The 56141-nt window shown below is 71.4% G+C and carries 56 protein-coding genes (2 of these 56 cut by a window edge); 21 read left to right on the forward strand and 35 right to left on the reverse strand.

What is annotated here, in order from left to right; all coding sequences use genetic code 11:
• The 5 genes from OG470_RS28375 to OG470_RS28395 all read right to left on the reverse strand — a co-directional run.
• Positions 1-643, reverse strand: the 5' portion of a protein-coding gene (locus OG470_RS28375) for a TMEM175 family protein (protein ID WP_328417102.1). The gene continues 8 nt to the left of window position 1, outside the view; the window shows 643 of its 651 coding nt (coding positions 1-643); it begins with the start codon at positions 641-643; its stop codon lies off the left edge, out of view.
• A 68-nt stretch (positions 644-711) separates the two neighbouring features.
• A complete protein-coding gene (locus OG470_RS28380; RefSeq protein WP_328417104.1) occupies positions 712-1086 on the reverse strand; it encodes a transposase in 375 nt (124 codons plus the stop codon).
• Between the two features lie 373 nt (positions 1087-1459).
• On the reverse strand, positions 1460-2293 hold the full coding sequence (locus OG470_RS28385) for a DUF1963 domain-containing protein (protein ID WP_328417106.1): 834 nt from the start codon (positions 2291-2293) through the stop codon (positions 1460-1462).
• Positions 2294-2355: 62 nt separating this feature from the next.
• Positions 2356-3135, reverse strand: coding sequence for a transposase family protein (locus OG470_RS28390; protein ID WP_328415194.1), 780 nt, complete (start codon positions 3133-3135; stop codon positions 2356-2358).
• Between the two features lie 156 nt (positions 3136-3291).
• Positions 3292-3429 carry a hypothetical protein gene (locus tag OG470_RS28395; RefSeq protein ID WP_328417108.1) on the reverse strand — a complete coding sequence of 46 codons (138 nt, stop codon included), beginning with the start codon at positions 3427-3429 and terminating at the stop codon, positions 3292-3294.
• Positions 3430-3578: 149 nt separating this feature from the next.
• On the opposite strand from OG470_RS28395, the gene OG470_RS28400 reads away from it, so the two are divergent.
• Positions 3579-4670, forward strand: coding sequence for an IS630 family transposase (locus OG470_RS28400; protein ID WP_328417110.1), 1092 nt, complete (start codon positions 3579-3581; stop codon positions 4668-4670).
• Here the strand turns inward: OG470_RS28400 and OG470_RS28405 are convergent.
• The 3 genes from OG470_RS28405 to OG470_RS28415 form a co-directional block, all read right to left on the reverse strand.
• Positions 4667-5062, reverse strand: coding sequence for a VOC family protein (locus OG470_RS28405; RefSeq protein ID WP_328417112.1), 396 nt, complete (start codon positions 5060-5062; stop codon positions 4667-4669). The two genes, OG470_RS28400 and OG470_RS28405, sit on opposite strands and share 4 nt — an antisense overlap.
• A 102-nt stretch (positions 5063-5164) precedes the next feature.
• The gene (locus tag OG470_RS28410; RefSeq protein ID WP_328417114.1) at positions 5165-6079 is read right to left on the reverse strand and encodes an XRE family transcriptional regulator; all 915 of its coding nucleotides are present in this window, start codon (positions 6077-6079) and stop codon (positions 5165-5167) included.
• A 5-nt stretch (positions 6080-6084) separates the two neighbouring features.
• Positions 6085-6984: a TetR/AcrR family transcriptional regulator C-terminal domain-containing protein gene (locus OG470_RS28415; RefSeq protein WP_328417116.1), complete on the reverse strand. Its 900-nt coding sequence runs from the start codon at positions 6982-6984 to the stop codon at positions 6085-6087.
• A 117-nt stretch (positions 6985-7101) separates the two neighbouring features.
• Here OG470_RS28415 and OG470_RS28420 point away from each other — a divergent pair, with 117 nt between their 5' ends.
• The 5 genes from OG470_RS28420 to OG470_RS28440 all read left to right on the forward strand — a co-directional run bounded on the left by OG470_RS28420 (position 7102) and on the right by OG470_RS28440 (position 11120).
• Positions 7102-7860: an ABC transporter ATP-binding protein gene (locus OG470_RS28420; RefSeq protein WP_328417118.1), complete on the forward strand. Its 759-nt coding sequence runs from the start codon at positions 7102-7104 to the stop codon at positions 7858-7860.
• Positions 7857-9173, forward strand: a complete 1317-nt coding sequence (locus OG470_RS28425) for an ABC transporter permease (RefSeq protein ID WP_328417120.1) — start codon at positions 7857-7859, stop codon at positions 9171-9173. Before OG470_RS28420 ends, OG470_RS28425 begins: the two co-directional genes overlap by 4 nt.
• A 390-nt stretch (positions 9174-9563) precedes the next feature.
• A complete protein-coding gene (locus OG470_RS28430; protein ID WP_328414877.1) occupies positions 9564-9875 on the forward strand; it encodes a transposase in 312 nt (103 codons plus the stop codon).
• Positions 9872-10798 carry an IS3 family transposase gene (locus OG470_RS28435; protein ID WP_328417122.1) on the forward strand — a complete coding sequence of 309 codons (927 nt, stop codon included), beginning with the start codon at positions 9872-9874 and terminating at the stop codon, positions 10796-10798. Before OG470_RS28430 ends, OG470_RS28435 begins: the two co-directional genes overlap by 4 nt.
• A gap of 163 nt (positions 10799-10961) precedes the next feature.
• Positions 10962-11120 (forward strand): hypothetical protein, encoded by a 159-nt coding sequence (locus OG470_RS28440; RefSeq protein WP_328417124.1) that lies wholly within the window; start codon positions 10962-10964, stop codon positions 11118-11120.
• 300 nt (positions 11121-11420) lie between these two features.
• Here OG470_RS28440 and treZ read toward each other — a convergent pair whose 3' ends face one another.
• Genes treZ through glgX form a run of 3 tightly spaced genes read right to left on the reverse strand, consistent with a single transcriptional unit; the run spans position 11421 to position 17579 of the window.
• Positions 11421-13145 carry a malto-oligosyltrehalose trehalohydrolase gene (gene treZ, locus OG470_RS28445; protein ID WP_328417126.1) on the reverse strand — a complete coding sequence of 575 codons (1725 nt, stop codon included), beginning with the start codon at positions 13143-13145 and terminating at the stop codon, positions 11421-11423.
• Positions 13142-15460 (reverse strand): malto-oligosyltrehalose synthase, encoded by a 2319-nt coding sequence (gene treY, locus OG470_RS28450; RefSeq protein WP_328417128.1) that lies wholly within the window; start codon positions 15458-15460, stop codon positions 13142-13144. Before treY ends, treZ begins: the two co-directional genes overlap by 4 nt.
• Position 15461: 1 nt before the next feature.
• Positions 15462-17579 carry a glycogen debranching protein GlgX gene (gene glgX / locus OG470_RS28455; protein WP_328417130.1) on the reverse strand — a complete coding sequence of 706 codons (2118 nt, stop codon included), beginning with the start codon at positions 17577-17579 and terminating at the stop codon, positions 15462-15464.
• A gap of 330 nt (positions 17580-17909) precedes the next feature.
• On the opposite strand from glgX, the gene OG470_RS28460 reads away from it, so the two are divergent.
• The gene (locus OG470_RS28460; RefSeq protein WP_328417132.1) at positions 17910-19313 is read left to right on the forward strand and encodes a glycosyltransferase family 4 protein; all 1404 of its coding nucleotides are present in this window, start codon (positions 17910-17912) and stop codon (positions 19311-19313) included.
• A gap of 303 nt (positions 19314-19616) precedes the next feature.
• The gene (locus tag OG470_RS28465; RefSeq protein ID WP_328417134.1) at positions 19617-20168 is read left to right on the forward strand and encodes a hypothetical protein; all 552 of its coding nucleotides are present in this window, start codon (positions 19617-19619) and stop codon (positions 20166-20168) included.
• A gap of 995 nt (positions 20169-21163) precedes the next feature.
• Here the strand turns inward: OG470_RS28465 and OG470_RS28470 are convergent.
• The 9 genes from OG470_RS28470 to OG470_RS28510 all read right to left on the reverse strand — a co-directional run bounded on the left by OG470_RS28470 (position 21164) and on the right by OG470_RS28510 (position 32664).
• Positions 21164-22447: a citrate synthase gene (locus OG470_RS28470; RefSeq protein ID WP_328417136.1), complete on the reverse strand. Its 1284-nt coding sequence runs from the start codon at positions 22445-22447 to the stop codon at positions 21164-21166.
• Positions 22448-22620: 173 nt separating this feature from the next.
• Positions 22621-24681: a sulfatase-like hydrolase/transferase gene (locus tag OG470_RS28475; RefSeq protein WP_328417138.1), complete on the reverse strand. Its 2061-nt coding sequence runs from the start codon at positions 24679-24681 to the stop codon at positions 22621-22623.
• The gene (locus OG470_RS28480) at positions 24674-26104 is read right to left on the reverse strand and encodes a methyltransferase domain-containing protein (protein WP_328417140.1); all 1431 of its coding nucleotides are present in this window, start codon (positions 26102-26104) and stop codon (positions 24674-24676) included. The genes OG470_RS28475 and OG470_RS28480 overlap by 8 nt, the downstream gene beginning before the upstream one ends.
• 17 nt (positions 26105-26121) lie before the next feature.
• Positions 26122-26271 carry a hypothetical protein gene (locus OG470_RS28485; RefSeq protein WP_328417142.1) on the reverse strand — a complete coding sequence of 50 codons (150 nt, stop codon included), beginning with the start codon at positions 26269-26271 and terminating at the stop codon, positions 26122-26124.
• 266 nt (positions 26272-26537) lie between these two features.
• Positions 26538-27767 carry a glycosyltransferase gene (locus OG470_RS28490; protein WP_328417144.1) on the reverse strand — a complete coding sequence of 410 codons (1230 nt, stop codon included), beginning with the start codon at positions 27765-27767 and terminating at the stop codon, positions 26538-26540.
• Positions 27764-30028 carry an ArnT family glycosyltransferase gene (locus tag OG470_RS28495; RefSeq protein WP_328417146.1) on the reverse strand — a complete coding sequence of 755 codons (2265 nt, stop codon included), beginning with the start codon at positions 30026-30028 and terminating at the stop codon, positions 27764-27766. Before OG470_RS28495 ends, OG470_RS28490 begins: the two co-directional genes overlap by 4 nt.
• A 44-nt stretch (positions 30029-30072) precedes the next feature.
• On the reverse strand, positions 30073-31524 hold the full coding sequence (locus OG470_RS28500; protein ID WP_328426666.1) for a sensor histidine kinase: 1452 nt from the start codon (positions 31522-31524) through the stop codon (positions 30073-30075).
• Between the two features lie 49 nt (positions 31525-31573).
• The gene (locus OG470_RS28505) at positions 31574-32320 is read right to left on the reverse strand and encodes a response regulator transcription factor (RefSeq protein ID WP_328417148.1); all 747 of its coding nucleotides are present in this window, start codon (positions 32318-32320) and stop codon (positions 31574-31576) included.
• 113 nt (positions 32321-32433) lie between these two features.
• Positions 32434-32664, reverse strand: a complete 231-nt coding sequence (locus OG470_RS28510; protein ID WP_328417150.1) for a hypothetical protein — start codon at positions 32662-32664, stop codon at positions 32434-32436.
• Positions 32665-32863: 199 nt separating this feature from the next.
• Between OG470_RS28510 and OG470_RS28515 the strand changes: the two genes are divergently transcribed.
• The 3 genes from OG470_RS28515 (at position 32864) to OG470_RS28525 (ending at position 35452) form a co-directional block, all read left to right on the forward strand.
• The gene (locus OG470_RS28515) at positions 32864-33811 is read left to right on the forward strand and encodes a serine/threonine-protein kinase (RefSeq protein WP_328417152.1); all 948 of its coding nucleotides are present in this window, start codon (positions 32864-32866) and stop codon (positions 33809-33811) included.
• A 70-nt stretch (positions 33812-33881) separates the two neighbouring features.
• Positions 33882-34307 carry an OsmC family protein gene (locus OG470_RS28520; protein ID WP_328417154.1) on the forward strand — a complete coding sequence of 142 codons (426 nt, stop codon included), beginning with the start codon at positions 33882-33884 and terminating at the stop codon, positions 34305-34307.
• A 299-nt stretch (positions 34308-34606) separates the two neighbouring features.
• Complete coding sequence (locus OG470_RS28525) at positions 34607-35452, forward strand: hypothetical protein (RefSeq protein WP_328417156.1); 846 nt, start codon at positions 34607-34609, stop codon at positions 35450-35452.
• Between the two features lie 19 nt (positions 35453-35471).
• Here the strand turns inward: OG470_RS28525 and OG470_RS28530 are convergent, their stop codons facing one another.
• The 5 genes from OG470_RS28530 to OG470_RS28550 form a co-directional block, all read right to left on the reverse strand.
• On the reverse strand, positions 35472-36011 hold the full coding sequence (locus OG470_RS28530; RefSeq protein ID WP_328417158.1) for an ATPase: 540 nt from the start codon (positions 36009-36011) through the stop codon (positions 35472-35474).
• Positions 36012-36123: 112 nt separating this feature from the next.
• Positions 36124-36570: a response regulator gene (locus OG470_RS28535; protein WP_328417160.1), complete on the reverse strand. Its 447-nt coding sequence runs from the start codon at positions 36568-36570 to the stop codon at positions 36124-36126.
• A 67-nt stretch (positions 36571-36637) separates the two neighbouring features.
• Positions 36638-36985, reverse strand: a complete 348-nt coding sequence (locus OG470_RS28540) for an STAS domain-containing protein (protein ID WP_328417162.1) — start codon at positions 36983-36985, stop codon at positions 36638-36640.
• Between the two features lie 116 nt (positions 36986-37101).
• Complete coding sequence (locus OG470_RS28545; protein WP_328417164.1) at positions 37102-38142, reverse strand: cobalamin B12-binding domain-containing protein; 1041 nt, start codon at positions 38140-38142, stop codon at positions 37102-37104.
• A gap of 2 nt (positions 38143-38144) precedes the next feature.
• Complete coding sequence (locus OG470_RS28550) at positions 38145-39908, reverse strand: PP2C family protein-serine/threonine phosphatase (protein ID WP_328417166.1); 1764 nt, start codon at positions 39906-39908, stop codon at positions 38145-38147.
• Positions 39909-40137: 229 nt separating this feature from the next.
• On the opposite strand from OG470_RS28550, the gene OG470_RS28555 reads away from it, so the two are divergent.
• Positions 40138-40476 carry an STAS domain-containing protein gene (locus tag OG470_RS28555; RefSeq protein WP_328417168.1) on the forward strand — a complete coding sequence of 113 codons (339 nt, stop codon included), beginning with the start codon at positions 40138-40140 and terminating at the stop codon, positions 40474-40476.
• Positions 40477-40552: 76 nt separating this feature from the next.
• Here OG470_RS28555 and OG470_RS28560 read toward each other — a convergent pair whose 3' ends face one another.
• The gene (locus OG470_RS28560) at positions 40553-40867 is read right to left on the reverse strand and encodes a hypothetical protein (protein WP_328417170.1); all 315 of its coding nucleotides are present in this window, start codon (positions 40865-40867) and stop codon (positions 40553-40555) included.
• Between the two features lie 199 nt (positions 40868-41066).
• Here OG470_RS28560 and OG470_RS28565 point away from each other — a divergent pair, with 199 nt between their 5' ends.
• The 3 genes from OG470_RS28565 (at position 41067) to OG470_RS28575 (ending at position 44234) form a co-directional block, all read left to right on the forward strand.
• Positions 41067-42044: a DUF2267 domain-containing protein gene (locus tag OG470_RS28565; RefSeq protein ID WP_328417172.1), complete on the forward strand. Its 978-nt coding sequence runs from the start codon at positions 41067-41069 to the stop codon at positions 42042-42044.
• Positions 42045-42235: 191 nt separating this feature from the next.
• Positions 42236-43030, forward strand: coding sequence for a spermidine synthase (locus OG470_RS28570; RefSeq protein WP_328417174.1), 795 nt, complete (start codon positions 42236-42238; stop codon positions 43028-43030).
• A 103-nt stretch (positions 43031-43133) separates the two neighbouring features.
• A complete protein-coding gene (locus tag OG470_RS28575) occupies positions 43134-44234 on the forward strand; it encodes an AI-2E family transporter (protein ID WP_328417176.1) in 1101 nt (366 codons plus the stop codon).
• Between the two features lie 20 nt (positions 44235-44254).
• On the opposite strand, the gene OG470_RS28580 is transcribed toward OG470_RS28575, so the two are convergent.
• Both OG470_RS28580 and OG470_RS28585 read right to left on the reverse strand, forming a co-directional pair.
• Positions 44255-45556: an NAD(P)/FAD-dependent oxidoreductase gene (locus OG470_RS28580; protein ID WP_328417178.1), complete on the reverse strand. Its 1302-nt coding sequence runs from the start codon at positions 45554-45556 to the stop codon at positions 44255-44257.
• Between the two features lie 93 nt (positions 45557-45649).
• The gene (locus OG470_RS28585) at positions 45650-47806 is read right to left on the reverse strand and encodes an amylo-alpha-1,6-glucosidase (protein ID WP_328417180.1); all 2157 of its coding nucleotides are present in this window, start codon (positions 47804-47806) and stop codon (positions 45650-45652) included.
• A gap of 118 nt (positions 47807-47924) precedes the next feature.
• Here OG470_RS28585 and OG470_RS28590 point away from each other — a divergent pair, with 118 nt between their 5' ends.
• A complete protein-coding gene (locus tag OG470_RS28590) occupies positions 47925-49373 on the forward strand; it encodes a M20/M25/M40 family metallo-hydrolase (RefSeq protein WP_328417181.1) in 1449 nt (482 codons plus the stop codon).
• 117 nt (positions 49374-49490) lie between these two features.
• Here OG470_RS28590 and OG470_RS28595 read toward each other — a convergent pair whose 3' ends face one another.
• Both OG470_RS28595 and OG470_RS28600 read right to left on the reverse strand, forming a co-directional pair.
• A complete protein-coding gene (locus tag OG470_RS28595) occupies positions 49491-50018 on the reverse strand; it encodes a GNAT family N-acetyltransferase (protein WP_328417183.1) in 528 nt (175 codons plus the stop codon).
• 112 nt (positions 50019-50130) lie between these two features.
• A complete protein-coding gene (locus OG470_RS28600) occupies positions 50131-50853 on the reverse strand; it encodes a VOC family protein (RefSeq protein WP_328417185.1) in 723 nt (240 codons plus the stop codon).
• A gap of 238 nt (positions 50854-51091) precedes the next feature.
• On the opposite strand from OG470_RS28600, the gene OG470_RS28605 reads away from it, so the two are divergent.
• From OG470_RS28605 to OG470_RS28615, 3 genes are read left to right on the forward strand one after another with little or no spacing between them, the layout of a single operon-like run.
• The gene (locus OG470_RS28605) at positions 51092-51433 is read left to right on the forward strand and encodes an ArsR/SmtB family transcription factor (protein ID WP_168509396.1); all 342 of its coding nucleotides are present in this window, start codon (positions 51092-51094) and stop codon (positions 51431-51433) included.
• Between the two features lie 3 nt (positions 51434-51436).
• Positions 51437-51943: an SRPBCC family protein gene (locus OG470_RS28610; RefSeq protein ID WP_328417189.1), complete on the forward strand. Its 507-nt coding sequence runs from the start codon at positions 51437-51439 to the stop codon at positions 51941-51943.
• Positions 51943-52563 carry a dihydrofolate reductase family protein gene (locus OG470_RS28615; RefSeq protein ID WP_328417191.1) on the forward strand — a complete coding sequence of 207 codons (621 nt, stop codon included), beginning with the start codon at positions 51943-51945 and terminating at the stop codon, positions 52561-52563. The genes OG470_RS28610 and OG470_RS28615 overlap by 1 nt, the downstream gene beginning before the upstream one ends.
• Before the next feature lie 55 nt (positions 52564-52618).
• Here the strand turns inward: OG470_RS28615 and OG470_RS28620 are convergent, their stop codons facing one another.
• Both OG470_RS28620 and OG470_RS28625 read right to left on the reverse strand, forming a co-directional pair.
• Positions 52619-52810, reverse strand: a complete 192-nt coding sequence (locus OG470_RS28620; protein ID WP_328417193.1) for a DUF1737 domain-containing protein — start codon at positions 52808-52810, stop codon at positions 52619-52621.
• Positions 52811-52870: 60 nt separating this feature from the next.
• The gene (locus OG470_RS28625; protein WP_328417195.1) at positions 52871-53248 is read right to left on the reverse strand and encodes a VOC family protein; all 378 of its coding nucleotides are present in this window, start codon (positions 53246-53248) and stop codon (positions 52871-52873) included.
• A 162-nt stretch (positions 53249-53410) separates the two neighbouring features.
• Between OG470_RS28625 and OG470_RS28630 the strand changes: the two genes are divergently transcribed.
• Both OG470_RS28630 and OG470_RS28635 read left to right on the forward strand, forming a co-directional pair.
• Entirely contained in the window at positions 53411-54001 is a 591-nt protein-coding gene (locus OG470_RS28630) for a carboxymuconolactone decarboxylase family protein (RefSeq protein WP_328417197.1), read from the forward strand.
• A gap of 107 nt (positions 54002-54108) precedes the next feature.
• Positions 54109-54753: a hypothetical protein gene (locus OG470_RS28635; RefSeq protein WP_328417199.1), complete on the forward strand. Its 645-nt coding sequence runs from the start codon at positions 54109-54111 to the stop codon at positions 54751-54753.
• Between the two features lie 32 nt (positions 54754-54785).
• Here the strand turns inward: OG470_RS28635 and OG470_RS28640 are convergent, their stop codons facing one another.
• The 3 genes in view from OG470_RS28640 to OG470_RS28650 are tightly spaced (at most 32 nt apart) and all read right to left on the reverse strand, a layout consistent with a single transcriptional unit that may run on beyond the window.
• The gene (locus OG470_RS28640) at positions 54786-55079 is read right to left on the reverse strand and encodes a DUF6510 family protein (RefSeq protein WP_328417201.1); all 294 of its coding nucleotides are present in this window, start codon (positions 55077-55079) and stop codon (positions 54786-54788) included.
• 32 nt (positions 55080-55111) lie between these two features.
• Complete coding sequence (locus OG470_RS28645) at positions 55112-55876, reverse strand: ferredoxin reductase (RefSeq protein ID WP_328426668.1); 765 nt, start codon at positions 55874-55876, stop codon at positions 55112-55114.
• Between the two features lie 7 nt (positions 55877-55883).
• Positions 55884-56141, reverse strand: the end of a protein-coding gene (locus OG470_RS28650; protein WP_328417203.1) for a sulfite oxidase-like oxidoreductase. Its footprint extends 342 nt past the window's final position; only the last 258 of its 600 coding nucleotides appear in the window; the start codon falls outside the window, past its right edge; it ends in the stop codon at positions 55884-55886.

A 56141-nucleotide genomic window follows, 5' to 3' on the forward strand; every position in this document is an offset into this window, starting at 1 on the left:
GCCGGTCGTTGGCCTTCTTGTCCTCGCCGTACTCGCCGCGGATGGGCAGGTAATAGGCGGGCAGGAAGCCGGCGATGATGGCGACGCCCGCGATCGGCACGAACGCCCCGACGAGGATGCCGGAGCCGATCCAGACCAGCGCGAGCGCGAACCGGCGGCCGATGGCCCGAACGCCGAAGGGGCCGAGGCTGGGGTCCAGCAGTTTGGCGCGGCGGAGATGGGCCCAAGTGATGTTGAACAGGGCGGCCGCCGTCCACAGTGTGGCGCCGTAGACGACGACCGCCGTACGCAGGCCCTGCTCCGCGCGTAATGCGCCGGCGAGTAGCGACGTGGAGAACGGCAGGAACGCGATGACCATCAAGAGCAACGTGTTGAGGAACAAGACCTCACGGTCGACGTGGCGGACGCGGTCGAACATGACGTGATGATTGACCCACACCTGCCCGATGAGCAGGAAGCTCAGCGCGTACGCCAGGTACGACGACCACAACGCCCCGAGGCCCCGCAGGAGATGCCCGAAGTCCTCCGGCGGTTGGATCTCCAGCACGAGAAGCGTCACGGCGATGGCGAAGACAGCGTCGCTGAATGCCACCAGCCGGCCCGGATGACGCACGAGCTGCGGAATGTCGCTTTTGGAAAGCATGCTCTAAGTATGCTATTTATCCGGTTCTGCCACGCTCACCCGCAGCCCGCTCGTGGGCCAGTGCCTCGTCATGCAGCCTTGAAGGGGTAATCCAGGTGGCGGATCTTGAATCCGACTGCGAATGCGGTCTTGGGTTGGGCTCGTTGGTTGCGCCACCGGACGTAGGCGCCGATCGTGCCGTCCTGATCGGCGTGGCCGCGGTGATCGGTGCCGTTGAGGGCGAAGTAGCGGACGGCGGCGAACTCGGCCTCGATCCGGTTCAGCCAGGACGCGTACGTCGGCAGGAACACCAGCTCGACCTGATGGGCTGCGCACCACGCTTTGACCTCGGGATGCTTGTGCGGGGAGAAGTTGTCGCAGATCAGGTACAGGTGCTCGCCCGGCCAGCGGGCCCGCAAGGTCTTAAGGAAGCTGAGGAACTCGCGCCACCGTTTTGCGGTCACGGATATGCCCTTCGACCATCGACACCTGCCGGACGAACACCTCCGGGCGCCTCTACCCACGCCACCACCTCCCAGACCAACAACGATGGGAGACAGCCTGCCGACACATCCTCAGAACCAGCGGATTACACGGCCAACGTTCAAAGACGAGGCACTAGGAGGTTCGGGGCCATGCCCTCGGAACTCTCGAACGCGTGGTAGGAGGTGCGGAGATCTATCGCTGGCAACCGGTCCACTCGTTCGGCGGTTGGGGCCTGGCCGTTACCACGCCCGAGCGCCCCTGCGCAGTGTGGCTGCTGAAAATCGCGACTGGTCCGGGCCATCCTCGTGTGCTCGGAGCCGGGTGCGTCGAGGCACCCGGCCTGTCGCGAGCTCAGGGATTCCAGTCCACGACGGCGTACACGCCGTCGAAGCGCCGCGCGGCCAGTTCGTCGCGCTGGATCCCCCAGTAAAGGGCGGCACCGCCTGGCCTCATCTCCGAGCTGCACAAGAACTCGGCCAGCAGCACCCAGTCCTCGACGCGCGGTGAGGGGCTGCCGGAGCCCCTCCAGTAGCCCAACTGCTCCGCCTTTCCTGCGTACTCCGCGACGACTCCGAGAGGACCGTCATTTCCGCGGAAGTCGCAGGCCGAGGCGTGCCCACCAATCTGCACGCCGCCCCACTTGCTGCTGATGGGGGCCTTACTACTCCAATAATCGATCAGTTTGGGGTTGAGATGCGCCGGAGTGTGTGAGGGCAGGGAGACGTCGATCGTCAGGTGTATGTCGCCCTGTGGGTAACTTTGGCAAACCTCGAGAAACTCCTCGTCCTCGTCCTCGTCCTCGTCGAGTTCTTCGTCCTTCGGCGGTTCCTCGACGGCTACGCCAGCCGGGACGTATAAGGCCGAGCCCTGCGAGTAGTACTCGCCGCCTTCGGGATAGCCGAAGAGCAGCAGTTGGCCGTCGGGCGGTAGTGGAAGATCCGTCGCCTGCCTGGGCAGGGCCGCGCAGTCGATGGTGGCGACGAGGGGATTTCCGGGAACCTGGGTGCCCCGGGGAACCATCGCGGTGCCGCCGAACCGGCCGACGACCGGCCCGTCTCCGCCGGGCGCCAGTGTCCCGCAGGGAATGGCGGTGGCGATCCATCGTTCGACATCGTCGGCCGGGAAGCCTTGTTCGAGTGCGTCGGCGCGGATCTGCGCTAACTGCTGAGGCATGGTCAAAATCACGTGGGCAGCCTAAGGGACGTCTCGTAACTGGGTGAAGGTGTTGCCCGGCGCCAGACCGGCGATCAGCCGGCGAGGATGATGTTGTGGAGGTTGGCGATGCCGGAAGCGGCGTCGGCCAATGTGTGAGCGGCGCGGCGGTAGTCACGCAGGATCTTGAAGCACTTCATCCTGGCCAGGGCGTGTTCGACCCCTGCACGGACCCTCCGGTGTTCGACGTTGAGGGCTTCTTTCCAGGCCGGCAGGTCACCGCCGTCGGCGGGCTTGCGGTACGGGATGATCACCTCGGGGTTGCCGCGGTAGCCGCCGTCGGCCATCACCGGCCGCCCGGCGAGTTTCTCCTCGATGCCGCTGGTGCGGTAGACGATCGTGTCGTTGCGGTTGCCCGGCTGTGGGTCGCCGACGGCGATGACCAGGCGGGTGCTGGCGTCGATGGCGACCTGCAGGTTCGTCGAGTACCGGTAGTTCTTGCTGCGGGCGGCCAGCCGGTGATCGCGGGTGGGAATCAGGGTGCCGTCGACGATGGCGATCTGCTCGACCGGCCGCCGCAGCACCGGCGCGAGGGCCAGCAACGGGCCGAGAGTGTCGATGACCCGGTGCGCGGCCGAGTGCGACACCCCGAACAGCGGCCCGATCTGGCGCATCGTCAGGTTCGTGCGCCAGTAGGTGGCCACCAGCAACACCCGATCGGGAAGGTCCAAGGCCCACTGCCGGCCCGGCCGGCCATCGGCGATGCCGTCACCGCCACGCTCGGCGACCACGCGGACCAGCTTGCGGAACTGGGCGGGCTGCAGCCCCGTGAACGGAAAGATCCACTCCGGGCGGGCCGCGGTGATCACCTGCACCCAGGCATCCTGACCGACCGTCCTCAACGGACAGACACCGGGGTTACGAGACGTCCCTTAGTACGGCAGCCGCCCTTTGAGATGGCGCTGGTCGGGAGGGGTGGACGCAAAGGCAGCCACCGCATGATCGTCTGTACGCTGTGGACATAAGGCCGGCTACCCCTGGGCGGACATCAGCACCACGATCGTCCGGCGCAACTTCACCGGGTCCTTCGCGGTCCGGGTGATCCGCTGCAACCGTTGACCCTCGGCCATCGACACCTGCCGGACGAACACCTCCGGGCGTCTGCCCACCGGCCACCACCTCCCACAGCGTCATACGTTGGGAGACAGCCTGCCCGACGGCTTCTCAGAACCGACGGATTACACGATCAACGTTCAAAGACGGGGCACTAGTGTCCTGCGCCGGAAATTCGCCTAATAAGTTGGTGTAGGGTGAGGTGATGGCACGGACCGGGCGCCCTACCGCGCCGCTGGTGTTGACCGACGAGGAACGCACGACGCTGACCCGCTGGTCGCGTCGGGCGAAGTCTTCGCAAGTTCTCGCGATGCGGTCCCGGATCATCCTGGCGTGCGCCGAAGGCGCTTCGAACACTGATGTGGCAACGGCTCTGGATGTTCATCTGTCCACTGTGGGTAAATGGCGGCGTCGGTTCCTGGTCGAACGTCTCGACGGGTTGATCGATGAACAGCGTCCCGGCCGGCCCCCGTCAATCGCCTTGGACAAGGTCGAAGAGGTGGTTGTGGCCACCCTTGAGCAGACACCGCGTAACGCCACGCACTGGTCCCGGACCTCAATGGCCGCGAAGTCTGGGCTGTCGAAGTCGACGATCGGCCGGATCTGGCGAGACTTCGGCCTCAAGCCGCACCGGGCCGACACGTTCAAGCTGTCCACCGACCCGCAGTTCATCGAAAAAGTCGTTGACGTCGTCGGGCTCTATCACCACCCGCCCGAACGGGCCGTCGTGCTCTGCGTGGACGAGAAATCCCAGATCCAGGCACTCAACCGCTCGCAACCGGTCCTGCCGATGATGCCGGGCATGCCCGAACGGCGAACCCACGACTACCACCGCAACGGCATCACCAGCCTGTTCGCCGCGTTCGACATCGCCGACGGCACCGTCATCAGCGAACTGCACCGCCAGCACCGCGCGATCGAGTTCAAGAAATTCCTGATCACCATCGACAAGACCGTCCCGGCCGACCTCGACGTGCACCTCGTCTGCGACAACTACGGCACCCACAAAACCCCCGCCGTCAGGGCCTGGCTCGCGAAACACCCACGCTTCCACATGCACTTCACCCCGACCGGCTCATCCTGGATCAACCAGGTCGAACGCTGGTTCGGTTTCCTCACCGACCAGAAGATCCGCCGCGGCACCCACAAGAGCGTCCAAGCACTCGAAGCCGACATCCGCTCCTGGATCACCGACTGGAACAACGATCCGCGACCGTTCATCTGGACCAAGACCGCAGAAGAGATCCTCGAATCACTCGCCCGATTTTGTAGGCGTATTTCCGGCGCAGGACACTAGCTCTGCGGCGCCAGGGTGCGCAGGACGCAGAACTCGTTGCCCTCGGGGTCTGCCATGACCACCCAGTTTCGGTCTGCGCCCTGGCCCACGTCCGTCTTGGTGGCGCCGAGGCCGAGCAATCTGGTTGCCTCATCGTCGGTGCTGCCGTCGATCGGGCTGACGTCGAGGTGAAGCCGGTTCTTCACGGTCTTGCCCTCGGGCACCTGGATGAACAGCAGGGTGGGCGACATCTGTCGGGCCCGAACATCCTCGACGGTCGGCACCCAGGAGCCGATCTCGACCTTGCCCTCGCTCCGGTCGATCACCTTGAAGTCCAAGACCTCGCACCAGAAGGCCGCGAGCCTCTCCGGATCGTGGCAGTCAACGGCCAACTCGGTAAACCTACTTGTCATGATCTGATGTACCTGTCTGCTGGGGGCTGATTCCTGTCCATGCCGGTGAGCTCATGGTCGACATGATCTCTTGGCCGAAGAGCCCGGGTGGAGGCTGGCCGGTCACCGGGTCAGGCCGACCAGCGTCGCCAGTCGCGCCACGCCGGCCGGCGCCGGGTGACCCCGAGCGACGTCGGCGATCACGGTACGCGCCAACGGCCGGCACCGGACCTCAGCCGGCGCGACGCTGTCCGCGTCCACGAGCGCGCGCGCGGCGCCGCGCAGGTCACCAACCTGCAGGTACGCCCGCGCGGCATCGACCAGGTACGCGCCCCGATACTCGGCCGGCAGCCGCCGCCACGGCTCCCGCCGGATCACCGTCACGTGCCGCCGCACCGCCTCGGCGGCGTCACCCCGCAAGAGCGCCTCCACCACCCGCGCCAGCTCAACGGCAATCGGCCCGAAGCTGGTGCGGTGCTGGTCGTCGTACCCCCTGAGCCTGGAGGCGATCCTCGCGGCCCGGCCGGTCAGCTCTTCGGCGCGGCGAGTGTCGCCGCCACCGGCGGCGGCCATTGCGGCCTGGAGCAGCAGCGTCCCACCCACGGCCAACTCCCCCGCCGGCCGCCGCGGCCCGGGCGCGCCTTCACCTCGGTGATCATGAGGTTGACGGGCGGTTTGATCTCGACAAGACCCGTCAACCTCATGACCACCGAGGTGGGATGGGGCCGGGTGGGTGGGAGGTGGGAGGACGCGGTTCGCGGCGGTTAGCGTCGCGGCTAGGGCGAGGCGGTCACGGCCGGACGCGCGTAGCGCTTGGCCGACCGAGACGGCCGCTGTTGCCGCGAGGACCGGGTCGTCGCCGGCGGCGGCCATCGCCCGGTCGGCGGCCAGCCACCCGAGGTCGGCCTCGCCGAGCTTCACCAGGACCGACGAGGTGATCCGGTACGCCTGCACCAGGAGCTCCGCGGCCTGCGCGCCCTGGGCGGCGTCGAGCAGACCCGGCAGCACCCGCACCAACTGCGCGTAATGCGCGTGCATCCGACCTAGTCCAATAGCGGCGCGAGCCCGTCGAGCAGTCGCTGCAGGCCGAACTCCAGCAGAATATCCAAGTCGAACTCGAGGTGGTCGGCGGCGATGGCGCGGGCCATCATAGGCAGTTGCCGGCTGGCCAGCACGGTCGCGAGGCGGTTCTGCTGCGCCCGCATCCACTCCTTGTCGGTCAGGCCGCTCTCCTGTTCGGCCTGCGCCTCGTCCTCCAGGTTCACCGCTGTGCCGCGTACGTAGTTTGCGACCATCACCGCCGCCCGAAACTGCGTGTTCGGGTCCAAGCCGTACGCGTCCAGGGCCCGCATCGTCCATTCCGTGTGGGCCATCGCGTGCGGGGCCAGCAGCGGCCGGGTGAACGAGATCGCCTGGGCCAGCCACGTGTGCCGCCGGTACATCGACCATTGCAGCCGGGCGAGAGCTTCGACGCAGGCCCGCCAGCCGTCCGTTTCCGGTGACAGCGCCGGTGGCGGGTTGGCGGCCATAACCTTGTCCGTCATCAACAACACCAGCTCCTCCTTGTCTTGCACGTGTCGGTAGAGCGACATCGTCGGGACGCCGAGCTCGCCGGCGAGGCGGCGCATGGACAGGCCGGTCAGCCCTTCGGCGTCGGCGATGGTGATGGCCGTGCTGACCACGAGGTCGCGGTCCGGCCCCGACCCGACGGGCCGGGCTCGACGGGTCACGACCGTCCCGACGCCGGGCGTCGCTCGCACGAGGCCCTGCTCGCGCAGGGTGGCGAGAACCTTCGTTGCGGTCGCCATCGCGACCCCGTACTGCGCCGTGATCTGCCGGGTCGACGCGACCTTGGTACCGGGCGCGAGTTCGCCGGAGGCGATCCGGGCCGCGATCTCCGCAGCGATCCGCCGGAACTGCGGTACGTCCACCACTACCTCCACGTGTACTAGTGCACTCCACTTTAGTGCACTACCTCAGAATCCGGGGGTTAGCACTACTGCCTCGATCCATAGTGCATTTGTACGGTGTACGAAGCAGCCACGGGAGAGGCATGGATCATGACTGACGCAGTCCGACTCGAATCGCTTTACAAGACCTACGATGACACCGTCACCGCGCTCGACGGCGTCACGGCCACCTTCGCCACCGGCACCTTCACCGCGGTGATGGGGCCGTCCGGTTCCGGCAAGAGCACCCTGCTGCAGTGCGCTGCCGGCCTCGACCGGCCCACCGCCGGCCGGGTGTTCATCGACGGCGCCGAACTGACGGCCACGAAGGACACCGCGATGACGAAGTTCCGCCGCCGCCGGGTCGGTTTCGTCTTCCAGGACTACAACCTGCTGCCGGCGTTGACCGTCGAGCAGAACGTCGTCCTGCCGCTGCGGCTGGCCGGCCGTCGCGCCGACCGCGAGCGCTGCCGCGCCGTGCTGGAGCAACTGGGCCTCGGCGAGCGCCTGCACGACCGGCCGGAGCAGCTCTCCGGCGGGCAGCGCCAGCGGGTCGCCGTGGCCCGGGCCCTGGTCACCGAGCCGGCCGTGATCTTCGCCGACGAGCCGACCGGCGCGCTGGACATGCGCAGCGCCCGGGAGGTTCTCACCCTGCTGCGCGCGGTGGTGCACGAGCGCGGCCGTACGGTGGTGATGGTGACCCACGACCCGGTCGCGGCCGCGTACGCGGACTCGGTGGTCTTCCTCGCCGACGGCCGCCTGGCCGGTGCACTGAGTGCGCCCACCGCGGATGCCGTCGCCGAGCGTCTGGCCCACCTGGGCGACCTGGTCGCCGAGCACACGCCCGGCCGGATCGGGGCCGTGGCATGATCGCCGTCGCGCTGCGCAACCTGCGGCACCGCCCCGGTGGTTTTGTGGCCACCTTCCTGTCCGCGTTCCTGGGCGCGACGCTGCTGATGGCGTTCGCGTCGCTGCTCGATACCGCCGCGACCGCGGACGCGGCAAGCGGTGAATCCCTGAGCACCACGGCCGGTGTCGGCGGCGGCTGGTGCCTGATCATCGTTGCCTTCGCGGTCACCTCGACCCTGAGTCTCGCGGTGCGTCAGCGTGCCGAGCAGGTGACCCTGCTGCGCCGGATCGGCGCGACCGGGCCGCAGCTTCGCCGCATGATCGTGGGAGAGGCTGCGGCGGTCGCCCTGGTGGCGTCGGTGGTGGCCGTGCCGGCGGGGCTGTACCTCGGCCGCGTGCTGCTCACGCTGATGCAGAACACCGGCCAGGTCGGGGAGTCGGTGGGGTACGTTTTCGGGCCGATCGCGCTCGGTGCGGGCTTCGGCGTCACGCTGCTCGGCTCGATCGTCGCAGGCGTCGCAGCTGCTCGGCGTACGTCGCGGCCGACCGGTACCAAGGCGGCGCGGCCGCGGGTCCGACGGATCGGCGGGGTGGTTTTCCTGCTGGTCGGCGCGAACTGTTCGGTGCTGACCGCGACGCTGATGGACGGCAAGGGCATCGACGCGATGGCGACGGCGGGCCAGGCGGGTATCTGGGCGGCGATCGGGCTGGCCCTATTCGCCCCAGAGCTGCTGCGGCTGGTCACGGCGGTGCTGGGCACACCCGTACGGGCGCTCGGCGGCGTCGCCGGGGAGTTGGCAGTCCTCGGGGTGAGCCAGCGCACCCGGCAGCTGGCGGGCGCGGTGATGCCGGTGGTGCTGTTCACCGGCATCGCGACCGGCACGGTTTACATGCAGGACATCGAGGACAAGGCGTCGGCGGGCGCCGCCCAGCCGGACTATGCACAGGACATCCAGACGCTGAACTACGTGGTCGTCGGCATGATCACGGTCTTCGTGGCAATCATGCTGGTCAACACCCTGATCGCGGCAACGATGCACCGGCGGCGCGAGTTCGCCCAGCAGCGGCTGGCCGGCTCGACGCGGGGCCAGCTGATCGCGATGGTCACCCTGGAGGGCCTGTTGGTGACGGTCACGGGAGTGCTGTCAGGCTCGACGGCGGCGCTCTTCACGATCCTGCCGTTCGGCGCGGCCCGAGCGGACCGCATTTGGCCGGACGCCACACCCATCGCGTACGCGATCATTGTCACAGTGGCCGAAGCGCTCACGGGCGCGGCAGTCCTCGGCACGACGAGGCGTGCGCTGAGCGGCCCGGCAGTCGCCGCCATCCATTGACCACAGTGCTCGTCCCCCGCCAACTGAACGGCGGGGGACGGCGTGCATCTACCAAGAGCCGGCGGTCCGGCGGGTGGCTGCCGTCTAGCCGACCCACTGGCCCGCCCTTGGTCACCGCCTTCGGGAGCCGGGTCCGGCATACCAACGGCTGCGGCCAGGTGTCGGGCATTGTCGATCCGTGCAGCATGTCGGCGGTCTGGCGACAGCTGGCCACATCCGTTGCCACTGCTTTCGCTGCCTCTTCGCTGCCTTCGATGACTTACGCGTTACGGGTCGGTCTGCGGGTGCTGGTTCACCGCCTGGTGCTCGTGCTCGACGTGGTGTCTGAGCCACCCCCGCTTTCATGGAGCTTCTTGATCATGGTCTGATGGCCGTGGGGAGGAAGTTTCTGTGGCAGCACCGAAGAAGTACCCCGACGAGCTGCGTCAGCGTGCTGTGCGTTTGTATCGCGAGTCGGACCCGAAGCCCGTGATCCGGCGTCTCGCCGAGCAGCTCGGCGTGCATCACGAGGCGTTGCGGAACTGGATCCGGCAGGCCGAGGCCGACGCTGACGAGCGTCACGACCGGCCCACCAGCGAGATGGCCGAGGAGAACCGCCGGCTGCGCAAGGAAGTCGCCGAGCTGCGACGGGCGAACGAGATCTTGAAAGCGGCGAGCGCGTATTTCGCGGCGGAGCTCGACCCGACCCGGCGACGGTCATGACGTTCATTTATGAACACCGTGACCAGTTCGCGGTCGCGCTCCTGTTACGGGTTCTCAACGTCGGCGCCTCCACCTACTACGCGTGGGTCAAGCAGGCCGAACAACCCTGCGACCGCGACATGGTCGACCTGGGCCTGATCTCCAACATCCACGAGGTATGGGAGGCGTCCGGGCACACCTACGGTGCGGACCGAGTGCACCGGCAGCTCCGCCGTGACGGCATCCGGGTGGGCCGCAAGCGGGTCGAGCGGCTGATGGCCGACCAGGGCTGGCAGGGCGCGTTCCTGCGTCGCGGCTGGCGCGGCGGCTCTACCCGGCAGGACCCTCGGGCGACGCCGGCGCCAGATCTGGTCAACCGGCAGTTCACCGCCGCCGGGCCGAACCGGCTGTGGGTCGCCGACGCCACCCGCATCCCGTGCGGTGAGGGCGTGTTCTGGCTGGCGGCGGTCCGCGATGTCTTCTCCCGCCGGATCGTCGGCTGGAAGACCTCCGACCGCTGCGACACCGACCTGATCCTCGCCGCCCTCGAATACGGGATCTGGTCACGCGATGTCCGAGACGGCCAGTTGATCCATCACAGCGACAGGGGATCGAACTATACGTCTTTCCGGTTCACGGAACGGCTGCAGGACAACGGAATCCTGCCGTCCATGGGCTCCGTCGGTGACTCGTACGACAACGCCCTGATGGAGAACTTCTGGTCCACGCTGAAGATCGAACTCGTCTACCGCACGAGCTGGCGAACCTGCGACGAGGCCGAGAACGCGATCTTCGCGTACATCGACGGCTGGTACAACACCCACCGCATCCAGAAAGAACTCGGCTACCTCAGCCCCGACGAATACGAGACCGCCTGGCACACCAGCCAGCACGACCAGGCCGAGCCACCTATCGCCACCCCTGCACCAGCCGGCAGCAGGTAACCACCGCTCCATCAAAGCGGGGGGAACTCATGTCGGCGTTCGCGCCCGCTCTTGCTCGTCGGTTTGGCTGCTCGGCAGATCCCCCGTCGCCTCTCCTACTTGAATGCGGCAGGATCGGCATGATCAGAGAGGAAATGGACGGCGCTAGGACTGAGGAGAGACTGTGGAACGCGTGACGGGCATCGGCGGGGTCTTCTTCCGGACCCACGACCCCGACCGAGTCAACCAGTGGTATGCCACCCACCTCGGGGTTGACCTGGCGCCAGAGTCCTACGACGTACCCTTGGTCGAGCTCAGGCAGGAACGACCCGCCGTAGACTAGGACGCCGACCCTCCGGGTGGCCTACTCCAAGAGCCACTGCCAGAGGTCGGTCGGGACGACTCGCAGCGTGGGCAGATGTCAACGACGTCAGACTGGCTGACTGTATCGCTCGCTGCGTCGGCAGAGCGTCCGGCTAGAGATACGACTGACTCTCGGCTTCATCCTCAAGCGCAGAGATTGATCGAGGCGCTGTCGTTGGCAAGTTCGCATGCCAGCCCGATACCGGGTGGAATTCCGTCGCCAAACTCAAGCCGCAGTTGTCCCCAGTCGGGTCCGAGTACCTGCCATGTACTTACCTCTTCAAAGCGCCACGATCGCCGCCGTCTCCGCTGGCAGCTGGATCCGGTCCCGCATCACCGTGACCCCCTCCCCCGTCGCCAACAGCACCCGTCGCGCCACCCCAGGCAACGAGATCCCCTGCCCCCGCCCAGCCAGGTTCGCCACGACGAGCGTGTCCCCCCGCCGCATCAGCAAAAACTGATCCCCATGCTGCACCGAAACAGCGTGCAACCGAGGATCCGACAGGTCCGGAAGAGACCGACGCAGCGCAATCAACCGCTGATAGAACGACAGCATCTCCCGATGCTCAGGCTTGTCCAGCTCCGCCCAGTCCAACCGCGACCGCACAAACGTCTGCGGATCCTGCGGATCGGGCACGTCCCCCTCAGCCCACCCGTGCGAGGCGAACTCCCTCCGCCGCCCCAGAGCCACCGCGGTAGCCAACTCCGGCTCCGGATGCGACGTGAAGAACTGCCACGGCGTAGACGCCGCCCACTCCTCCCCCATGAACAGCATCGGCGTAAAGGGCGCGGTCAACAGCAGCACAGCCCCCACGCGCAAGAGAGGGGGCGACAGCGAAGCCGAGATCCGGTCACCAGTAGCCCGGTTGCCGATCTGGTCGTGGTTCTGCAGGTAAGCCACCAGCCGATGACCAGGGACGCGCGAGTCCAGAGGCCGCCCATGATGACGGTTGCGGAAGCTGGACCAGGTGCCGGCGTGGAAGAACCCACCGGTCAGCACATCAGACAGCGTCTCCAGCGACCCGAAGTCCCCGTAGTAGCCCTGCCGCTCCCCCGTCAGCAACGTGTGCAGCGCGTGGTGGGCGTCGTCGTTCCACTGGGCGTGCAGCCCAAAGCCGCCCGCCTCCCGAGGGGTGATCAGCCGTGGATCGTTGAGGTCGGATTCAGCGATCAGCGACAGCGGCCGGCCCAGGTGGGTGGAGAGCGCCTCGACCTCGATCGCCAACTCTTCGAGCAGCGGAACCGCCCGGGTGTCGGGCAGGGCGTGCACGGCGTCCAAGCGCAGGCCGTCGACGTGGTAGTCGCGCAGCCACATCAGCACACTGTCGATGATGTAGCGGCGTACCTCGTCGGAGTGCGGGCCGTCCAGGTTGACCGAGCGGCCCCAACTGTTGCTCTGCTCGGCGAGGTACGGGCCGAACCGCGGCGCGTAGGCCCCGGAGGGCCCGAAATGGTTGTAGACGACGTCGAGGATCACCCCCAGCCCCTTGGCGTGGGCGGCGTCGACGAGCCGTTTCAGGCCGTCCGGGCCGCCATAGGGCTGGTGCGGGGCGTACCAGCAGACCCCGTCGTACCCCCAGTTGTGTTCGCCGTTGAACGCGTTGACCGGGAGCAGTTCGATCAGGTCGACGCCGAGCGAGACGAGGTGGTCGAGGCGGTCGATGGCCGCGTCGAAGGTGCCCTCCGGGGTGAAAGTGCCGACGTGCAGCTCGTAGAGGATGCTGCCGGGCAGTTGCCGCCCGGTCCACGAGCTGTCGGTCCACTCGAAGGCGGCGTGGTCGTAGCGTCGGCTCGGCCCGTGCACTCCCGCAGGCTGCCACGGCGACCGGGGGTCGGGCAGCGGAGTCTCGTCGTCGTTCAGCAGAAAGGAGTAGTCGAGGCCGGCGTCGGGCACCTCGACCCGCCACCAGCCGTCAGCGGCGGCGCGCATCTCGTGGTCGGCGGCGCCGGCCAGGCGCAGCCGGACCCGGGTGGCGTCCGGCGCCCACACGGTGAATTCGGTCATCGCGCAGCCTCCGCGGAATCGGTGGGAGGAGCCAGCAGTGCGACGGGATAGTCGGCCAGCAGATCGGCCAGGAAGGTCTCTCCGCCACTGTAGACCCGGCCGGTGAACAGGTCCTTCACCTCGTTAACGGGAAGCGACAGGAATGTGTCGCACCACCCACCGGCCCGCGCCAGGCCCAGCGGCAGGCGGGTCGCCACGGCGATCGCGCCATCGAACGCCACCACGTGCCGGCCCGCCGTCCCGTGCGCCGGCACCGGCCGGTAGCCGGTGAACAGCTCCGGGTGCGCCCGCCGCAGCCGCAGGGTCCGCGACACCACCAGCAGCTTCGCCGCGCCGTCGGTGTCGATCGAGGGACGCCAGCCGCCGTCCAGACGCGCCAGCATCTCTCGGCGTACGTCGAAGTCAACCGGGCGGCGATTGTCCGGGTCGACCAGCGAGTTGTCCCACAGCTCGGTGCCCTGGTAGGTGTCCGGCACCCCGGGCATGGCGAGCTGCACCAGCTTCTGCCCCAGCGAGTTGCACCAGCCGGCCGGGGTGATCGCCGCCGCGAGTTCGGTCAGCTCGTCGTGCAGGCTCGGGTCGTCGTACATCGCGTCGACCACACCGTGCAGCGCCCGCTCGAAGACCGGGTCGGGGTCGGCCCAACTGGTCGAGGTCGCCGCCTCCCGGGCGGCCTTCTCGACGTACGCGTGCAGCCGCTCCCGTTCGATCGGCCAGGCGCCGACGGCGGTCTGCCAGAGCAGGTGGGCGAACGCCGGGTCGGGCAGCGGCGCGCACGCCATCCACGCGGTGACCTGCTCGCCCCAGCGGCCCGGCAGCTCGCTGAGCACGGCCATCCGGGCGCGGACGTCCTCGCTTCGTTTGGTGTCGTGGGTGGAGACGGTGGTCATGCTGGCCGGCCAGCGGACCTGCCGTGCGGTGGCGAAGCGGTGGAACTCCGCCGGCGGCACCCCGAAGTGGGCGGGCGTGCCGCCGACCTCGTTGAGCGCCATGAACCGGGTCCACCGGTAGAACGCGGTGTCCTCCACGCCCTTGGCCATCACCGCGCCGGTCAACTGGGGGAAGCGCTGCGCCAGCTCGTCGTCGGGGTCGCGCAGCCGGCGGGTGACCGCGTCCAGGGCGGTGGTCAGGTCGGGGCGCCGCCGGCCGGCCTCGGAGCGGGCGGCGGCGAGGTGCCGGGCGCCGTGCGGCGGATAGCCGCGGTAGACCGGGAACGCGGCGGCCAGCTCGGCGAGGGCGGCCCGCGCCTGCTCGCTCGGCACCTCGGGGGCGAGGGCGGCCAGCCGGGTCAACTCGGCGGCGAGCAGCCGGGTGGCCGCGGCCAGCTTGGTGTCGTGGGTGAGGTTCTCCCACGAGGTGTGCTGCCCGACGAGGCGGGTGTCCAGCACCGTGAAGTCGCCCTCGGCGTCGGGGTCGACGAAGAGCCCGTTGACCGCGGCGAGGGCGTCGTAGCCGGTGGTGCCGTCCACCGGCCAGTCCGGCAGCTCCTCGCCGTACTCCAGGATCTTCTCCACGATCAGCCAGGCCTCCGGCGCGGCGGCCCGCAGCCGGGTCAGGTAGCCGCCCGGGTCGCGCAGGCCGTCCGGGTGGTCGACCCGGATGCCGTCGACCTCCCCGGCGGCGGCCCAGCGCAGGATCAGCTCGTGGGTGGCGGCGAACACCGCCGGGTCCTCCACCCGCAGCCCGGCCAGGCCGGAAACGGCGAAGAACCGGCGGTACGTCAGCTCGGCATCGCCCCGCCGCCAGGAGACCAGCTCGTAGTGCTGCCGATCGTGCACCTCACGCGCGCTGCCGTCGCCGCTGCCGTCGGCCACCGGGAACCGGTGCTCGTGGTAGCGCAGCTCGGAGTCGACCAGCTTGAGGTCGTCCAGGGCGGCCGGGTCGTCGGCCAGCACCGGCAGCAGCAGCCGGCCCCGGTCCCAGTCGATGTCGAACCAGTCGGCGTACGCCGAGGCGCGACCCCGACGCAGCACGTCCCACCAGGCGGGGTTGGCCGGCGGTACGGCCACCCCGGCGTGGTTGGGCACGATGTCCACGACCAGGCCGAGCTTCTTGTCGCGCAGCGCACGCAGCAGCCGCTGCCGACCGGCTTCACCGCCCAGCTCCGGGTTGACCGCCCGGGGGTCGACCACGTCGTAGCCATGGGCGGAGCCGGGGGTGGCCGTCAGCAGCGGCGCGCTGTAGAGGTGGCTGACGCCGAGGTCAGCGAGGTAGTCGACGATCCCGGCGGTGGCGTCCAGGTCGAAGCCAGGACGGATCTGCACTCGGTAGGTGGCTGTCGTCTTCCTCTGCTCGGGGTGAGGGGGCACCGCCATCTCAGATCGTCCTCTCCAACACCACCAGGGAACGGTCCGGCACCCGGATGGTGCCGCCCGCGCTGATCACCGTGACGTCGTCCGGTTCGGGTTCGGCGGTGCTGATGACCCGCTCCCACTTCTGGCCGTACTCGCTGCCGGGCATGGTGAAGTCCAGCGGCGCGTCGTGGGCGTTGAAGCAGAGCAGGAACGAGGCGTCGTGATGGCGCTGGCCGTACTGGCCACGCTCCCGGATGCCCTCGCCGTTGACGAAGAGCGCCACCGAGCGGCCGAAGTCGTTGCCCCAGTCCTCGCCGGTCATCTCCCGCCCGTCCGGGGTGTACCAGGCCAGATCGGGCAGCGGCCCGTCGACCTCGCGCCCGCCGACCGGCAGGCCGGTGAAGAACCGGCGGCGGCGGAACACCTGGTGCCGGGCCCGGAACGCGGTCAGCGTCCGGACGAACTCCAGTAGCTGGGAGTCGGCGTTGTCCCAGTCGACCCAGGCCAGCTCGCTGTCCTGGCAGTAGGCGTTGTTGTTGCCCCGCTGGGTGCGGCCCAGCTCGTCGCCGTGACCGATCATCGGCACGCCCTGCGACAGCATCAGGGTGGCCAGGAAGTTGCGCCGCTGCTTGGCGCGCAGGGCGAGCACCGCCTCGTCGTCGGTGTCACCCTCGACGCCGGAGTTCCACGACCGGTTGTGGCTCTCGCCGTCCCGGTTGTCCTCGCCGTTGGCCTCGTTGTGCTTGTCGTTGTACGACACCAGGTCGTTGAGCGTGAACCCGTCGTGGCAGGTGACGAAGTTGATGCTGTGGAACGGCCGGCGCCCGTCGTCCTGGTAGAGGTCGGCGGAGCCGGAGATCCGGGACGCGAACTCGGCCAGGGTGGCCGGCTCACCGCGCCAGAAGTCCCGCACGGTGTCGCGGTACTTGCCGTTCCACTCCGTCCACACCGGCGGGAAGTTGCCCACCTGGTAGCCGCCGGGGCCGACGTCCCACGGCTCGGCGATCAGCTTGACCTGGCTGACCACCGGGTCCTGCTGGACCACCTCGAAGAAGGTGGAGAGCCGGTCGACCTCATAGAACTCGCGGGCCAGGGTGGCGGCCAGGTCGAAGCGGAAGCCGTCGACGTGCATCTCCTGCACCCAGTAGCGCAGCGAATCCATGATCAGTTGAAGGGAGTGCGGGCTGCGCACGTTGAGGCTGTTGCCGGTGCCGGTGTAGTCGACGAAGTACCGGCGGTCCTCCTCGCTGAGCCGGTAATAGCTGGGGGCGTCCACGCCCTTGAAACTCAGCGTCGGCCCGAGGTGGTTGCCCTCGGCGGTGTGGTTGTAGACCACGTCGAGGATGACCTCAATGCCGGCCGCGTGCAGCGCCTTGACCATGCCGCGGAACTCCTGCACCTGCTGGCCGAGCCGGCCCAGCGCGGAGTAGCCGTGGTGCGGGGCGAAGAAGCCGATGGTGTTGTAACCCCAGTAGTTGCGCAGCCCGAGGTCGACCAGCCGGTGGTCGTGGATGAACTGGTGCACCGGCATCAACTCGATGGCGGTCACGCCGAGCCGGGTCAGGTACTCGATCATCGGCGGGGAGGCGATGCCGGCATACGTGCCGCGCAGCTCCTCCGGGATGTCCGGGTGGCGCATGGTCAGCCCGCGTACGTGCGCCTCGTAGATCACCGAGTGGTGGTACGGGGTACGCGGCGGCCTGTCGTTGCCCCAGTCGAAGTACGGGTTGACCACCACCGACTTCGGCATGAACGGCGCCGAGTCGGTCTCAGACATCCGCTCCGGGTGCTCCAGGTCGTAGTCGTAGACCGCCGGGTCCCACGTCACGTCACCGTCGACCGCCTTGGCGTACGGGTCGAGCAGCAGCTTGTGCGGGTTGCAGCGCAGCCCGTTCGCCGGGTCGTACCGCCCGTGGACCCGGTAGCCGTAGCGCTGCCCCGGCTCGATGCCCGGCAGGTACGCGTGCCACACGTAGGCGTCCACCTCACGCAGCTCGACCCGCCGCTCGGCGCCGGTGTCCCACTCGTCGAACAGGCACAGCTCGACCCGCTCGGCCACCTCCGAGAAGATGGCGAAGTTGGTGCCCATCCCGTTGTAGGTGGCGCCCAGGGGATACCGCTCGCCCGGCCAGACCTGCATGTCGCTCCTTCAGACCGTGGTCATGTGCGCGCCCGCGCCACGAGCGCACCGGCGTGGGCCGCAGTGCGCACGCCGGTAATGCCCGGCACTCCCACGCGCCAATCCATCCTTTCAGGGGATGCCCGGAATCCACCTGTCTGGTGCACGTCAAGCCCTCAGGTGTCTTCCGTCACCTTGTCCCCTCTCGAGGTGCGTTACGGCGCTCGATGGCCTTTGCTTGTCTGGGGACGCTCCCGCGCGTACCTCACTCGGCCCCTCGGCCACCCCACCACCTCCCGCTTCGCCGCCACTGACGCCGGCGCGTACCACCATGCATGGACGGAGATTGATGTGACGACCCTGCGGGTCGGCGAGCAGCTCGCTAACACCTCGGACCGGATCCACCGGCCCACCCTGACCTCCCGCCCCCAACTTCCGGCGCAGGCCGGGCCGGGGGTACCGCCGCAGACCCGTCGCATCCTGATGCTCTCGTGGGAGTACCCGCCGGTGCTCGTCGGCGGCCTCGGCCGACACGTGCACGCGCTGTCGGTGGCCCTGGCCGCCGCCGGCCACGAGGTCACCGTCGTCACCCGGCACGCCGAGGGCGCGCCGCTCGAGGAGTACGCCGACGGCGTCCGCATCCTGCGCGCCTCCGAAGACCCCGTCACCTTCCCCCTCGCTACCGGCTCCCTCCTGGCCTGGACCATGGCGTTCAACCACACCCTCACCCGCACCGCCCTGCGCGCCACCGAGGCCGGCTCGTACGACGTCATCCACGCCCACGACTGGCTCGTCGCCCACACCGCGATGACGTTGCGCGACCACCTGGACATCCCGCTGGTGAGCACCATCCACGCCACCGAGGCCGGTCGGCACCAGGGCTGGCTGCCGGAGGAGATGAACCGCACCATCCACGGGGTCGAGCACTGGCTCAGCACCGAGTCCGGCCGCGTGATCGTCTGCTCCGGGTACATGCGCGACGAGGTGAACGCGCTGTTCGGGGTGCCGGCCGACCGGGTCGACGTGGTGGCCAACGGTGTGGAGCCGCACCGCTGGAAGGTGCCGGCGCGCAAGGTGACCGCAGCCCGGGCCCGGTTCGCCGGGGACGGCCCGCTGGTCACCTTCGCCGGCCGGCTGGTCTACGAGAAGGGCGTACAGCACCTGATCGCCGGCCTGCCGCGCCTGCGTGAGCGGCACCCAGGGCTGCGCGTGGTGATCGCCGGCGACGGCCCGTACCGCGCGGAGCTGGAGTCCGAGGTGCACCGCCGCGGCCTGGGCGGCATGGTCGCCATGCCGGGCTTCCTCGGTGGCACCGACCTGCCGGCGCTGATGGCCGCCTCCGACTGCTTCGCGGTGCCGAGCATCTACGAGCCGTTCGGCATGGTGGCCCTGGAGGGCGCCGCCGCCGGCGCGCCGCTGGCGGTCGCCGCCACCGGTGGCCTCGCGGAGATCGTCGAGCCGGGCGTGACCGGGATGACCTTCCAACCGCACGACCCCGACGGGCTCGCCGACGCCGTCGACGCGCTGCTGTCGGATCGCGACCGGGCCCGCGCCCTGGCTCGCCGCGCCCGCCGGATGGTGCACGACCAGTACGGCTGGTCGGCTATCGCCCAACGCACCGCCGCCAGCTACGCCGACGCCATCGCCAACGACGCCGTCTTCACCGCCCATCGCGCCGAGCAGCGCATGTCCCAGGGCCGCGCCCTACCCGCCCTCCCCACCGGCAACCTGCTCGCCGCCGCCGGCCTGCGCTGACCGCCGGCCCTTGCCGCCGCTGTCATCGCCGCTGTTGCCACCATCGCGCTGATCGTCGTCCCGGTCGCTACCCGCGGCCCGGTCCTGCTCGCTGATCGACTCCGTGTCGCCGACATCGGGGTATCCCGGCGCTGGGATGCCCCGATGTCGGCGCTCCAGCGCGGGGCGTTCGAGGTCAGTACCGGACTGCCGGGCCTGTCAGAATGCGCGCATGCCTCGTCTTGTCGACGCCCTGGATTCCGCCTTCCCGGTTGCCGCCTCGATCGCGCTGGACCTGATCCGGCGCTCCGAGGTGTCCGACCAGTGGTCGAGCCGAGCGCACTGCCACACCTGTCCGTGGGAGCTCTGGCGTGCCACCTGGGACGTCAGGCGGTCCGGGCGGCGGAACTGCTGCCGACCTCGACCGACCTGCCGCTCCTCGAGTCGGCCGACGACCACTACGAGCGGGCCGCCTGGGTGACCGCGGGGCCTCCGGACGAGGACTCGGTGGCCGCAAGCCTGGACGAAGCCGAAGCGACGCGGGGACCAGCGGACCTGCACGCCCGCTCCGTCCTCGCGCTGGAAGAGGTGGGCGACCTGCTCGCACGAGGGGACGCCCGCGACGTCGTGCCGATCCCGTGGCAGGGCTGGTCCCTGCGGCGCAGCGACTTCCTGCTCACGCGCCAACTGGAGATCGTGGTCCACGCCGACGATCTCGCGGTGAGCGTCGGCGTGCCCACGCCGGCCTTTCCGGCGGATGTCTTCGATCCCGTGCGCGACCTGTTGGTGCGCTTGGCCGTGCGCCGTCACGGCCAGTCCGCGGTAATCAGCGCGCTGAGCCGCAGCGAGCGAGGGCGGGACATCTCCGCCTTCTGACGCCCAACACCTCAACGGCCGCCACGAAAGCCGGCATGGTCCCCGCAGCCCGCGCCACCCACACCTCACAGGGTTGCGCCGGGAGCTTCCCCGGCCCCGGCCGCACAGGCCTCATAGGCACCACAGGCAGGCCCACAGGCAGGCCCCATAGGCCCTGTAGGCCCTGTCGAGCTGCCCCAGAAATGGGGCGGGGTGAAGCATCCGGAGGCCCGAACGGAATGCGGATCGGCCGGAAAGCCCACGAAGGACCGGCACAGACTCTTGATCGACTCCGTTTCGCCGACATCGGGGTATCCCGGCGCGCCCGGCAGCCGCGATATCGGCGATCCCAAGTCGATCAAGCGGCTCGACCCGGTGTGGCGGTCGGACCGCGCCCGCCCGCCCCATATTTGGGGCAGCTCGACAGGAGCGGACCGGGGCAGGGCGCCTGGCCGGGGCGGCTGGCGGGGGCGGATGTGCTCGGGGCGGCTGCCGCCGCGGCGGCTGGCCGGGGCGGCTGGCCGGGGCGGCTGGCCGGGGCGGCTGGCCGGGGCGGCTGGCCGGGGCGGCTGGCCGGGGCGGCTGGCCGGGGCGGCTGGCCGGGGCGGCTGGCCGGGGCGGCTGGCCGGGGCGGCTGGCCGGGGCGGCTGGCCGGGGCGGCTGGCCGGGGCGGCTGGCCGGGGCGGCTGGCCGGGGCGGATGGCCGGGGCGGGCGGATGCGCTCGACGCTGCCGGCCGGGACGGCTGCGTCCAAGGCTGCCGGCCGGGACGGCTGCGTCCAAGGCTGCCGGCCGGGACGGCTGCGCTCGGGGCTGGCGGCAGCGGCAGGCGGCAGCAGGCCGGCGGCAGGCGGCGGCAGGCGGCGGCAGGCGGCGGCAGGCGGCGGCAGGCGGCGGCAGGCGGCGGCAGGCGGCGGCAGGCCGGCGGCAGGCGGTTGGGAAGGCGGCAGGCGGTTGGGAAGGCGGCAGGCCGCCGACCCGGTGGGTCGACGGCCTGACGGTGGTGCGTCGTGGAGGTCAGCGCTCGGCGAAGGGGACGTAGTCCCGCTCGGCGGAACCGACGTAGATCTGCCGCGGACGGCCGATCTTGGTCTCCGGGTCGTTGATCATCTCGCGCCACTGGGCGATCCAGCCGGGGAGCCGGCCGAGGGCGAAGAGCACGGTGAACATCTTCGTCGGGAAGCCCATGGCCTTGTAGATCAGGCCGGTGTAGAAGTCCACGTTCGGGTAGAGCCGGCGGGAGACGAAGAAGTCGTCGGCGAGCGCGATCTCCTCCAGCTCCATGGCGATGTCCAGCAGCGGGTCCGGCTTGGCCATCCGGCCCAGCACGTCCTGCGCGGCCTTCTTGACGATCGCCGCCCGCGGGTCGTAGTTCTTGTAGACCCGGTGGCCGAAGCCCATCAGCTTGACGCCGTCCTCCTTGTCCTTGACCTTGCGGACGAAGGACCGGACGTCGTCATCGCCGGCGTGGATCTGCTGGAGCATCTCCAGCACGGCCTGGTTGGCGCCGCCGTGCAGCGGGCCGAACAGCGCGTTCACGCCGGCGGAGACCGAGGCGAACAGGTTGGCGTTGCTGGAGCCGACCAGCCGGACGGTCGAGGTGGAGCAGTTCTGCTCGTGGTCGGCGTGCAGGACGAAGAGCATGTCCAGCACCTTCGACATCACCGGGTCGACCTCGTACGGCTCGGCCGGCACGCCGAAGGTCATCCGCAGCAGGTTGTCGACGTACCCCAGCGAGTTGTCCGGGTACAGCAGCGGCTGCCCGATGGACTTCTTGTAGGCGTACGAGGCGATGGTGGGCACCTTCGCCATCAGCCGGACAGTGGAGATCTCCACGTGCTCGGAGTCGAACGGGTCCAGGCTGTCCTGGTAGAAGGTCGAGAGGGCGCTCACGGCCGAGGAGAGCACGGCCATCGGGTGGGCGTCCCGGGGGAAGCCGTCGAAGAAGCGGCGCATCTCCTCGTGCAGCAGCGAGTGCCGCCGAATCCACTCGGTGAACTCGGCCAGCTGCTGCTCGGTCGGCAGCTCACCGTAGATGAGCAGGTAGGAGACCTCCAGGAAGGAGGACTTCTCGGCCAGCTGCTCGATCGGGTATCCCCGGTAACGCAGGATCCCCGCGTCGCCGTCGATGTAGGTGATCGCGGATGAGGCCGCCGCGGTGTTCACGAAACCGGGGTCGTACGTGGTCATTCCGGTTTCTTTCAGCAGCTTGCTAACCCCGACACCGGCGGGGCCCTCGACCGCGGGATGCACCGGCATCGACAGCTGCCCACCGGGGTGATCGAGCTTGACTTCCGTCATGTGGTTCCTCGCTTCGCCGGCAGATCTACGTTGAATTGCCTTCGCTTCTACCGTAATTGCGGCTTGGGGGACACTGCCCGCCGTGGTTCGCCGGTGAGGTATGCGTCACCCGATTCCCGACCGGGCAGCCGGGAAACCCTCCGTCCCGCCGTGCGGGACCTGGCGGAGCAGCTTCACGACAGGGCAAGGCGTCGGAGCGTACCGTCCGTCGCGATCTGGTAGACGTCGAGCTGGTTGGTGCCGGCCCGGAACAACTGGTCGTCGGTGAGCAGCGCGGCGAATCGGCGTCCGCCGGGATCGGTCGGCACCACCGGTACGACCGCGCCGATCCGGCCGTTGACGGCCACCGCCAGCAGGGTGCCGTCCGGGATCCGGTCCGGCACGTCCCCCCAGACCAGCGCCGGGAGGGTGCCGGTGTCCGGGTCCGTGGCCCGGAACGCGGCGAGGTCGGCCACGGTGGCGCTGCCGCCGGCCGGGCCGGCGTGGACCTCGGTGCCCACCAGCGGGTGCGGCGCCGGCAGCGGCGGCGGGGCGGGCACCCCGCCGGGGAAGGTGACCGGTTCGCCGGGGCGGTCGTAGAAGTGCTTCGTGCCGTCGGTGCGCGGGGCCTGCCGGGCGGAGCGTCCGTCGACCCGCCAGGGCAGCCGGATACCGGCCTGGTCGGCCACGGTCGGCAGCAGGTCGACGTGCTCCCAGTTGCGGTCGTCCACCCGGCCGGCCTGCTGCCCGGGCTCCTTGACGAACATCGGCACCCACGCCACCTCGCCGGCGGCGGCCTTGATCGCATCCATGCCCCGGCCCTGGGCGCCCGCGCGGAAGCTCACCCCGTGGTCGGCGGTGACCACGACGAGGGCCTGGTCGTAGAGGCCGCTGGCGCGCAGCGTACGCAGCGTCTCGCCGATCAGCCGGTCGGTGTAGCCGAGCTGGGCGAGGTGGCGCTGCCGGGCCAGCTCGACCCAGCCGGTGCCGTCGTTGGGCAGGTCCTCGGGGGCGTCGTAACGCACTCCGGACGGCAGGTACGCCCACGGCGAGTGCGGCATCAGCAGGTGCAGGAAGTGCAGGGCGGGCCGGGGCTCCGGCTTCAGCCCGGCCAGGAAGCTGGTGAACCGGGCCGGCTGGTTGTCGTCCAGGCTGTCCCAGCGGAACTTCGGGTCGGCCGGCACCGGCTCGGCGGCGTCCAGGCCGGCCTCGGCCCGGGTCTGCTCCCGGTAGGAGTCCTCCGGGTCGACGCGGGTGGGTGTCGGCCCGGCGACCTGGCCAAGCAGCTTGCCGGTCTCCCGGACCAGTACGCCGAGCCCCTGTTCCGGGCTGACCGGCTGCTCGCATCGGCTGGGCGGGCAGACCCGGGTGATGCTCTCCTGGGCGTGGATGTCGTACAGGCCGCCGAAGGCGGTGAAGAGGTTGTCCGGGTACTGCGAGTAGTGCGGCGCGACCGACCGCGCCGGGTAGCGGCCGGTGAGCATCGCCGGCAGCGCGTTGGGGGTCCAGCCGCTGACGCCGGTGGCGTTGCGGTACCACGTCGACGCGCCGGCCAGCTCGGCGAAGTGCGGGAACCGGGCCGCGTCGATCCGACCGTCCGCGCCGAGCAGGCTGACCAGTGGCAGCTCGTCGAGGATCAGCATGACCACCGGAGGGTGCCCACCCGGCCCCTGGGCAGTGCCGGCCGCGCCGCCGTCGCCGCGCGGCAGCACCACCGCCGAGGTGGGTGAAACGAGCAGGAAGAGCGCCACGAAGGCCACCGGGCCGGCGGCGGCCAGTCGCAGCACCCGGCCCGGTGCCCGCCACCGCCGGTGCGCGGCCGCGCCGGCCACGCCGGCCAGCCCGGCGACCAGCAGCAGGGGTACGCCCCGCAGCGGCGTCGCGTGCCGGCCCACCTGCACGGCCAGCGCGGCCAGCAGCAGGCCGACCAGCCCGGTGTGGGTGAGCGCGCGGACGGTCCGGCCGGCCACCCGGCTGAGCGCGCCGAGCACCGCCACCGGCACGGTGGGTGCCACCGCCACCAGGGCCGTCAGCAGCAGGATCTGGCCCGGGTCGGAGCGGTGGAAGAGGAAGAAGTCGGGGCTGCGGCCGAGTACGTCCAGCAGTGGCTGGGTGACCACCAACCCGACCAGCGCCACCACCTCCAGCAGCCGGCCCAGCTCACCGCGCCAACCGCGGTCCCACCGCCCGGTGACCGGTTCCGCGGCCGGAGTGCCCGGCTGTGCTGGCGGGGGTGCGGGTGCTGGTTCAGCCACCCATCACCGTCCGGTAGAGCGTGCGGGTGCCCGAGGGCAACTCCAACCGGTCGGTGATCCGGCCCCTGGCCGCGAGCAGCCGCTCGAAGGCGTCCCGCCGGTAGTTCGGAAAGAGGCCGTCGGGCTTGTTGGCCAGCAGCCGGAGGGCCATCGGGTCCTCCGGGTGGACGAACTCCACCACCACCGCACCACCTGGCGCGGTCAGCCCCACCAGCCAGTCGACCACCTCCGGCAGCGGCACGTTGCGCCCGATCGCCAGGTGGTGCACCACGGCCAGGGCGAGCACCGCGTCGGCGGACGCCCGCTCGGCGAAGCCGGCGCGCTCGGCACCCCGCCAGCCGCCTCCGGGTGACGGGTCGGCCAGGTCCAGCACCAGCGGCAGGATCCGCCGCTGCCCCTCGGCCCGCAGCGCCCGGTACAGGTCGTCGACAACGGCCGGGTCCTGCTCGACGGCGACGACGTAGTCGGCGTGCTCGGCCGCGATCCGGGCGTACCGGCCGTCGTTGGCGCCAAGGTCGAGCACCAGGCGGGGGCGGACGCCGGCGGTCAGCGCGGCGGCCACGAACTGTTCCTTGGCCGCCCGGTCCCGCGCCGAGTAGCCGCAGGTGCGCTGGTAGTCCGCCCAGTGACTGGCCGGTGGGCGCCGGTCCAGCCGGCGGACCAGTTTCTCGATGCCGCGCACGGTGGCCAGCAGCAGCTCCCGGGAGTAGCCGGCGGCCCGCAGTTGGGCTCGTACGTCGCTGGTGCTGGTCTCGGCGTGCCGCTGCTGCATCGCGCCGTGCAGGTGCAGGTGGGTCAGTACGCCCGGACGCAGCCGACGCGCCCCACCGAAGAGCGGACGGAGCTGGTCGGCCTCGATGCCGTCGACCCGGGCGCGCAGCAACGGCTGGAAGTCGACCCCCAGGTGGGCGGTGAGCAGCAGCGGGTAGAGCACGGTCTGGCAGAACTGCCGGTACCCGGCCCACGGCTCGCCGTCACGCACCGGCTCGAAGGACCCGATGTCGATGAAGACCGGGTCGGCGCCACGCCACTGCAGGTTGTAGGCCGAGCCGTCCTTGGTGGTGAAGCCGTCGGCGAGCGCGTCGCGCAGGATCTCCAGGTGCAGCAGCGCGGCGTCGCGCAGCATGGTGAAGGACCACTCGTACGGGTGGGAGACGAACGGGATGCGTTCGTGGCGCAGCACCGCCGCCCACGGTGCCCCGACCGCTGCGGGCACCAGCGCCGACGGCGCGTCCTCGGTGGGGCAGACCTTGCCCGCGGCCACCAGCGTGGGGAAGAACGCGCTGGCCGTCAACGCCCGCCAGTGCTCGGCGGCCTGCGCGTCCAGCCCGCGCAGCACGTCGTCTCCGACGTGGAAGACGCGGTTGGCCGGGTCGCGGAAGGAGGCCGGCTCGGGCCGTACCCCGGGGGGTGAGGTCGTCATCGCCGGGACGGGCCGGCTCACTGCTGGTCGGTGGGCTGGCGACGGAACCGGTCGACCAGCCGCCGCCAGTAGAGCTTGGCGGCGACCGCGGCGCCGGCCACCCCGCCCACGACCGCCTGCACGATCAGGCTGCCGGATCCCGCGTCCAGGTAGGCCAGATGGATCACCGACCGCTCCTTCCCCTCGCCCGTCTCGACACCGGCGTCCCGGGCATACAGCGGTGAGGCTTTTGACCCAGAAAGCCGGACTTGTCTGTCACCGTACGCCGATCGCCGACGCCGTATCGGCCACATCGGCGGACTCCCAGGCGGGCCACAGGGATGCGTCCGGCGGTGACCTACCCCGCGCCGGACGAGGACCCCGACGGGCGTCACACGCGACGCGTCGTCGAGGTCCTCGCGGAGGTGCTGGGCACGGCCCGCAGCTGACGGGGTCAGTTCCGCCGGTGGTGCATGCCGAGGCGCAGCAGCACGAAGCGCAGCACGGTGGCGGCCAGGTTCGCGGCCACCAGCACGGCCAGCTCCACCAGCCGGGTGGGTGCGGCGTCGACCGCGTGCAGCACAGCCAACGAACCGCTGGTCAGCGCCAGGCCGAGCGCGAAGGCCAGCAACCCCTGCACGTGGTGCCGGCCGGCGTGCCGGCGCCCGCTGATGCCGAACGTCAGCCGCCGGTTCGCGGCCGTGTTCGCCACCGCCGTCACCAGCAGCGCCAGCAGGTTCGCCGGCTGTGCGCCGAACGCGCCCCGGGTGGCCACGAAGAGCAGCAGGTACGCCAGGGTGCTGGCCACCCCGACCGCGGCGAACCGGACCAGCTGCCGGGGCAGCCCGACCGGCACCTGCGCCGGTGGCGTGGCCAGCGGCGCCCGGCCCACCTGCGCGCGCAGCTCGGTCAACGGCAGCGCGCCGGTCAACAGCGCCCGGCCCAGCCGACCCATCCCCCGCAGGTCGGCCAGCGCGGTGGCGACGATGTCGACGCGGCTGTCCGGGTCGTCGACCCAGTCCACCGGCACCTCGTGGATCCGCAGCCCGGCCCGCTGGGCCAGCACCAGCAGCTCGGTGTCGAAGAACCAGCCGGTGTCCTGGACCAGGGGAAGCAGCCCGCCAGCCACGTCCGCGCGGATCGCCTTGAACCCGCACTGGGCGTCGGAGAACCGGGCCGCCAGCGCCCCGCGCAGCAGCAGGTTGTAGGCCCGTGAGATGACCTCCCGCTTGGTCCCGCGCACCACCCGGGAGGTACGCGCCAGCCGGGTGCCGATCGCCAGATCGGAGTGGCCGGAGATGAGCGGCGCGACCAGCGGCAGCAGCGCCGCCAGGTCGGTGGAGAGGTCCACGTCCATGTACGCCAGCACCGGCGCGGACGAGGCGGACCAGGCGGCGGACAGTGCCCGCCCCCGCCCCTTGGCGTCCAGGTGCAGCACCTCGACGCCGGGCAGCTCACCGGCGAGCGCCTCGGCCACCCCCAGGGTGCCATCCACGCTGGCGTTGTCGGCGATGGTGATCTGGAACGGGTACGGGAAGTGCTCGCTCAGGTGCGCGTGCAGCCGCCGTACGCACGGCCCGAGATCGGTCTCCTCGTTGTAGACCGGGATCACCACGTCCAGCACCGCGCTGATGATGGTCGGCCCGGTCTGTACGGCGGCCCGAGGTCCACCGAGCGCGGTCATGCCGCGTCCTTTTCGGTGCTCAGGTCGTAGACGGTGACGCCGTCGACGGTCTGGGCCGTGAAGGTCTCGGTGACCCAGGCGGCGATCTCCTGCGAGGCGGAGCTGCCACCGTTGGCCCGGAAACCGCCGTCGCCCACGAAGTAGTGGATCTCGCCGTCGGCGACGTAGCGCTGGAACTGCGCGAGGGTCGGCGACGGGTCGCTGCCGTTGAACCCGCCGATCGCCATCACCGGGTCGCCGGTGGCCAACTGGTAGCCGGAGGCGTTGTTGGAGCCGACGGTGGCTGCCACCCACCTGTAGTTGTCGCTGTCGTGCTCCAGCAGCTCGCGCAGCTCGGCGCTGGGCTCGCGGGTGTCGAGCAGCCCGCCCATTCCGCCGCCGGTCGAGCGACCCTGCCCGCCGCCCGGAGAGCCGGGAGTCTGCGCGCCGTTCCGGCCGCCACCGGGGAAGCCCTGAGCCTGACCGCCGTTCTGACCACCGCCAGGGAAGCCCTGAGCCTGACCGCCGTTCTGGCCACCACCAGGGAAGCCCGGTGCCTGACCGCCATTCTGGCCGCCACCGGGGAGAGCGGGAATCTGGCCGCCACCCGGCAGTTCCATGCCGCCGGGCGGTCGCCCGCCGGGGAAGCCGCCGCGGCCGAAGCCACCCGCCACGTTCGGGCCGGCGGTCGGGATCGATCCGGTGTGCGGCGTGGAGGCGGTCTGCACCGCGTACGCCACCGGCCCCGCGAGGGCCGCCGCCGCACCCAGGCCCAGCACCACCGGCACCAGCCGGCAGGGCAGCCGGTTGACCAGCAGGATCAGTGCCGCCCCGGCCAGGCCGGGGATCAGCACGGTGGTCCGCAGCCACGGGTACCAGTCGGGGCTGCGTCCGAGCAGCACCCACGCCCACCAGACGGTCACCGCCAGCGTGCCGGCGAGCGTCGCCGTGGCGGCCAGCGGACGCCACCGCTGCCACCGGGTGCCCTCCGAGTCAGCAAGGGTCCGGTCAGGCGTTTCCTGCGTACCGGCGGGCAGCGGGCGGCGCTGCCGCCAGAGCAGCGTCACGCCGATGCCGACCAGCGCCCCGACCGCCGGAGCGAGCGCCACGGTGTAGTAGGCGTGGAAGATCCCGGACATGAAGCTGAAGATCAGGCCGGTGACCAGGAGCCAGCCGCCCCAGAGCAGCAGCCCGGCCCGGGTGCGGTCGGTACGGGCCGCCCGGCCGGCCACCAGCAGGCCGGCGACCAGCAGGATCAGCGCGGCCGGCAGCAGCCAGGAGATCTGACCGCCGATCTCGCCGTCGAACATCCGCAGCAGGCCGGTCTGCCCACCGAACGGACCGCCCCCACCGCCACCCGGGCGGCCCCCGCCGCCGCCGACGCTGCCGACCTCGTCGCCGGTGATCCGGCCGAGGCCGTTGTAGCCGAGGGTGAGCTCCAGGATGCTGTTCCCCTGCGACCCGCCGATGTACGGCCGTGCACTGGCGGGGACCAGCTCGACGATCGCCACCCACCAGCCGGCGGAGACCACCACCGCCAGGCCGGCCAGCAGCAACTGTCGGACCCGCCGCCACAACCCGGTCGGTGCCGCCAGCAGATAGACCCCGGCGAAGACCGGCACCACCAGGAACGCCTGGAGCATCTTGGTCAGGAAGCCGAAGCCGACCAGCACGCCGACCAGCACGATCCACCGGGTGCTGGCCGCCTCCACCGCCCGGACCGTGGCATACGCCCCGGCGACCAGCAGCAGAACGAGCAGCGCGTCGGGATTGTTGAACCGGAACATCAGCGTCGCCACCGGGGTGACCGCGAGCACCGCGCCGGCGATCAGGCCGGCCGCCGGCCCGTACCAGCGCTTGACGGTCGCGTAGAGCACGCCGACCGAGGCGACCCCGCAGAGCGCCTGCGGAACGAGCATCGCCCAGGTGTTCAGCCCGAAGATGCGTACGGACAGGGCCATCAGCCACAACGACGCGGGCGTCTTGTCCACGGTGATCGAGTTGGCCGCGTCCGACGAGCCGTAGAAGAGGGCCTTCCAGCTCACCGAGCCGGCCTGCACGGCCGCCGCGTAGAACGAGTTGGCCCAGCCGGAGGCGCCCAGCCCCCAGATGTAGAGCAGGCCGGTGGCCAGCAGCAGGACCACCAGCGCGGGCCGGGTCCAGGCCGGGGATCGGCGCGCCGCCGGTTGTGGGTGCTCCTGGTCCGGGCGCGTTGCCGGCGGTGGCGGACCCACCACGCCGGGATCGGCGGGTGCTGTCAGCAGGCTCTCGGTTCTGTCCATGCGGCAAGCCTCGGCGGCTGGCCTGGCCCGCCGCCGTGCGCCGACTATGCGTCAGCTGTGGGATTCGGCAACCGGACGGTGAACACCGTCCGGCCCGGGCGGCTGTCCACCGCGACCGTGCCGTGGTGGGCCTCCACGACCGCCGCCACGATCGCCAGACCGAGGCCGGTGCTGCCGTGCGCCCGGGACCGGGAGCTGTCGCCGCGAGCGAACCGTTCGAACATCTCCGGTTGCAGCTCCGCCGGCACTCCGGGCCCCTCGTCGGCGACGGTGAGCACGGCGGCGTCTCCCTCGACGGCCAGCGTGGTGGTCACCACGGTTCCCGGCGGGGTGTGCACCCGCGCATTGGCGAGCAGGTTCGCCACCACCTGGTGCAGCCGGGCGCCGTCGCCGGGAACCCGGATCGCCACCTCGGGCAGGTCGAGCTGCCAGCGGTGTTCGGGGCCCGCCACGTGCGCGTCGCTGACCGCGTCGACCACCAGGGCGGTGAGGTCGACCTGTTCGACCGCGAGTGGGCGGCCGGTGTCCAGCCGGGCCAGCAGCAGCAGGTCGTCGACGAGTCTGGTCATCCGGGTGCTCTCCGACTCCACCCGGCGCAGCGCGTGCGCCACGTCGGTGGGGACCTCGTCGCGACCGCGTCGGGCCACCTCGGCGTACCCGCGGATCGCGGCCAGCGGGGTGCGCAGCTCGTGGCTGGCATCGGCGACGAACTGGCGTACCCGCGTCTCGCTGGCCTGCCGGGCGGCGAGCGCGTCGGCGACGTGGCCCAGCATCCGGTTCAACGCGGCGCCGACCTGACCAACCTCGGTACGCGGATCGGTGTCCGCGGCCGGGACCCGGACGGCGAGCGCCACCTCGCCGCGGTCCAACGGCAGCTCGGTGACCCGGGTGGCGGTGGCGGCCACCCGGTTCAGCGGTCGCAGCGTGGCCCGGACGATCAGCGCGCCGGCACCCCCGGCGATGACCAGCCCGACGGCCGCCACCCCGGCCTGCGCGGCGATCATCCACCAGACGGTCTCCCGCACCCCGGCCAGCGGCAGCGCGACGACCCGTACCGTGCCGTCGCGGAACTGCCGGGCCACGGCCCGGTAGTCGCCGCGCGCGCCGAGGTCGACGGTGCGCGGCTGGGCGCCGACCGGCAGGTCGGCCAGCGCGGCGACCTCCTCGACCGGGACGGCCTCCTCGTCGGGAAAGGGATCCTCGCTGGACGGGCTGCGGGTCAGGGTGGAGGCTGCCGTCACCCGAGCGCCGGTGATGTCGGCGACCACGGTGCCGGGCGGTGAGCCGGGCGGAATGCTCGGCCCGGTGCCCGGCCAGGCCGGCCGGCCCGGGCGGTCGCCGCGCATGACGGTCGCGGGATCCAGTTGGGCGTCCAGGCGGTCGATCAGGAAGTGCCGCAGCGCCACCGTGGTGAGCCCGCCGATGGCGACGCTGACCAGTGCGAAGAGCGCGACCAGGGCGAGCACCAGACGGGTACGCAGGGACCGGCCGGCCAGCCACCGGCGGGCGGCGCGTACCGGCCGGCGGTGCGGCCGGCCGGCGGGGTCACTCGGCGGGTTTGAGGACATAACCCGCGCCACGCAATGTGTGGATCATCGGCGCCCGGCCGGCGTCGATCTTCTTGCGCAGGTACGAGATGTACAGCTCCACCACGTTGGCCTGGCCGCCGAAGTCGTAGTTCCACACCCGGTCGAGGATCTGCGCCTTGCTGAGCACCCGGCGCGGGTTGCGCATCAGGTACCGCAGCAGCTCGAACTCGGTCGCGGTGAGGGTGATGAGCTGGCCGTCCCGGCGCACCTCGTGACTGTCCTCGTCGAGGCTGAGGTCGCCGACGGTCAGCACCGCCTCCTGCCGGGCGGCGATCGCGAAGCCGGAGCGGCGCAGCAGCGCGCGCAGCCGGGCGATCACCTCTTCGAGACTGAACGGTTTGGTGACGTAGTCGTCGCCGCCGACGGTCAGCCCGGCGATGCGCTCCTCGACCGCGTCCCGGGCGGTCAGGAAGAGCACCGGCACGGTGGGGGCGTGCTCGCGCAGCCGTCGCAGCACCTGGAAGCCGTCCAGGTCGGGCAGCATCACGTCGAGCACCACCGCGTCCGGCTGGAACTGCCGCGCGGCGCTCAGGGCCGCCATGCCGCTGCCGGCGCTGCGTACCTGCCAGCCCTCGTAGCGCAACGCCATCGACAGCAGGTCGGTGAGCGTCGGTTCGTCGTCGACCACCAGCACCCGGACCGGTTCGCCGTCGGGACGGCGCAACTCGATCCGGTCCGGTGCGGCCTGCCCGTCCATGACCATGTCCCCCATCCTGGACACGACGTCTGTGCCACGCCCCTGCGTCGGCTGTGCGCCAGCTGTGCGGCCGGGCCGACGGTGGATGGGCGGCATGACCCGTCAGCCCAACCCGGAGGTCACTCGGACACCCCGAACGCGTCGGTCCGCACGAATCGCATGCTCCAGCCGCCCGCGCCGTCCGGCTGGTCGCGTTCGTAGAGGTGGTCGGGGCCGGCCTGGGTCGGCCCGGTGCCATCCGGGTGTCGCATGATCCAGCGCGGTGGAGGGGCGCCGTCCGGCCCGGCCGGCAGCAGCCGGACCAGGCCGTTGGCGGGCCCGCCGACGAAGCGTACGGTGACCTCGCTCATCGCGGCGTCCCCTCGGTGACCATGCCGGCACGTTCGGTGACACCGGCCCTGGCTCGCAAGCTACCGCACCCACCACCGCGCCGCAGCGGGTGCGCGGGCTCGACCCGTGAGCGATTCTCGTGGCGGTTTGCCCAGCTCGGAGGCGGGGTACCGCGACCGGAGGCAACCGCCGCTGGCGGGTAAGAGCGAGGAGCGATCGATGCGCACGTTGGACGGGCGGTATCAGCTCGAACAACGCATCGGCGTTGGCGGGATGTCCGAGGTGTGGCAGGCACACGACCAGGTGCTGGATCGGCCGGTGGCGGTGAAGCTGATCTCGCCCGGCTGGGACGGCCAGTCCGGCCCGGTGGAGCGGATCCGCGCGGAGGCCCGCTCGGCGGCCCGTCTGGTGCACCCGAACGTGGCGAGCGTGCACGACTTCGGCACCTCCTCCACGCTGCCCGGTCGCCGGGTGCCGTACATCGTGATGGAGCTGGCCGAGGGGGAAACTCTGGCCGCGCACCTGCGGGCCGGGCCGCTGGACTGGCGGATCTCGGTGCGGGTCTGCGCGGAGGTCAGCGCGGCGCTCGCCGCCGCGCACGCGGAGGGCATCGTGCACCGCGACATCAAGCCGGCCAACGTCATGCTCACCCCCGCCGGTGTGAAGGTGCTCGACTTCGGCATCGCCACCCCGGCCGGCGCGCCGGAGCCGTTGCCGGACGGGCTGCTGATGGGCACCCCGGCGTACCTGGCGCCGGAGCAGCTCGACGGAGCGCCAGCCACCCCGGCGGCCGACATGTACGCCCTCGGCGTCCTGCTCTACTACTGCCTCAGCGGCCGGCTGCCGTACCGGGCGGACACCCTCACCGAGTTGCTGGGCACCCGCCGCCGCCTGCCGCCGGACCCGCTGCCCGAGATCGACGGGCTCCCCCCGGAGGTGGCCGAGCTGTGCCGTTCCTGCCTGGCCGAGGCCCCGGCGGAGCGCCCGACCAGCCTGGTGGCCGCACTGGTGCTGGCCGAGGCCGTGGACGCCCGGGTGTACGTGCCGATGGGAGTTCCCACCGCGCGCCAGCCGGCCGCGACGTCGCCCTGGACCGAGCAGGCCGCGCTGGAGGCCACCGAGGCGGTGTCGACGCTCGACGGGCCGAACCGGGCCGGCGAGCCCTGACCGCAGGCCGCGCGGCGTTTCGCCGGGCGGCGGCCGGGTAGCCGGGCGGGTGAGCGACGGGAGGAACGCGATGCCGGACCCGAGTCCCTGGCTTCAAGAGGCCACCGCGACCGCCGAGGGCGGCCACGTACGCACCGACGACGGCGGGCTCTCGACCGCGCTGGCCTCGCCACTGGCAGCGCACTGCACCGGATTGAGGCCAGAGCAGTTGCTGGCCGCCGCCTTCGCCTCCTGCCTGCACCACGCTGCGGTGGAGGCGGCCGGGGAGATCACCGATGAGGCGCACACGGTCCAGGTGCGGGCCGAGGCGAAGCTGGGGCGCGACGACGACGGCCGGTACCGGGCCGACGTGCACGCCTCGATCTCGTCCGCCGGCCTGAGTCGTCAGCAACTGGCCGACCTGGTCGAGTACGCCGACCGGCTCTGGCCGTTCTCCAGCGGCGACAACAGCCGGCACCGGCTCACCGTCACCCCGGCGGAGAACGGCCGGCACTGAGCCAGGCAACGACGCCGGCCCGCCCATCCACCGAACGGGCACGCCGGGACCTCCACCGTTCGGGGAGCAGGCACGCACCGTAAGGGTGACCCTTGGCGGTCGACCGAAACCGCCGCCGACCGCCGCCGCCGCGACCGGCTTGGCCAGGCGAATCGGGAATACCCGGCTGGCCCGATCGGCGAAGTTGAGAAGGTTAGCCAGCTTGCCATCCCTTATGGCGTGCAAGATCCGGGCAAATTGTGGCGCATGCCACTGTTCGGGCCGATGGCGTCGGCCGACCAGGTCTCTAGCCTCGGCGAGTGCATGCCGACGACCCCTCCGACCAGAAGCTGACCAAGGCACTCCCGGCCACCCAGCCGGGCGACGCCGCATCAACCGAACGGACGATCGGCCGTCACCGGCTCCCCGATCCACCCCGCCGCGCCCTGCTGGGCTCAACCTCGGTCCGGGTGGCCCTGGCCACAGGTGTCACCTGCTGCCTCGGCCTGGCCGCGGTCGCCACCGCCCGGGGCGCCGAGGACACCACCCGCCCCGTGGAGCCGCTGGCCGAGGCGGTGGCCGACCGCGCCGCCATCGGCGACGAACGCGCTTCCCGGTCGCTGGACCGTGACGCCGCCCCCATGCGGGTCAGCCCCAGCCCGACGGCGAAGCCCACTGCCTCCCCCACCGTGGGCAAGGCGGCCAAGAAGCCGGTCAAGCCGCGCCGACCCCGACCGGTCGCCGGACTCGACCAGACTCAGATGGACAACGCCAAGATCATTGTTGACACGGGCCTGGAGCTGAAGATGCCGCGCCGCGCCCTGGTCGTGGCGCTGGCCACCGCCATGCAGGAGAGCAACCTCTACAACCTGGCCAGCGACGTGCTGCCCGAGTCGGCGGAGTACCCGCACCAGGGCAGCGGCTCCGACCACGACTCGGTCGGGCTGTTCCAGCAGCGACCGAGCAGCGGCTGGGGCACGGTGGCCGAGCTGATGCGCCCGTCGTACGCCGCAAGGGCGTTCTACACGGCACTCAACGAGATCCCGGGCTGGCAGGACATGAGCCTCACGGCCGCCGCCCAGGCCGTGCAGATCTCCGGCTTCCCCGACGCGTACGCCCAGCACGAGGAGCGCGCGAGCACCGTCGCGGCGGCGCTCACCGCCTGAGCCGGGGCCGCATCGGGTGTCAGCGACTGCGGGCGCCGTCCCCGGTCGGCGGCTCCGCTCCCGCGTCCACACCGCCGGCGGCCACCCGGGTCGCCGGCACGCCCGTACCGGCCGCCGCGGTCGGCGTGTCGGCGGGTACCGGCTCGACGGTCAACCCGCTGAGGATCTCGTCGACTTGCGCCTCGCGTCGCCGGCGGGCGTACAGCGCCGCCTCGAAGTCGCGCCGGGCCTGCATGGCCTCCGCGTACGCCCTCTCCCGCACCTGCCGAGCCTCGTCGCGGGCCTCGTCCAGCTCGAACCGGGCCTGGGCCAGGATCTCCGCCGCCTCCCGCTGCACCGCGTCTCCGGTGTGCCGGGCGACCGCGGCGTCGCCCAGGTCCAGCCGCTGGAGCAGCCCGCTGAGCCAGGTGGCCTCCTCGCGGATCTCGTCCCACTCCCGAGCCTCCCCGGCGGCGCCCTCCGCCCGCGCCGCCAGCCGGGACAACCGGATCCCCAGCTCATCCAGGCAGGAATCGACCTGCCTCTGGTCATAGCCGATCTCAACGACGGAGAACCTCATACTGTCGCCCCCCAGGCAGCTGCTGTTACTTCCCCACCTGGATCCTCGGCCGCTACGGGAGCGACCGAGGGTGTTCGGGAAAAATATTCAGCATCCGCGCGCGCGGAACGCGTCAGGCGCGCTTGGGTAGCACGACCACCCGGCCGAAGAACTCGTCGATCCGGCGCACCACGTCGTTGAAGTCGTCCAGGCCGATCGGCTTGGTGACGTACGCGTTGGCCTGCAGGGTGTAGCTGCCGACGATGTCGGTGTCCGCGTTGGAGGTGGTCAGCACCACGATCGGGATGGTCCGCAGGTCCTCGTCCTGCTTCACCGCACCGAGAACCTGCCGCCCGTCCATCCGCGGCATGTTCAGGTCCAGCAGGATGACGTCCGGCCGGCGGGCCTCCGCGTGCCGACCTTCGGCGCGGAGGAACTCCATCGCCTCCTCGCCGTCGTTGACCACGTCGATGACCTTCTCGACGTCCGAGTCCGCCAGCGCTTCCTCGATCATCAGCACGTCGCCCGGGTCGTCGTCGACCACCAGGATGCGTACCGGCTGCGGGCTCTCTGCGCCCATCACTACCTGCCTCGAGTCGACGGACGCGGGACCGACGGTCACCGCGCTGGCGGGGAAATCTAGCCCATCAGGAGGCGCTCTGGGACGCCGGGTCGGCCGTGTCGGGACGGTAGCGCAACACGTCGGCCAGACCGGTAACCCGCAACACCCGCTCGACCCGGCCGTTGGCGCCGGTGAGCCGCAACCAGCCCCCCTCGGCCGCGGCCCGGTTGTCCCCCCGGACGAACACGGCCATCCCGGTGGAGTCGCAGAACGCGAGGTCGGTGAGGTCGAGCAGCACCCGGTGCTCGCCGGCGTCGGAGAGCCGGTCGATCGCGGCGGCCAACTCGGCGGCGGTGCTCAGGTCCAGTTCACCGGCGAGCCGTAGGCAGACGACATCATCCTCGCGCCCGGCGTGCCTGACGCTGAACGTCACCGTTCTCCCCCTAGCCCCACCGCTGAGTGGACGTTTGCAGTGCGGCAAGTATACGCAGGGGCGTGCCGTCGGCCGAACGGCGCGGTGATCGATTGGGGATGCCGCCCGGCGGACGGTCAGCGGGCTGCGGCAGCGGCCAGGGCGGCCCGGCCCAGGGCCAGCGCGTGCACCGCCCGGGGGAAGTCGCGCAGCGCGGCGGCGTAGTGCGCCAGAGGCAGGTCCACCGCGGCGACGGGCACCCCGCGACTGGTCAGGATCCCCACCAACCACTCGGCGAACTCGGTGAACAGCGAGGCGTCGTCGACGTAGAGCGCGGCGGCCAGGAAGTCCACAACGTGGCCCAGGTCGCTCACGGTCGAGTCGAGCTGGGCGGCTGTGTAGGCCCGGGCCGCCGGGACCCGTTCCCGCAGATCGGCCAGGGCGCTGTCGATCAGCTCACCCCGGCGCCGGACCAGGCCGGCGTACTCGTCGTCGGTCAGGTGGGACAACTGCGCCGGCGGCACCCGACGCAGCGCCCGCTCGTCGGCGATCAACTCGGCCGCCGACGGCGCGTCCGGCGCCCAGGCCGCGCCGAGCCGGCGCGCCCAGCGGCCGTCCACGCCGAACCCGCGCCCGCCAACCACCACCGGTACGTCCGAGCGGCGGCACGCCTCGATCATCCGGTGCGCCTGCGGCAGCCGCATCGGCAGCGCGCAGGCCAGCGCGACCGCGTGCGCGTCGTGCCGGTGCAGGTACGACACCAGGTGCGCCGCGGGCACGCTGGCACCCAGGAAGGTCACCTGCCAGCCGCGCAGCCGCAGCACCTCGGCAACCAGCCGGGGTGGCAACGCGTGCCACTCACCGTCCATGCAAGCCACCACGACCCGCCCGCCGGCCGGACGCGGGTTGGCGTGCACGGCCACCGCCGCCACCACCCGCTCACTGATGTGGGTGGCCGCATGTTCCTGGGCGACGCTCCACTCGTTGCGCGCCCACCGCTCGCCCACTTCCGCCTGGGCCGGCGCGACCAGGTCGAGCAGCACCCGCTCGGCCGGTACACCCGCGTCGAGCAGGCCGAGCGCCACGTCGATCGCGGCGTACTCGTCGGCGTCGGTGAGGCAGTCCAGGTAGCTGGGGTAGGCGCCGATCGGCTCGGCGGCGGCGGTCGGGGCGGTCACACTCAGGTCTCCCTCTGCTGGTCCGTGCCAGCGGGTGCGGGCACCGAGTGCAGGTGCCGCGACGGCCGCCTGCTCGGGCCGACCGCACGCACCGCCAGCACCGCGATGTCGTCGTGGTCGCCGTCCGCCAACCAGTCGCAGGTGACCTGCTCGACCCGCTCGGCCAGGGCGGGGGCCGGCATCCGCTCGCAACCGGCCAGCGCGGTGAGCAGCCGCTCCGGGCCGAACTGCTCGTCGCCACGACGGCCACCACGGGCCTCGGTCACCCCGTCGCTGTAGAGCAGGCAGGTCTCGCCCGGGGCCAGTTGGACGGTCACCTCGCCGACGCGCGGGTCGGGCACCACGCCGATCAGCATGCCGGTCAACGGCACCGACTCCACCTCGCCGGAGGCGCGCAGCACCAGCGGCGGCAGGTGCCCGCCGCCGGCCATGGTGAGGGTGAGACCACCGTCGCGCTGTGGGCGGGCCACGCCCAGCACCATGGTGGCGAAACGGCCCTGGCCGTGCGCCAGGGTCGTCTCCAGCAGCGCGTCGTTGAGCAGCCGCAGCAACCGCCCGGGATGCGACTCCACCCGGTGCAGCGCCTGCAGGCACTGGCGCAGCTGACCGGTGAAGACGGCCGCCTCGACGCCCTTGCCCGACACGTCGCCGAGGAAGAACACCGAACCGCCGTCGGGGAGCTGGTGCGAACCGTAGAAGTCGCCGCCGATCCGCAACCCCGCCTGCGCCGGCCGGTACGCGGTGCCCCACTGCACACCGGCGGCCTCGGCCGGCTCCACTGGCAGCAGGCTGGCCTGCAGGGTGTCGGCCACCTCCGCATGGTCGCGGTAGAGCAGCGCGGTGGTCAACGCCGCGCCGGCCCGGGCTGCGAAGGCGCGGACCAGCTCCATGTCGTCCTCGTCGTACCAGTGGGTGGCGCTGCGGGCGACCAGGAGCACCCCGACCGGGGCGTCCCGGCCCGGCAGCGGAACGACCCGGGCGGCGCTCTCGGCGTCGGTCAGGCCGGGGAGCCAGCCAGCGTCGACCGCCTGCTCCACCAGCCAGTCCAGCGCGTGCGGCTCGACCCCGGTCAGCCCTTCGGCGATAGCCACCGGCAGGTCGCCGCCGGCCAGCACGCCGCTGTCCACCAGCGGTGCCTCGTCGTCGGCCCGGGAGGCCCGCCACCAGCGGGCCCGTCCCAGGCGTGGGGCGAGCACCAGCACGGCCACCTCGGCCAGGGTCGGCACGGCGAGCCGGACGACCGCTGCGGCGGCCCGGTCGGGGTGCAGCGGGTTGCCCAGCTTGTCGCCCACCACGGCCAGGAAGGCCGAGCGAGCCCGCTCGGCGAGCAGCGAGTCGGCGCGGCTGACGCTCTCGGTGACGTCCTCGACGTACCAGCAGCAGCGGCCGCCGGAGAGCGGCACCCGGCGGGCGGTGAGCCGGCGCCCGCGATGGGTGAAGCCGCCCGGCCTCCCGTCGCTCAGCCCGGGTACGCCGGCCACGGCGAGCAGCTCGCCGGGCACCACCTCGGGCAGCAGCCGCTCGGCCGCCGGGCTGACGTGTCGCACCACGCCGTCGGCGTCGCAGACCACCAGGCCCTCGCGGAATTGCTCGACGACCTCGGACCAGTAGTCGGGCGCGGCCAGACCCGGGTCGGGGGCGAGCGGTGGCAGGGCGGTCACGGGCCGGGACGATGCGTCGGCGGACCACGCCGGGGCCGCTGTGGTGCTCGGCGTGGAGAGCCGTCCGTCGCCCGGGTCCCAGTCCCTGACGTCGGCGGTAGTCACCAGCTGAGCCTCACTCCTTGTCGTCCACCCGACCCGACCCGGAACGGGCGCTTGTGGTCGTCACTCTCCCGTCACCCTACGCCGGCACACCCCTGGCGGCACTGCACGGCAGCTGGCGGCCCGCGCCGCGGGCCCGACCGACCCGGCCGTGGATCGTTACGCTCGCCTCGTATCACCGGCCTGATGGCCCCCGGCTTGCGTTCGGCCCGTCGACTGGGAACATGAAGCGATGTCCCCCCAGCTGTTGACCATTGAGATGACCCGGCTCGACGCCGGAGGCGTCCGTCTGCGGCTGAGCGGCGAGCTCGACTACGACACCGCACCCGAGTTGGTCGCGGCTGCGGCCGAGCTGCACGGCGACGGCCACCAGCAGCTGATGATCGACCTGACCGGGGTGAGCCTCTGCGACTCCTCCGGGCTCAGCGCGCTGCTGATGGTGCACCGCGCCGCCGGCGCGATCCGGCTGATCGGGGTCAGCCGGCAGCTCCAGGCAATGCTGGACCGCACCGGGCTGGCCCAACTGCTGGCAGTGGAGCCCGTCGGCGACAACGTGCGCGCCATCGGCTGATCGGCGCCCACCGGGCCGCCCCGGGCAGGGGGTGGCCCCCGACCCTGGGACCTGGGGTCGGGGGCCGGAGGAATGTCTAGGGTGCGGTCATCGGCTGAAGCCGGGGTCCGCTGTCACGAAGCTCGCCGGTCGGCGCGGGGTCGACGTCCGCGGGTTCCCCCGAATCGGGCGTCTGGTACAGATAACGGACGAAGTCCCCGCCCACCTCGTTGTCGTCCGCGCCCGGCCATTGGCCGATGCAGTCCATCCCGACCACTTCCCGACCCGTTCCGTCGGCTTCCTCCAGCAGCGCCCACAGGCTCACCGGGTAGCACCGGGTGGCGTCGGGCGTGAGCTGCCAGCGGGCGTACCAGCCGGGTCGGGCGGGGACGATCTCGACGATCCGTTTCATGACGACCTTCCTTCCGCGTACCTCGGAAGAACTCCGGTCCTGGGCCGATCCTGCTGGTCGCGCGGGTGAGCGGCCCTCACCCGCGCCGGATGAAGCCCACCGAGTCCCGGCCGACCCGCCCGGCGGCGTCCGTTTCGGCTTCCGGGACGACGGGAAGGCGATGGGCGCACGCACGATCCCCAGCGAAAGGGGCGTCACCATGCGCAAGCAGATGGAGGGCGACAACCAGCGGCGCCGGGCGCTCGCCCGGCAGGCCCGCGAACAGGGCCGCCAGCCCAGCGAGTTCGGCGCCAGCCTGAGCGCCTCCAAGCAGCTCACCAGCCTGGACCAGGGCAAGCGGACCGGCCCCGCACCGGCCGGACGGCACAAGCCGGACACCACGCGCGGTGGACCGGCCCCGCCGGCAGTCGGAGCCGCCGAGAATCCCCGGCCGCAACCGTCCGCCGGGGCCGGCGCGACCGGGGTGAACAGCATGGGCTACCACGAACTGGTCGACGAGGTCCGGCGCCGGGCCGGGGTCGACTTCAAGACGGCCAAGGTGGGCACCGAGGCGACCGTCCTGGTCCTGGCCTTCGCCCTGGACGCGGCGGAGCGGCAGCTGCTGCTCACCGCGGTGCCGAACTCGCTGCACGACGTTCTGCCCGTCGACGGCATCGAGCGGCACCGGGACCTGCCTGGCTTCCTGGCCGAGGTCGGCCGGATCAGCGGCCGTACGCCGGAGCAGGCCCGATACCAGGCGGAGGCGACGCTAGCCGCGCTCGCCGACCACGACGGCGACCTGGTCGAGTCGTTGCACGTGCCCGACGGCCTGCGGGAACTGTTGAACCCGCCGGCGGCCGGCGGCGGCATCGTCGGCGCCTCCACCACCACACCCACCCTGGACGCGGACCAGCTGCGGGCGGCCCTGGACGACCTGCCGTACTGGGCCGGCGACAGCGTCGCCCTGTACCGGGTGGTCGCGCTGCCGCCGGACAACCTGGACCGGGTGCTCGCCCGGCTCGACCAGCTGCGCCAGGAGACCGGCCGTGGCCCGAGCATCGGGCGCCCCGGAGACACGGCCGCCGTGCTGACCGTGCGGACCAACCAGGCCAACGGGGTGACCGCGCTGGACGTGGACCTCGCCCGCCAGATCGACGACGCGATCGACGAGGTGGGGGCCGGGATGGCCAGCGGCTGACCGGCCGCACCGGCGCACGCGGGCCGGCGGATGCGGGGCACCCCCCCGCTCCGCCGGCCCGCAGCCGTGCCCGGCCGCGTCGACCCGGCCCGGCCCCGCGGCGGCACCGCCGTCGCGGACCAGACGTCGCCCGGTGCCGGCTGGCCGGGCCACGATCGGCGCGCACCGGCGGCTCGGCTAGCGTGCCGGTCATGAACCGCGCCGCCGACCGGCTGGAGCTGGTCGCCGACCCGGTCCGCCGAACCGGGCGGACGCTGCTGTCCGCCGGCGTCGAGCAGTCGTACGTGGACGTCGAGGATCCTCGACACCTGCACTTCGAGTACGTCCGCCGGATCGCCTCGGCGGTGGAGCTGGCGGCGCCGGCGGGCACCCCGCTGAGCGTTCTGCACCTGGGCGGCGGCGCGTTGACGTTGCCCCGCTGGCTGGCCGCCACCCGGCCCGGCTCCCGGCAGCGTGTCGTCGAGCGGGACCGGGCGGTGGTCGAGCTGGTCGCCCGGGAGCTGCCGCCGTTGCCGCCCGAGGTGGAGGTGGAGGTCGCCGACGCCCGGGACGCGGTCGCGGCCACCCCGGCGGGCCGGTACGACCTGGTGGTCGCCGACATCTACCGGGCGGCCCAGATGCCCCGGCACGTACGGACCGTGGAGTTCGCCGCCGAGGTGGCCCGGACCCTGCGTCCGGACGGGCTCTACCTGGTCAACGTCACGGACCTACCGCCCCTGGTCGGCACCCGGGCACAGGTGGCCACGCTGCGGGCGGTCTTCGGCGACGTGTGCGTGCTGGGCGACCGGCGGATGCTGCGTGGCCGGCGCTACGGCAACCTGGTGCTCGCCGCGACGCCCCGGCCCGGTGGGCTGCCGGTCGGCCGGCTGGCGGTGGCCGCCCTGCGCGACCCGGTGCCCGGCAGCCTGCTGCACGACGCCGCGCTCGATGCCTTCGTCGCCGGCGCCCACCCGGTCACCGACGCCGACCAGCCGGTCCAGCCATGATCAGTTGACGCTCGACGGTGGGGATCCCCCAACACTCACGCACCGCCGGGTGATGAGCGCGGGAGCCGGGTTTCCGGAGGTGACCGCGGGGAAGGTGCGGCGGGTGAGCGACGCCGACACCCGGTTGACCGCCCGCCGGACGCTGATCGTGATCGGTCTGGTGCTGGCGACCGCGTTCGCGTTGGCCTTCGTGTACGCGACCCGCCGAGTGCTGGTCTGGGCCGTCGTGGCCGCCTTCTTCGCCGTCGCGCTCAAGCCGCTGGTGGACCGGCTGCAACGTCGCTTCGTGCGCCGGCGGGCGCTGGCCACGCTGCTGGTGTTCCTCGCCGCGTTCGTGACGCTGTCGATCCTGATCGCCGTCATCCTGGTGCCGCTGCTGGATGAGCTGGAGCGGTTCGCCGAACGGGCGCCGGAGCTGCTGCGCGACGCGCGCGCCGGTCGCGGCCCGCTGGGGAGTCTGCTGGAGCGCACCGGTGCCCTGCGGTACGTCTCCGGGCACTCCGATCAGCTACGGGACTTCGGCGACCGGCTGCGTCAACCCGCGGTCGGCGTGCTGCGCGGCGTCGTGGAGACGGTCGCCGGGCTGGTCACGGTCATCGTGCTGGCGTACCTCATGGTGTTGGAGGCGCCGCGGATCACCCGCGGCGTGCTGGTGGCGGCCGGGGACGGGCAGGCCGAGCGGCTACGCCGGGTGGGCCGGGAGGTCTCCCGCAGCGTCACCGGCTACCTCACCGGCAACCTGCTGATCAGCGTGATCTGCGGGTTGTTGACCTTCGTGGTGCTGACCCTCACCGGGGTGCCGTTCGCCGCCGTGATCGGCCTGCTGGTGGCGGTGGCCGACCTGATCCCGCTGGTCGGCGCGACACTCGGCGCGGTGATCGCGGCGGGGGCCGGCTTCGTGCACTCCCCCACCGCCGGGATCGTGGTGCTGGTCTTCTTCGTGGTCTACCAGCAGGTGGAGAACCACCTGCTCCAGCCGCTCATCCTGTCCCGCGCGGTCCGGCTCAACCCGCTGACCGTGCTGGTCAGCGTGCTGCTCGCGGCGGAGCTGGCCGGCCTGCTCGGCGCGCTGCTGGCCATCCCGGCCGCCGGCATCGTCCAGACCCTGCTGCGCGAGTACGGCCCGAGCCGCCTGCGCGCCACCCCGCCGGCCACAGCCACCGACCAGCGACGCCGACCGGCCGGTCCCGCCCGCCAGGGCTGACCGGCCGGATCGGGCGGTGCTCAGCGGGACCGGGCCGCGACCTCGGGTGAGGTGCTCTCCAGCGGAACCGCGTTCGCCGGGACCAGGCCGAGCTGGACCGCCGGCCGGGTCAGCGCCGCGTCCAACGCCCAGTCGGCGCCGACCCGGCTCCGGTTGCCCGGCATCGCCATCAGGTGGTACGCACGGGTGACCGCCTTGGCGGGCAGTCCGGCCAGCGGCACGTGCAACGGGTTCGCCGCCGCGTCCTTACCGCCCAGGTCGACCACCCAGCCCAGGTCGTGGTGCTTGTACGGCTTGCGCTGCCCGAACCCGTACGACGCGGCGATGTTGTGCGCCGCGAGCTTGCCCTGCCGTTGGGCGTGCTGGGCGGTCATCGTGCAGACCTGGCCGGGGCGGGTCAGGTCGGGCACGGCGGCCGCATCGCCGCAGGCGTACACCTCGGGGTAGCCGGGGACGGTGAGGAACTCGTCGACCACCAGGCGGCCCTTCTCGGTACGCAGGCCCAACTCGTTGACGAACGGGTCGGGGCGCACCCCCACGCACCACACGAGGGTGCAGGTGGGTATGTACTCGCCGTCGGTGAGCTTCACCCCGTCGGCCGTCGCCTCGGCCACCGAGGTGCCCATCCGCACGTCCACCCCGCGCCGGTCGAGCACCTTGTGCGCGGTCTGCGACATCCGTTTGTCCAGCTCCGGCAGCACCCGGGGCGCGACGTCGAGCAGCATCCAGCGCGGGCGGACGGTGAGCCGGGGCCGTTGAGCCTGCAACGCGTCGGTGAACAACTGCCCGTGCGCGGCGACCTCGGTGCCGGTGTAACCGGCGCCGACCACCACGAAGGTGGATCGGGCCCGCTGCTCGGCCGGGTCCTCGGCCTGCTCGGCCAGCTCGATCTGGCGGACCACGTGGTCGTGCAGGTAGACCGCCTCGGGCAGGCCGCGGAAGCCGTGCGCGTACTCGGTCACCCCGGGGATGGGCAGCAACTTGTTGACGCTGCCCACGGCGAGCACCAACCGGTCGTACGCCAGCCGGTTCTTGTCGCCCTCCGGCTGGGTGAAGCCGACCCAGCGGTTCTGCAGGTCGACGTGATCCGCCTCGCCGATCACCACCCGTACGCCCTTCAGCGTCCCGGTCAGCGGCACCGCGATCCGCTTGGGCTCGACCACCCCGGCCGCCACCTCGGGCAGCAGTGGCAGGTAGAGGAAGTAGTCGGTGGAGTTCAGCACCACGATCTCGGCCCGGTCCCGGGCGAGCCGGCTCAACGTCTTCGCCGCGTGGTAACCGGCGAACCCGGCCCCCACGATCACCACACGAGGTTTCGTCATTGCGGGCCGTTTCCCGTCGAAGGCCAGGACAAACGTCGAACAACCGGGCCAGCGGGCGCGGTGGGCGAACGGATGGCGCTGGCGGGCGGGAACTCAGCTCGGCTGGAGCCGGACGTGGCCGGTGGTCCGCACCGCCTCCACCGCCCACAGTCGGCCGAAGGCGCGGACCCGTTCGGCGGTGATCCGGCCCAACTCTTCCGGAATGTCCGGATCGAGCATCAACCGTCCCTCGACCGGGTTGACGCCGAGCATGGCGCGGACCAGGGCCAGCGGGGTGCCGGCCGCCCACGCCTGCGGGCTGCACGCGGTCGGGTAGGGCACGGCGAACAGCAGCCGGTCCCGCGGGTACCCGCTGAGCGCCTCGGGCAGCCGGTGGCCGAACTGCTCGGCCGCGTCCAACATCGCCAGGCTGATCCGGTTCGCCTCCGCCCGGTAGCCGTACCGCGCCAGGCCGAGCACGGCGATGGAGTTGTCGTGCGGCCAGACCGTGCCGAGGTGGTAGCCGAGGGCGTTGTAGAGCCGCTCCTCCCGGGACAGCGTGCGGATGCCCCAGCCGGAGAACATGTGCGGCGACATGAGCTGGCGCACCACCGCGTCGGCCCGCTCCGGCGGCACGATCCCGCTCCACAGCAGGTGACCCATGTTGGAGGTCTTCGCGTCGACCGGGTTCTTGTCGCCGTCCAGCGCGACCGCGTAGTAACCGCCCCGCTCCTCGATCCAGAAGTCCCGGTTGAACCGCTCGTACAGGGTGCCCGCCTCGTCACGCAACCGCCGCGCCAGGTCGGGACTGTCCAACGGCCCGTCGAACAGCTCGGCCAGCCGCAGCTTCGCGTCGTAGGTGTAGCCCTGCAGGTCGCAGGTGGCCAGCGGGAGCAACGGGATCCGGCCGTCGGCGAAGCAGATGCCGTCCGGAGAGTCCCGCCAGCACTGGTTGCCCAGCCCTTCCCGGGAACGGGTGGCGTACTCGACGTATCCGTCGCCGTCCCGGTCGCCGTAATCGTCGATCCAGCGCAGCGCGGCGAGCGCGTTGTCCCGCAGGTGACGCACGGTCTCCTGGTCGTGGGTCCACCGCCAGTACTCGGAGAGCAGGATCAGCCAGAGCTGGGTGGCGTCGGCGGTGCCGTAGTTGGGCGCGTACGGCTTGGCCCCGGTGCGGGTCAGCTCGCCGCTGCGCACCTCGTGCATGATCTTGCCGGGCTCCTCGTCGGTGAAGCCGTCGCACGCGTCGCCCTGGAGCCGGGCCAACGCGAGCAACGCCCCCTTGGCCAGCGCCGGCCCGGCGACCAGCGTCTGGTACGCGGTGATCAGCGTGTCCCGGCCGAAGACGGTGAGGAACCAGGGCAACCCCGCACCGGGCAGCAGGATCCGCTGGCCCTTGACCTCCAGGTCGAGCCGCAGCGCGGCGATGTCGTCGCGGGACCTGCCCACCGTGCGTTCCAGGGCCTCGTTGTCGCTGCGCAACACCGCCCGGTCGCTGGTCCACCGGCGCCGCGGGTCGTCGGCCCGGCGGTGGATCACGTCGGCGATGTCACCCCGGACCGCCTCGACCACCCCGAACCCGGACGGCAACGGCACGTGCAGGTCGACCTTCCACTCCTGGCGCGGGTGCAGGTGCAGATCCCAGACCAGGTCGTCGCCCTCGATCCGGTCGGCCGGCACCGAGCAGCACACCCGGGTCTGCGCGGAGAAGTCTCCGTGGCGGTAGGAGAAGCACAGCTCGGACCCGTCGGCTGCGTGGTTGCGGGCGATCTCCGCGGACCGGTCCCGGACCACCGACTTGACCTCGAACAGGTCGGCGAAGTCGACGGCGACGGCCAGCCGCAGCTCCACCCGGACCGGCTCCGGCCGGAACGACGCCAGTTCCAGCCGCTCGTAAAAGCCGTCGCCGACGTAGCGCAGCCGCCGGAGGCTCAGACTGTCCGGGGGCAGCCCGGGCAGTTCCGGGTGGGTCAGCACGTACTGCGCCGAGTAGTGGTCGATGGTCGCGGCGCGCAACACCAGCAGTTCGCCGCCGTTGAGGGTGACCGTCCAGCCGCTGACCAGCCGGGTGTCCAGATGCACGAGCCCACCGATGCTGCCCGGCGGCACGTCACCGGACGGGTTGGAGTACATGAACGTGGGCCCGCTGAGCACGGCGAGCGCGCCGTGGCCCAACTCGGGCGGCATGGCCCGCTGGTCACCGCCCTCCCCGGGCGCCTCCGCGAGCAGGCCCGGGTTCGGGTTCGTGGGGGTGGCGCGCACGACAGCCATACCACCCACCGTAGGAACGCCGAGCGCCACGAGTCATCACCCGGTTCGGGTGAAAGCCGTGGAACATCCACGTCCGGCGATGTAGACAGGTACTGCCATCGATGGAGAAGATGCCGGAATGGGATCAGACGACACCGGCGACCGACCCACGAGGTCCACCCGCCGCACCTTCCTGTCCGCCTCGGCTGCCGCCACCGCGGCGACCGCCGCCAGCGTGGCGGTGCCCGCGCTCGCCGCGCCGGCCGCCGCCGACGCCCCGCCCACCGGCCCCGGCCGCCCGACCCGCCCCCAGCGGCCCGACCGTGAGCTGCGCGAACTGCTGCGCCAGGTCGACCCCCGGCGGATCGAGGCGATCGTGCGCCGACTCGCCGCGTTCGGCACCCGACACACCCTCTCCAGCCAGGACGACCCGCAGCGGGGCATCGGCGCCGCCCGGGACTGGATCTTCGCCCGGATGCAGGAGTACGCGGCCACCTCCGGCGGCCGGATGAGCGTCGAACTCCAGTCGTACGTCCAACAGCCGGCCTCGCGGATCCCCACCGCGACCCGGATCACCAACGTGGTCGCCACCCTGCGCGGCCAGAGCTCCCCGAACCGCACCTACGTGGTGACCGGCCACTACGACTCTCGGGTCACCGACGTGATGGACCCGGTCAGCGACTCACCCGGCGCCGACGACGACGCCTCCGGGGTGGCCGTGGTCATGGAACTCGCCCGGTTGATGGCCACCCGGCCCACCGCGGCCACCATCGTCTTCGCCGCGGTCGCCGCCGAGGAGCAGGGCCTGTACGGCTCGGCGTACCTGGCCCAACAGCTCAAGGCGGCCGGCGCGGACGTGCATGGCATGTTCAGCGACGACATCGTCGGCAGCAGCACGGCCGACGACGGCACCCGCGACCCGTACGCGGTGCGGCTGTTCGCCGAGGGAGTGCCGACGGCGGAGACCCCGGCGGAGGCGAGCACCCGGCAGTCCGTCGGCGGCGAGAACGACTCACCGTCGCGGCAGCTCGCCCGCTTCGTCCGGGACGTGGCGGACAACGACGCCACCGGCATGCGGGTGCGGGTGATCTACCGGCGGGATCGCTACCTGCGGGGCAGCGACCACATCTCGTTCCTGCGGGAGGGCTGGCCGGCGGCGCGGTTCACCGAGCCGAACGAGGACTTCGCCCACCAGCACCAGGACGTCCGGGTGCAGGACGGGCAACAGTTCGGTGACCTCCCCGAGTTCTGCGACTTCGGGTACATCGCCCGGGTGGCCCGGGTCAACGGCGCGGCGCTCTGGTCGCTGGCCCAGGCGCCCGGCACGCCCAAGGCCGCGATCATCGTGACCACCGATCTGACCAACAACACGACGCTGCGCTGGCAGCGCGGCGACGAGCCGGACCTGGCCGGCTACGAGGTGCTGTGGCGGGAGACCACGGCCGCCGAGTGGCAGCGGGTGATCCCGGTCGGCGACGTCACCCAGGTCAGCATCGACCTGTCCAAGGACAACGTCTTCTTCGGCATCCGCGCGGTGGGCCGCGACGGCCTGCGCAGCCCGGTCGCGTTCCCCCGACCGGGTAGCTGAGCGGCGGGCGGCCGGGACGGTCCCGTTCGACCGCCCCGGTCGTCCCCTTGACGCCTCGCGACCGGCGAATTGGCGGCGCGACCTCCAGGCCGGCCGTGGAGCGGGACCGGCGGCTGTTCAGGTCGCCGTCGGCGCCGTGATCGCCCACCGCTCGTGGTCGCGCCACGCGCCGTCGATGAACAGGTAGTCCGGGGAGAAGCCCTCCAACCGGAAGCCCAGCTTCTGTGCGACCCGCCGGGACGGCTCGTTACCGGGCTGGATGTTCGCCTCCAGCCGGTGCAGCCCGAGCGCGCCGAACGCGTGGTCCATGACCAGGGCGATGCCCGCCGAGGCGTGCCCGGTGCCGCTGTACGGCTGGAACGCCGCGTACCCCAGGTAGCCCCCGCGCAGCGCGCCCAGCACGATCCCGCTGATGTTCACGTAGCCGGCGATCTCGCCGCTGGCCCGGTCACAGACCAGGTAGCCGGAGCTGTCCCGGCGCCGGATCCGACTCAGGTACCGGTCGTACTCCTCCGGGCTCTCCGGCGCGGCCAGCCACGGGTGGTGCAGCTCCCGGCTGCGCCGGGCAGCGGCGACGAACTCGTCGGAGTCGGTGGGTCGGGGTCGGCGGATCGCGGCGGGACCCCCGGTACGCAGGTATCTCACGGCCGACCACTCTGACCGACCAACCCGCACCCTGTCCAACCGCACACGCCCGTGCCGCCCGTGCCCGTGCCCGCCGCAAGATCGTGCTCGATGGCCGGGTGCGGCAACCTCGCTACCGGGGCGTCAACAGACCGAACTCGCCACCGTCGGGGTCGGCCATCGCCAGCCGGCTGGCGCCACCTTGGTCGGCGTCGATCCGCGTCGCCCCGAGAGAGAGCAGACGTTCGACCTCCACCTGCCGATCGCCGTCGAGAGGTGGAGCGAGGTCGTAGCGCACCCGATCCCTGCCTCCGTTCGGCATGAACGGTGGTCCACCCCACGTGATCTTCGGGCCGCCGCGCGGCGACTGGATCGCGGTCTCCTGGTCCTGATCCCAGACCAGCGGCCACCCCAGCGCCTCGCTCCAGAAGTACCCGACCTCCTGCGAACCGTCGCAGGACAGCGCACCGATGAATCCGCAGTCGGCCAGGAACTTGTTGCCCGGCTCGATGACGCAGAACTCGTTGCCCTCCGGGTCGGCGAGCACCACGTGCTCCTCCTCCGGGAGCTGGCCGACGTCGATGTGCCGTCCGCCGAGTTCCAGTGCCCTGGCCACCGTCTGCTGCTGCTCCTCCAGAGAGCCGCTCGTCAGCTCGAAGTGCATTCGGTTCTGGACGACCTTCGGCTCCTGGCTCGGAACAAAGCGGATCCGGAAATCGGTGTCAGCACTGGGCAGGAGCATGACGCCGTCGTGCGGATCATCGACCATCTCCCGACCCAGGACCCCGGACCAGAACTGCGCGAGACGCAGAGGATGGCTCGCATCGAAGCTGACCGCGAACAGTTGAGAAGTCATCGCTCTGCTCATCTCCGATCCACTGACTGACCGATGTCGAGAGGGAGCCCTGTCAGCCCTTGGAGCGGAAGCCTAGGGGTGAGCCGGGTCGCCCGCACCCGAGTATTCGGCGGTAGCCAGGGCATCCGCGCTGAGCGTGTTTCCGCAGCCGCTGGCAAGGGTCACGATCGTCATCTGACAAGACCCGCCTGATTCCTCCTGGCTTGACGCATGCCGATATGGGTATACGATGGCGTCCATGGCACGAGCAGCGACGACGTCGGACGTCTTCAACGCGATCGCCGAGCCGCAGCGCCGGGAGATCCTGTTGCTGCTGCGAGCGGGTGAGCGGCCGGTGACCGAGTTGGCCCAGGAGCTGGGGATGACCCAGCCGGGGGCGTCCAAGCACCTGCGGGTGCTCCGGGAGGTCGGGCTGGTGCGGGACCGCAAGGCGGGCAAGCAGCGCCTGTACGGCCTTGACGCCCGCGGGCTGCGACCGGTCCACGAGTGGACCGGCGGGTTCGAGCGGTTCTGGAACGAGAGCTTCGACCGGTTGGACGCGTACGTGCAGGACCTGAAGCAGGCAAGGCAGGAGGAGTAGCTGATGAGCGAGATGGGACGAGGAGCGCCGGCGCAGTCCGCGACGGCTGACCGGGAGATCGTGATCTCCCGGGTCATCGACGCCCCACGGGAGCTGGTGTTCGAGGCGTTCACCGAGGTGCGGCACCTGTCGCGGTGGTGGGGTCCGGAGGGGTTCACCACGACCACGCGGTCGTTCGAGTTCCGCGAGGGCGGAGTCTGGGACTTCGTGATGCACGGGCCGGACGGGACGGACTACCAGGAGTGGATCTCCTGGACCGAGATCGTCCCACCGGAGGGGATCGCGCTGCTGCACGGTGAGTCCCGCGGCGACCCGAACGCCTTCGAGTCGGTCCTGACGTTCGCGCCCGACGGGGCGGCGACCCGGATCGAGATGCGCACGGTGTTCCCCACCAAGGAGCTGCGCGACGAGGCGGTCGAGAAGTACCACGCGATCGAGGGCGGCCAGCAGACCCTGAGCAACCTGGCTGCCTACGTCACCGAGAACGTTCGGAAGGGAGCTGAGGGCTGATGGCCGGGAAGGTGTTCTTCAGCGTGTCGATGTCGCTGGACGGTTTCATCGCGCCCGAGTCCCTCGGGGACTTGATGGGGCAGCAGTGGATGGAACTGCAGGCGTGGATCTTCCCGCAGCGGTTCCTCCGGGAGAACCTGAAGCTTGGCGAGGGCGGCGAGGAAGGGCGCGACAACGACATCGTGCGGGAGACGTTCGAGCGCACCGGCGCGAGTGTGATGGGCAAGCGCATGTTCGACGCCGGTGAGCAGGCGTGGCCGGAGGAGGCGCCGTTCCACACGCCGGTTTTCGTCGTGACGCACGAGAAGCGTGACCCCTGGGAGCGGCCGGGTGGGACCACCTTCCACTTCGTCAACGATGGCATCGAGCCCGCGCTCGACCAGGCCCGCGAGGCCGCCGGCGACCGCGACGTCCGCATCGCCGGCGGCGCCGAGACGATCCTGGAGTACGTGAACGCCGGCCTGATCGACGAGTTCTCGATCGCGCTGTCGCCCGTGCTGTTCGGCTCCGGAATCCGCCTGTTCGAGGGCGTGGACGCGGCCCGCGTGGCCCTGGAGCCGGTCCGCGCGGAGCCCTCCCCGAGGGTGACGCACCTGACCTACGCCGTCCGGGAGCGGTAACTGTCTCGACCTCAGCGCTCCCCCGCCGAGGTCAGCAGCGCGGTGAGATCCTCGACTATTCCTCGCCGACGGAGCGCGACAGCACCAACGCTTGAGCGGCGATGACGCGTTCACCGTTGAAGGTCAGCGCCGGAGACCCGTACAGCTGATAGCCCTGGTCGAGAAGGCCGCTGACGCGGGCGCAGAATTCAGCATCATCGGGTCCGGTGATGAGGCGGTAGCCGAGCGGCCCAGAGAGATCTGACACCGACGCATTGTGCCCGACCGGCTGTGCCTGAGCCCAGTCGCGGCTATCGCTCCGTGAGCGTCAGACGTCGGCTTCGAGGGCGAAGGTATTGCCGTCCGGGTCCTGGAACCACGCGATACGTCCACCGCCGGCCCGAGCGGTGATCCCCTTGGCATCGTGCTCGAACTGGTCGTAGCGGGTGAACTCGACGCCGGACGCGACGAGCTCGTCAACGATCTGGTCGAGGTCGTCGACGTACCACGTCGCCAGCGTCGCCTGGGTCTTCCCCGCAGTGACCGACTGGTACACATTCAGCGCCGGCCCGCCACCGGAACCATAGACGCGGCTGCCGTCGGCGATGGCGGCGCTGGGACCGGACCGCAGCACCGGTAGGGCCAGTTTGCCTTCGTAGAACGCGATCGCCTGCTGTATGTCGGACACGGCGATCGACGTTCTCACGTGATACCTGCTCAACGGCATGAACCACTGTCTCACGTGGGCAGCGGGCCGGTTGAGCGTTTCGAGCGGCGGCAGCCTCCACCGGACTGACCTCGCGCGTGCTGTCACAGCTCCACCCCGGCCGGTGTCTCCATGCCGAGACCCATCCGACGAGGAGGAGACATGACCAGCAACACCCGGATTCCCCAGGCCGAGATCACCGGCCTCTACGGCGCCGTCCTGAAAAGATTCAGCAGAAAGATGCTCGGCCAGGTGCCGGACAGCCTCGGAGTGCTGTGGCACCACCGGCAGGTGCTCAAGTTCGGCTTCAGCCTCAGCCAGAAGGCCGCGAAGTGGAACGAGTGCGACAAGGACCTGAAGTCCTACGCCCACATGGCTGTGGCTTCCCTGATCGGCTGCTCGTTCTGCCTCGACCTGGGGTACTTCATGGCGCACAACGACGGGCTCGACGCGGCCAAGGCCCGTGAGGTGCCGCGCTGGCGGGAGTCCGACGTCTTCACGCCACGGGAGCGCGACGTCCTGGAGTACGCCGAGGTGATGTCGCAGACCCCACCGGCCGTCACCGACGAACTCTCCGCTCGGCTGCTCAAGCAGCTCGGGGTGCCGGCGTTGGTCGAACTCACCGCCTGGATCGCGCTGGCGAACCAGTCCGCGCGTACGAACGTCGCCCTCGGCATCGAGGCCGAGGGTTTCGCGACCTCGTGCGGCCTGGCACCCCTGACACAGCCGGGCGGCGCCGCGTCGCGGGCATGACCGACGCGGTCCGTCGACCTCGCCCCGCGGACACACGTTCGCGGTCGCCTGACACCGGGCGCTGTCGATGGCCGGGCCGGATCCGTTGCGGATGCGAGGATCGACCGGTGGATGACGAATTGTTGGCCGCGATGACGCGGGTTCAGGACGCGTTCGTCCGGTACCCGCGCCGGGGGGTGCTGGACGGCTGCCCGCATTGCCGGGGCTCGGTTCTCGTCGACGAACACGACTTGTTCGCACTGACCATCAGCCTCGGCAATACGGTCGGCAGCCGCGACGACGTGAAGAGTCTGCTGCCGGTGCTGCTCGAGCGTCTGGTCATGTCAGGGGAGCTCGACCCGCACATCGTTTTCGGCAAGTTCTCCCACGAGGAGTGGCGTACCTGGCCACAGGTCGAGCAGGAAGCCGTCGACGGGTACCTCGACGCGGTGTGGCGGTCGGTGCTGGCAGGCCACCCGTCCCGGTTCGAGTCGTTCCTCGACGCGGTGACCTTCCTCGATGCGAGCCTTCTCATCGGCGAGAGCATCGACCGATTCCTTCACATCTGGGACGTCACGCTCACCGCGTCGGCAGACCGTCACCTCGCCGAGACGGTGAACGGACTCAACTTCGCGGCCCAGAAGCCGAGCGCTCTTGGCGATTGGCTACGTCGCGACACGACCCGCGACCGGCTGTACCGTGCGTTCGAGCGTGACCACAATTCGGCCTGGGCGGATGATCTCGCGCGGGCCTACGATCTCCTCCGCGTCTGAAGAGGCCGCGCTCGGTGATGGCCCGCCTCGCGTCAGAGCGGGCCGGGGAACGTCTGCTCCATCGGCATCGGCACCTGGAGGAAGGTGGTGCCGCGCAGGTCCAGCCACGCCCGGTCGGGCCCGCGGACCAGCCGCAGCATCACCTCCTCGCAGGACGGACAGCGTGCGACCAGGCCCGGGGCGTGCGAGAAGACGTGCAGGCTGGCCATCGAGCCGGTCATCCCGCAGTTATCGCAGCGACCCGTCGCGGTGCTCAGGTCGACGGCGAACAGCTCGCGCAGCGGGCCGTCGAGCATGTTGCCGTCCAGGTACGACATCTCGGTCATCGGGTCTCCTCGGCGTTGGGTGGGCGACGGGCTCAGCCGGTGGGGCCGAAGCGTTCGGTCTTCACCCGCCGCGACGGGTGGCCCAGTCCCACCAGCAGGTCGGCCACGGCCTCCACGAACCCGGTCGGACCGCACACGTAGGTGAGCGGTTCCAGGTCCGGCGGCCAGCCGTGGGTGTTCACGTCGGCCAGGCCGATCCGGTGCGGCTCGCCGCGCCAGCCCTCGGGCGCCTCGCGGGTGTACACGTACGCCACGTCCAGCCCGAAGTCGTCGCGGACGCGGCGGCGCAACTCGTCGGCGTAGATCACGTCGTCCGGGGTCCGCACCGAGTAGACCAGCCGGAACGGCACCCGGCTGCCGGTCGCCCGGCGCGCCCGGATCATCGCCATCAGCGGCACGATGCCGGAACCGCCGGCGAGCAACTGCACCGGCGCGGTCTCCTCCGTCCGCCAGATAAACCAGCCGCCGAGCGGTCCGCGCACCTCCACCGGGTCACCGGGACCAAAGACGTCGATCAGGTACGGCGACACCTCGCCGTCGTGCACCCGCTGCACGGTCACCTCGATGCGCGGGCCGCCGGGACCGTCGACCACCGGCCCGGCGATCGAGTACGACCGGGCCGCCTGGTAGCCGTCCGGCGCGGTCAGCCGCACGTCGACGTGCTGCCCGGGCAGGTGCCCCGACCACTCCGGCACCTCCAGCACCAGAGTCTGCGCGCTCGGCGTCTCGACCCGGCGCTCCACCAGCCGGCCCACCTGCCAACGGATCGGGGTGCGCGCCGGGATGCCGGTCGCCACGGCGCGCTCAGTCACCCTGGTACCGCTGTTCGCGCCACGGGTCGCCGTAGTCGTGGTACCCGGCGGTTTCCCAGAACCCCGGCTCGTCCATCGTCTTGAGCCGGATGCCGCGTACCCACTTGGCGGACTTCCAGAAGTACAGGTGCGGCACCAGCAGCCGCGCCGGCCCACCGTGCTCGGCGGGCAGCGGCGCTCCGTCGAAGGTGTGCGCCACCCACGCCCGGCCGCCGCGCAGGTCGTCCAGCGGCAGGTTGGTGCTGTACCC

The sequence above is a fragment of the Micromonospora sp. NBC_00389 genome, from assembly GCF_036059255.1.
Classification (GTDB): domain Bacteria; phylum Actinomycetota; class Actinomycetes; order Mycobacteriales; family Micromonosporaceae; genus Micromonospora.

Excerpts from the sequence above, each read along its gene's own strand:
- OG470_RS28400 (WP_328417110.1), top strand. The coding sequence starts at position 3,579 with ATGGCACGGACCGGGCGCCCTACCGCGCCGCTGGTGTTGACCGACGAG.
- OG470_RS28405 (WP_328417112.1), bottom strand. The coding sequence starts at position 5,062 with ATGACAAGTAGGTTTACCGAGTTGGCCGTTGACTGCCACGATCCGGAG.
- OG470_RS28410 (WP_328417114.1), bottom strand. The coding sequence starts at position 6,079 with ATGCACGCGCATTACGCGCAGTTGGTGCGGGTGCTGCCGGGTCTGCTC.
- OG470_RS28420 (WP_328417118.1), top strand. The coding sequence starts at position 7,102 with ATGACTGACGCAGTCCGACTCGAATCGCTTTACAAGACCTACGATGAC.
- OG470_RS28425 (WP_328417120.1), top strand. The coding sequence starts at position 7,857 with ATGATCGCCGTCGCGCTGCGCAACCTGCGGCACCGCCCCGGTGGTTTT.
- OG470_RS28435 (WP_328417122.1), top strand. The coding sequence starts at position 9,872 with ATGACGTTCATTTATGAACACCGTGACCAGTTCGCGGTCGCGCTCCTG.
- treZ (WP_328417126.1), bottom strand. The coding sequence starts at position 13,145 with ATGACCGAATTCACCGTGTGGGCGCCGGACGCCACCCGGGTCCGGCTG.
- treY (WP_328417128.1), bottom strand. The coding sequence starts at position 15,460 with ATGGCGGTGCCCCCTCACCCCGAGCAGAGGAAGACGACAGCCACCTAC.
- glgX (WP_328417130.1), bottom strand. The coding sequence starts at position 17,579 with ATGCAGGTCTGGCCGGGCGAGCGGTATCCCCTGGGCGCCACCTACAAC.
- OG470_RS28470 (WP_328417136.1), bottom strand. The coding sequence starts at position 22,447 with ATGACGGAAGTCAAGCTCGATCACCCCGGTGGGCAGCTGTCGATGCCG.
- OG470_RS28480 (WP_328417140.1), bottom strand. The coding sequence starts at position 26,104 with ATGACGACCTCACCCCCCGGGGTACGGCCCGAGCCGGCCTCCTTCCGC.
- OG470_RS28490 (WP_328417144.1), bottom strand. The coding sequence starts at position 27,767 with ATGACCGCGCTCGGTGGACCTCGGGCCGCCGTACAGACCGGGCCGACC.
- OG470_RS28495 (WP_328417146.1), bottom strand. The coding sequence starts at position 30,028 with ATGGACAGAACCGAGAGCCTGCTGACAGCACCCGCCGATCCCGGCGTG.
- OG470_RS28505 (WP_328417148.1), bottom strand. The coding sequence starts at position 32,320 with ATGGTCATGGACGGGCAGGCCGCACCGGACCGGATCGAGTTGCGCCGT.
- OG470_RS28510 (WP_328417150.1), bottom strand. The coding sequence starts at position 32,664 with ATGAGCGAGGTCACCGTACGCTTCGTCGGCGGGCCCGCCAACGGCCTG.
- OG470_RS28515 (WP_328417152.1), top strand. The coding sequence starts at position 32,864 with ATGCGCACGTTGGACGGGCGGTATCAGCTCGAACAACGCATCGGCGTT.
- OG470_RS28520 (WP_328417154.1), top strand. The coding sequence starts at position 33,882 with ATGCCGGACCCGAGTCCCTGGCTTCAAGAGGCCACCGCGACCGCCGAG.
- OG470_RS28530 (WP_328417158.1), bottom strand. The coding sequence starts at position 36,011 with ATGAGGTTCTCCGTCGTTGAGATCGGCTATGACCAGAGGCAGGTCGAT.
- OG470_RS28535 (WP_328417160.1), bottom strand. The coding sequence starts at position 36,570 with ATGGGCGCAGAGAGCCCGCAGCCGGTACGCATCCTGGTGGTCGACGAC.
- OG470_RS28555 (WP_328417168.1), top strand. The coding sequence starts at position 40,138 with ATGTCCCCCCAGCTGTTGACCATTGAGATGACCCGGCTCGACGCCGGA.
- OG470_RS28560 (WP_328417170.1), bottom strand. The coding sequence starts at position 40,867 with ATGAAACGGATCGTCGAGATCGTCCCCGCCCGACCCGGCTGGTACGCC.
- OG470_RS28565 (WP_328417172.1), top strand. The coding sequence starts at position 41,067 with ATGCGCAAGCAGATGGAGGGCGACAACCAGCGGCGCCGGGCGCTCGCC.
- OG470_RS28570 (WP_328417174.1), top strand. The coding sequence starts at position 42,236 with ATGAACCGCGCCGCCGACCGGCTGGAGCTGGTCGCCGACCCGGTCCGC.
- OG470_RS28580 (WP_328417178.1), bottom strand. The coding sequence starts at position 45,556 with ATGACGAAACCTCGTGTGGTGATCGTGGGGGCCGGGTTCGCCGGTTAC.
- OG470_RS28585 (WP_328417180.1), bottom strand. The coding sequence starts at position 47,806 with ATGGCTGTCGTGCGCGCCACCCCCACGAACCCGAACCCGGGCCTGCTC.
- OG470_RS28590 (WP_328417181.1), top strand. The coding sequence starts at position 47,925 with ATGGGATCAGACGACACCGGCGACCGACCCACGAGGTCCACCCGCCGC.
- OG470_RS28600 (WP_328417185.1), bottom strand. The coding sequence starts at position 50,853 with ATGACTTCTCAACTGTTCGCGGTCAGCTTCGATGCGAGCCATCCTCTG.
- OG470_RS28605 (WP_168509396.1), top strand. The coding sequence starts at position 51,092 with ATGGCACGAGCAGCGACGACGTCGGACGTCTTCAACGCGATCGCCGAG.
- OG470_RS28610 (WP_328417189.1), top strand. The coding sequence starts at position 51,437 with ATGAGCGAGATGGGACGAGGAGCGCCGGCGCAGTCCGCGACGGCTGAC.
- OG470_RS28615 (WP_328417191.1), top strand. The coding sequence starts at position 51,943 with ATGGCCGGGAAGGTGTTCTTCAGCGTGTCGATGTCGCTGGACGGTTTC.
- OG470_RS28630 (WP_328417197.1), top strand. The coding sequence starts at position 53,411 with ATGACCAGCAACACCCGGATTCCCCAGGCCGAGATCACCGGCCTCTAC.
- OG470_RS28640 (WP_328417201.1), bottom strand. The coding sequence starts at position 55,079 with ATGACCGAGATGTCGTACCTGGACGGCAACATGCTCGACGGCCCGCTG.